The organism is Massilia sp. PWRC2 (assembly GCF_049896725.1).
GTDB lineage: Bacteria > Pseudomonadota > Gammaproteobacteria > Burkholderiales > Burkholderiaceae_D > JAFCUW01.
Genome location: NZ_JAFCUW010000010.1, coordinates 172,191 through 213,333, shown reverse-complemented (window position 1 = coordinate 213,333; position 41,143 = coordinate 172,191). Strand labels below are relative to the sequence as shown.

38 protein-coding genes and 1 tRNA gene (1 of these 39 running past the window's edge) are annotated in these 41,143 nt (G+C 61.5%); 11 read left to right on the top strand and 28 right to left on the bottom strand.

Translation table 11 applies throughout. The features are described from left to right. The 14 genes from ACP7BZ_RS19195 to ACP7BZ_RS19130 form a co-directional block, all read right to left on the bottom strand. Window positions 1-811 (bottom strand): NBR1-Ig-like domain-containing protein (locus ACP7BZ_RS19195; RefSeq protein ID WP_426116093.1); only part of this gene is annotated, 811 nt, incomplete at its 3' end. After that, complete coding sequence (locus ACP7BZ_RS19190; protein WP_426116091.1) at window positions 808-4,779, bottom strand: RHS repeat domain-containing protein; 3,972 nt, start codon at window positions 4,777-4,779, stop codon at window positions 808-810. The genes ACP7BZ_RS19195 and ACP7BZ_RS19190, both read right to left, overlap by 4 nt. 562 nt (window positions 4,780-5,341) lie before the next feature. Next, a complete protein-coding gene (trbL, locus tag ACP7BZ_RS19185; RefSeq protein WP_426116089.1) occupies window positions 5,342-6,955 on the bottom strand; it encodes a P-type conjugative transfer protein TrbL in 1,614 nt (537 codons plus the stop codon). A gap of 11 nt (window positions 6,956-6,966) precedes the next feature. Beyond that, window positions 6,967-7,170: an entry exclusion lipoprotein TrbK gene (gene trbK / locus ACP7BZ_RS19180; protein ID WP_426116087.1), complete on the bottom strand. Its 204-nt coding sequence runs from the start codon at window positions 7,168-7,170 to the stop codon at window positions 6,967-6,969. 13 nt (window positions 7,171-7,183) lie between these two features. Further along, window positions 7,184-7,960: a P-type conjugative transfer protein TrbJ gene (gene trbJ, locus ACP7BZ_RS19175; protein ID WP_426116085.1), complete on the bottom strand. Its 777-nt coding sequence runs from the start codon at window positions 7,958-7,960 to the stop codon at window positions 7,184-7,186. Window positions 7,961-7,974: 14 nt separating this feature from the next. Further along, window positions 7,975-9,414: a TrbI/VirB10 family protein gene (locus ACP7BZ_RS19170; protein WP_426116083.1), complete on the bottom strand. Its 1,440-nt coding sequence runs from the start codon at window positions 9,412-9,414 to the stop codon at window positions 7,975-7,977. 5 nt (window positions 9,415-9,419) lie between these two features. After that, window positions 9,420-9,902, bottom strand: a complete 483-nt coding sequence (locus ACP7BZ_RS19165) for a conjugal transfer protein TrbH (RefSeq protein WP_426116082.1) — start codon at window positions 9,900-9,902, stop codon at window positions 9,420-9,422. 1 nt (window position 9,903) lies between these two features. After that, window positions 9,904-10,830, bottom strand: coding sequence for a P-type conjugative transfer protein TrbG (gene trbG / locus ACP7BZ_RS19160; RefSeq protein WP_426116080.1), 927 nt, complete (start codon window positions 10,828-10,830; stop codon window positions 9,904-9,906). A 10-nt stretch (window positions 10,831-10,840) separates the two neighbouring features. Continuing rightward, the gene (locus ACP7BZ_RS19155) at window positions 10,841-11,608 is read right to left on the bottom strand and encodes a VirB8/TrbF family protein (protein ID WP_426116078.1); all 768 of its coding nucleotides are present in this window, start codon (window positions 11,606-11,608) and stop codon (window positions 10,841-10,843) included. Next, window positions 11,605-14,142, bottom strand: coding sequence for a VirB4 family type IV secretion/conjugal transfer ATPase (locus ACP7BZ_RS19150; protein ID WP_426116076.1), 2,538 nt, complete (start codon window positions 14,140-14,142; stop codon window positions 11,605-11,607). Before ACP7BZ_RS19150 ends, ACP7BZ_RS19155 begins: the two co-directional genes overlap by 4 nt. Beyond that, window positions 14,139-14,450 (bottom strand): conjugal transfer protein TrbD, encoded by a 312-nt coding sequence (locus ACP7BZ_RS19145; protein ID WP_426116075.1) that lies wholly within the window; start codon window positions 14,448-14,450, stop codon window positions 14,139-14,141. The genes ACP7BZ_RS19150 and ACP7BZ_RS19145 overlap by 4 nt, the downstream gene beginning before the upstream one ends. A gap of 2 nt (window positions 14,451-14,452) precedes the next feature. After that, on the bottom strand, window positions 14,453-14,881 hold the full coding sequence (gene trbC / locus ACP7BZ_RS19140) for a conjugal transfer system pilin TrbC (protein WP_426116073.1): 429 nt from the start codon (window positions 14,879-14,881) through the stop codon (window positions 14,453-14,455). 10 nt (window positions 14,882-14,891) lie between these two features. Next, window positions 14,892-15,854, bottom strand: coding sequence for a P-type conjugative transfer ATPase TrbB (gene trbB / locus ACP7BZ_RS19135; protein WP_426116071.1), 963 nt, complete (start codon window positions 15,852-15,854; stop codon window positions 14,892-14,894). A gap of 216 nt (window positions 15,855-16,070) precedes the next feature. Continuing rightward, window positions 16,071-16,436: a transcriptional regulator gene (locus tag ACP7BZ_RS19130; RefSeq protein ID WP_426116111.1), complete on the bottom strand. Its 366-nt coding sequence runs from the start codon at window positions 16,434-16,436 to the stop codon at window positions 16,071-16,073. Between the two features lie 379 nt (window positions 16,437-16,815). On the opposite strand from ACP7BZ_RS19130, the gene ACP7BZ_RS19125 reads away from it, so the two are divergent. Further along, window positions 16,816-17,637 (top strand): DNA-binding protein, encoded by an 822-nt coding sequence (locus ACP7BZ_RS19125; RefSeq protein WP_426116069.1) that lies wholly within the window; start codon window positions 16,816-16,818, stop codon window positions 17,635-17,637. A gap of 112 nt (window positions 17,638-17,749) precedes the next feature. Here the strand turns inward: ACP7BZ_RS19125 and ACP7BZ_RS19120 are convergent, their stop codons facing one another. Continuing rightward, window positions 17,750-18,673, bottom strand: coding sequence for a ParB/RepB/Spo0J family partition protein (locus ACP7BZ_RS19120; RefSeq protein ID WP_426116067.1), 924 nt, complete (start codon window positions 18,671-18,673; stop codon window positions 17,750-17,752). After that, window positions 18,670-19,005: a KleE stable inheritance protein gene (gene kleE, locus ACP7BZ_RS19115; RefSeq protein ID WP_426116065.1), complete on the bottom strand. Its 336-nt coding sequence runs from the start codon at window positions 19,003-19,005 to the stop codon at window positions 18,670-18,672. Before kleE ends, ACP7BZ_RS19120 begins: the two co-directional genes overlap by 4 nt. Window positions 19,006-19,381: 376 nt before the next feature. Between kleE and ACP7BZ_RS19110 the strand changes: the two genes are divergently transcribed. Both ACP7BZ_RS19110 and ACP7BZ_RS19105 read left to right on the top strand, forming a co-directional pair. Continuing rightward, window positions 19,382-19,756: a hypothetical protein gene (locus ACP7BZ_RS19110; protein ID WP_426116063.1), complete on the top strand. Its 375-nt coding sequence runs from the start codon at window positions 19,382-19,384 to the stop codon at window positions 19,754-19,756. A gap of 82 nt (window positions 19,757-19,838) precedes the next feature. Beyond that, window positions 19,839-20,081 carry a helix-turn-helix transcriptional regulator gene (locus tag ACP7BZ_RS19105; protein ID WP_426116061.1) on the top strand — a complete coding sequence of 81 codons (243 nt, stop codon included), beginning with the start codon at window positions 19,839-19,841 and terminating at the stop codon, window positions 20,079-20,081. On the opposite strand, the gene ACP7BZ_RS19100 is transcribed toward ACP7BZ_RS19105, so the two are convergent. The 5 genes from ACP7BZ_RS19100 to ACP7BZ_RS19080 form a co-directional block, all read right to left on the bottom strand. Beyond that, window positions 20,023-20,370, bottom strand: a complete 348-nt coding sequence (locus ACP7BZ_RS19100; protein WP_426116113.1) for a hypothetical protein — start codon at window positions 20,368-20,370, stop codon at window positions 20,023-20,025. The two genes, ACP7BZ_RS19105 and ACP7BZ_RS19100, sit on opposite strands and share 59 nt — an antisense overlap. A 297-nt stretch (window positions 20,371-20,667) precedes the next feature. Beyond that, window positions 20,668-20,742, bottom strand: a tRNA-Val gene (locus ACP7BZ_RS19095). A 64-nt stretch (window positions 20,743-20,806) separates the two neighbouring features. Continuing rightward, window positions 20,807-21,517, bottom strand: a complete 711-nt coding sequence (gene dnaQ / locus ACP7BZ_RS19090; protein ID WP_426116059.1) for a DNA polymerase III subunit epsilon — start codon at window positions 21,515-21,517, stop codon at window positions 20,807-20,809. 47 nt (window positions 21,518-21,564) lie between these two features. Next, window positions 21,565-22,005, bottom strand: a complete 441-nt coding sequence (gene rnhA / locus ACP7BZ_RS19085; RefSeq protein WP_426116057.1) for a ribonuclease HI — start codon at window positions 22,003-22,005, stop codon at window positions 21,565-21,567. A 28-nt stretch (window positions 22,006-22,033) separates the two neighbouring features. Next, window positions 22,034-22,807 carry a class I SAM-dependent methyltransferase gene (locus ACP7BZ_RS19080; RefSeq protein ID WP_426116055.1) on the bottom strand — a complete coding sequence of 258 codons (774 nt, stop codon included), beginning with the start codon at window positions 22,805-22,807 and terminating at the stop codon, window positions 22,034-22,036. Window positions 22,808-23,063: 256 nt separating this feature from the next. Between ACP7BZ_RS19080 and gloB the strand changes: the two genes are divergently transcribed. Continuing rightward, on the top strand, window positions 23,064-23,864 hold the full coding sequence (gene gloB / locus ACP7BZ_RS19075; protein WP_426116053.1) for a hydroxyacylglutathione hydrolase: 801 nt from the start codon (window positions 23,064-23,066) through the stop codon (window positions 23,862-23,864). Next, window positions 23,864-24,511: a 2-hydroxychromene-2-carboxylate isomerase gene (locus ACP7BZ_RS19070; protein WP_426116051.1), complete on the top strand. Its 648-nt coding sequence runs from the start codon at window positions 23,864-23,866 to the stop codon at window positions 24,509-24,511. Before gloB ends, ACP7BZ_RS19070 begins: the two co-directional genes overlap by 1 nt. A gap of 110 nt (window positions 24,512-24,621) precedes the next feature. Here ACP7BZ_RS19070 and aceB read toward each other — a convergent pair whose 3' ends face one another. Continuing rightward, the gene (aceB, locus tag ACP7BZ_RS19065; RefSeq protein WP_426116049.1) at window positions 24,622-26,211 is read right to left on the bottom strand and encodes a malate synthase A; all 1,590 of its coding nucleotides are present in this window, start codon (window positions 26,209-26,211) and stop codon (window positions 24,622-24,624) included. A 223-nt stretch (window positions 26,212-26,434) separates the two neighbouring features. On the opposite strand from aceB, the gene ACP7BZ_RS19060 reads away from it, so the two are divergent. Then, on the top strand, window positions 26,435-27,346 hold the full coding sequence (locus ACP7BZ_RS19060) for a LysR family transcriptional regulator (RefSeq protein WP_426116047.1): 912 nt from the start codon (window positions 26,435-26,437) through the stop codon (window positions 27,344-27,346). Between the two features lie 87 nt (window positions 27,347-27,433). On the opposite strand, the gene ACP7BZ_RS19055 is transcribed toward ACP7BZ_RS19060, so the two are convergent. The 4 genes from ACP7BZ_RS19055 to ACP7BZ_RS19040 form a co-directional block, all read right to left on the bottom strand. Continuing rightward, entirely contained in the window at window positions 27,434-27,637 is a 204-nt protein-coding gene (locus ACP7BZ_RS19055) for a cold-shock protein (protein WP_426116045.1), read from the bottom strand. A gap of 261 nt (window positions 27,638-27,898) precedes the next feature. Then, window positions 27,899-28,336: an Hpt domain-containing protein gene (locus ACP7BZ_RS19050; RefSeq protein WP_426116043.1), complete on the bottom strand. Its 438-nt coding sequence runs from the start codon at window positions 28,334-28,336 to the stop codon at window positions 27,899-27,901. Further along, window positions 28,337-28,987 carry a uracil phosphoribosyltransferase gene (gene upp, locus ACP7BZ_RS19045; RefSeq protein WP_426116041.1) on the bottom strand — a complete coding sequence of 217 codons (651 nt, stop codon included), beginning with the start codon at window positions 28,985-28,987 and terminating at the stop codon, window positions 28,337-28,339. Between the two features lie 167 nt (window positions 28,988-29,154). Beyond that, complete coding sequence (locus tag ACP7BZ_RS19040) at window positions 29,155-30,873, bottom strand: isovaleryl-CoA dehydrogenase (protein WP_426116039.1); 1,719 nt, start codon at window positions 30,871-30,873, stop codon at window positions 29,155-29,157. 465 nt (window positions 30,874-31,338) lie between these two features. On the opposite strand from ACP7BZ_RS19040, the gene ACP7BZ_RS19035 reads away from it, so the two are divergent. Further along, window positions 31,339-33,120: an EAL domain-containing protein gene (locus ACP7BZ_RS19035; protein ID WP_426116037.1), complete on the top strand. Its 1,782-nt coding sequence runs from the start codon at window positions 31,339-31,341 to the stop codon at window positions 33,118-33,120. Next, window positions 33,117-34,655 carry an HDOD domain-containing protein gene (locus ACP7BZ_RS19030; RefSeq protein ID WP_426116035.1) on the top strand — a complete coding sequence of 513 codons (1,539 nt, stop codon included), beginning with the start codon at window positions 33,117-33,119 and terminating at the stop codon, window positions 34,653-34,655. Before ACP7BZ_RS19035 ends, ACP7BZ_RS19030 begins: the two co-directional genes overlap by 4 nt. 125 nt (window positions 34,656-34,780) lie before the next feature. Here ACP7BZ_RS19030 and aroC read toward each other — a convergent pair whose 3' ends face one another. Next, entirely contained in the window at window positions 34,781-35,884 is a 1,104-nt protein-coding gene (gene aroC / locus ACP7BZ_RS19025) for a chorismate synthase (protein ID WP_426116033.1), read from the bottom strand. Between the two features lie 226 nt (window positions 35,885-36,110). Between aroC and ACP7BZ_RS19020 the strand changes: the two genes are divergently transcribed. After that, entirely contained in the window at window positions 36,111-38,438 is a 2,328-nt protein-coding gene (locus ACP7BZ_RS19020) for a two-component system response regulator (RefSeq protein WP_426116031.1), read from the top strand. Window positions 38,439-38,475: 37 nt separating this feature from the next. Here ACP7BZ_RS19020 and ACP7BZ_RS19015 read toward each other — a convergent pair whose 3' ends face one another. Then, window positions 38,476-38,928, bottom strand: coding sequence for a CBS domain-containing protein (locus ACP7BZ_RS19015; RefSeq protein ID WP_426116029.1), 453 nt, complete (start codon window positions 38,926-38,928; stop codon window positions 38,476-38,478). A gap of 243 nt (window positions 38,929-39,171) precedes the next feature. Here ACP7BZ_RS19015 and ACP7BZ_RS19010 point away from each other — a divergent pair, with 243 nt between their 5' ends. Continuing rightward, on the top strand, window positions 39,172-40,482 hold the full coding sequence (locus ACP7BZ_RS19010; protein ID WP_426116027.1) for an O-acetylhomoserine aminocarboxypropyltransferase: 1,311 nt from the start codon (window positions 39,172-39,174) through the stop codon (window positions 40,480-40,482). A gap of 1 nt (window position 40,483) precedes the next feature. Continuing rightward, window positions 40,484-41,143, top strand: partial view of an alpha/beta fold hydrolase gene (locus tag ACP7BZ_RS19005; protein WP_426116025.1) — the 5' portion only. 180 nt of this gene lie beyond the right edge of the window; only the first 660 of its 840 coding nucleotides appear in the window; it begins with the start codon at window positions 40,484-40,486; its stop codon lies off the right edge, out of view.

The following is a 41,143-nucleotide window of genomic DNA, read 5'->3' as shown; positions in this document are numbered from 1 at the left end:
CCACACCGTCCTGCACCATCAGGAAGTTGAACGGGTAAGTTCCCGCATTGGCCGGCGCCGTTACATTAAAAGAGAAGGACACTTGCTGTCCTGGAGCGATAGAGCCGGGCAATGGGACCCGCCCGCCGTTCCAATACTGAACACCTCCCACCTGGGGGGCGCCAAGGCTGTATAGCGCGGCCGAGGTCCACGTTGTGTTGCCAGTATTCTGCATAACGATGGTTGCCGGATAGCTTAGACCTGCCGTCATCTGACCGGTCACGGACATGCCGACTATCGATGCACCATTTACTCGCGCGGGCGCCACCACGTTCACCACCACGTTCGTGCTCAGCACCCCAAACCACTCGACGCCATCCTGCACCATTCCCCACTGAAAATTGTAGCTGCCTGGGGAGGACGGCGCGGTGACATTGAATGTGAACGTTGCACTCTGTCCCGGATTAATAAACCCGGCAAGACCAACCCGGCCGCCGCCCCACGTGACGTTGTCCGTGGGGTTGCGCGAACCGAGGGCGTAACTGAGCGCTGGCGACCAGGTTTTGGTCCCGCTGTTAAACATCGACAGCGTTACCGTATAAGTGGCGCCAGCGGTCATGGTGGTCGGTACTGACTGTGTGCCAAAACTGGCATCGTTGTACATCGTCTCGCCACCCGGCGGCGGCGGCGGCGGCGCCCGCAACTGTTCAGGTGCCGTATCGATGACGGCCCGGGTTGCCTGTGCGTGGGCGTTGATGGTCGATAGAAGGGATAACAACAGCAGCAGGATGACCAGCACCCAGCGCGACAGTGCGTTCATGCGGGCGATCATTTCTTCACCTCGGCGATCTGGTGCTGGTGCAGATAGATGTACTGGGTCGACTGGGCCGGGTTCGGTCCTCCCGTTCGTCTTGTATAAAGCAGTTGTCCTGCCGGGCTGTACACGGTCACGGTGACAGTGCCGTCGATGGCCGTGGTTTTTACGCGTCGGCCAAAACCGTCATACACGTAGGTATCGAGGTTGGTGGCGGTGGCGAGGCGATTGCCCAGATCAAAACCAAAACTCTGGCCGCCACGCGAAGTGACGTTGCCGCGGTTGTCGTAGCCATAACTAAAACTGAAGCCGCCTGCGGTGCTCTGCAGGGTGTCGAGCAAGTTGCGGGCGCCGTAGTTATAAGTGCTGACACGGCTGCCGATGGTACTCGTTCTCAGATTGTCGAGGACATCATAACCGTAGCTGGCATTGCCCCACATGCCAGGCGCATTGGCCGTATAGAGCCGATCGAGGCCGTCATAGCTCATGCTACGGCTGGTGCCGGCGCCGATCTGGTCCGTGATGCCAGTAACGTTGCCGTTCTGGTCGTAGGCGTACGCATCCTGGATGACGCCCGTATCCTGGGCCAGCGCCGGCAGGCCGCGCAGGTTTTGCGTCATGGTGCGCACCTTGCCGTTGCCATAGCTGAAACCAGCAATCGCGCCGCTCGGGTGATATTGCAGATTGCTGGCATAGCTGCCTACGTGCGTGGGCCGGCCCAGCGCGTCGGGATCGTAGGTGACGCTCTGGTTGCCGATGCTGTTTGTGGCGGATGGATACGTCAGCTGCGCGGGATGGCCGTTGGCGTTGTAGATCGTCTCGAGCGTGTAGCTCTCGCCCTCAAAGGCGAGCGACGCACTGGTTGGCTGGCGGCGGCCGTTGTAGTTCATGGTCCAGACTGCCCCGGCTGAGGTCACCGACTTTGGCTGCCCATCTGCCCAGTAATCGCGCGCAATGGCGGCGCTGCCATCACCGTAGCTGGTGGTCGTCAGCCGGTTCATGGCGTCGTAGCCGAACGAAACCTTCGCAGCGGAAGGAACGCTAGTTAAATCGCAGGCCGCACTGGTCAATGCCGTGCCTAGTGCACGCCAGCTGACGTTGTTGGCCGCATCGAGCTGCTGCAAGGTTGCGCCCGTTTCCGGCTCGATGGTCTTGCACAGGCGAGCGTAACTGTCGTAGATGTAGCTGCGAGTTGCAGCAGCATAGACGCCTGCGGGTGAGCTGCCATTGCGCGTGATTGCCAATGGCTTGCCGAACACATCGCGGTTAATAGCGACCAGTAACCCTTCGGGCGCCGTCATGCCGGTGAGGGCGTCGTCCGATGGGGTGTCAAACGCCTGGTAACTGGTGGTGCTGACGTTGCCGCGCGGGTCGCGCACGGTTTTGCTAAAACCGTTGTTGTAATAACTGTAGGTCGACAAGGGGCCAAGCTCGCTGTCTGCCCGCACCTCGGTGGGACGGCCGAGGGCGTCGTAGCTGGTGGTGACGCCCTGCACCAGCTGGGCGTCGTACTCGCGCCGAGGATAGGATGCGAAGGTGGTCCTGCCGGCATGGTCGAAGGTGGTTTTGACGAGCGATTGTGTGCCGCTGACGTTGGTTTCGTAGCTCCAGGCATAAGCTGGCCGCCACAGGGCATCCATATAGATTCGCGTCCAGCCGTTGCCAGTGTTGACATCCTGGCGCCAGTGTCCGGCGACCAGATCGAACTCGTCTACGTCCCTGCGCGTAAAACTGATCGTCGTGGGATTCCACACGGGATCGCAGGCGGTAGGCGGAACACATGGCGCCCTTGGATAGGTAATGCCGCTCAGCCGGCCCATCGCATCGTAACCATAGGCGGTTTGCAAATTCATCGGATCAGTGACGCTGGCGATGGTGCCATCGTCATTGATTTCTGCGCTTTCGGCGCTGTTATCGGGATAGCTCACACTGCGCGGCAGACCGCGCTTGTAGTTGGCAAAAGCCGTCACGTGGCCGAGCGCGTCACTTCGGGTCAGCAAGGTGCCATCGGCGTTGTAGGTCATCGACTGCTGCAACAGGCCGAATTTGCTCACCGACTCGAGCAGAGCGCTGTTGGCGTTGTAGCTGTTCGATACCATCACCTTGCCGGTAGAAGCCTCCGTTACCGTCCTGACCTGGCCAAGTACCCATTTGGCCACATTGTTGTCGTAGGCCGTGTTCTCCGTGCGGCTGCCAAGAGCGCTGGCCCGCACCACCGATGTTGGCTTGGCGTAGTCGTCGAAGCTGCTGGCCTGCCAGGTAAAATCGACGCCTTGCTGGTTGATCTGGCGCAGGTTTACTTCGCTGCTGCGGGCCGACATGTCGCCGTCGCCACGGCGCTGGTCGCTCACGCCCCGTGGCGTGATGGGGTCGGTATACTGCTGGCTGCTCGTGCGCAGCACATTGCCGGCGCCGTCGAGTATTTCAGTTTTTTGCAGCTGCCCTTCGGTCTCGCGAAACAGGGTGCCGAAGGTATAACGCGAGACGGCGCCCGCGGGATCGGTCACCGTGACCTGCTTGCTCGCATTGCAGCCATTGCACGGCGCCCAGCTCGACGCCTGCGGGGAATACGACGTCGTCCAGTTAAGCTCGGCAATGCCGGGACCGGTCAATTTTTTCTGCGTCAGGGCATACGTACTAAACACCTTCGGGTAATAAGGTGTGTAAGTAGAGTAGGTAGCATCGAGATCGCATTGGAGAGCGACACCGGATCGACCGTGGTTGGTCGGCGCAAGCGTAAATTCGCCGCGCGCGCCGGACGGGTGAATCAAATGGCCGTTCAGCGTGTAAGGATTTGGATCGCCCGGCGCGTCGCAGTCGCCCTCCCCGAGATAATTAACATTACGCAGTAATCCATATAGAGAATCGAGTTCGCGCCAGGCGCTGCCGTCGGGTAAGGTCACCGTGGCCAGATTGGCGCTTTCGAAACTACTGTCGTAGCCATACTGCCAGGTGTGGGTGCCATCTGATACCGAGGTCACCAGATTCGCCATGGCAGTCCCGGTGGCGCCATAAGTCAAGCTGATCGTCCGCGGATTGCCTGAGGCATCACTGCCGACGATGGAATTTAATCGACGCTTGTAGGTGCTGTCGTAGTTGTAGGTGACGGTATTGCCGAAGCGGTCGGTGACCTGGGTGGGCATGATCCACACTTCGACGCGCGTGAGTGCGTTGCCGGCGATTGCGTCAGGTGATTCGCCCTTGATGCTTGCCCGCACCGGCGCGGCTGGGGTGGCGTCTGCAGGGGCTGCTTCGGTATCGCTCACACTGGCCGCGGCGGAAGTGCCCGCCATCCGTGATGCGGCGGGAGCTGCATTCGATTTCGTCAACAGTGGCAGGGTACGATTGATCAGCCAGTCGAAACGGTATTCGGTGCCATCAGGCGAGACAGCAATAAAGGCTTCGCCAAGTTCGCCATTACCCGGCGCCATCGAGGGCAGGCAGCGAATGGCCCAGTTATTGCGCGTCACCAGCGGGTAACTGCCGACATTGCCACCTGGGGCCTTGCTGTTGTCAGGACTGCGGCGCAACACCTCCTGGTCGCCGGCGCCCGGCACATAGATAAAGCTGCCATGCCAGAATTCGGTTCCCCGCCACGATGAATTCGATCCCAGCGATCCCGCCATGCTTGGCGGCGGACCGAACGCACTGCAACGTGCACGGGAATCAGCGCCGTTACTGGTCTGCCAACCGGCCTGCAGCGCAAATACGCCGTGCATATGGGGAATTTCGATATCCCATTTACCAAACAGCGCAGCAGCGTTGCCTTCCTGCCCCACCAGCAGGCGCCGCCCCACCGACACTGGCAAGGCGCTGTTGCCAGGCAGACTGACGTCGGTCTGCACGAATTCCAGCGCTCCCGTGTACAGATTGACCTTGTCACCGAGTAGGTCGGCACCAAGGCGCGCTACGTCGCGCGGCGCGCGGATCAACTTGCCCTGCTCTTGGTAGGTTGAGGTGTCCGCAAAAGAGGACGTGGTGCTCACGGCGAGCAGAGAGACGAGCGCACAGCGCGTGGTCACAGCCAGGACGTGCGAGGTGAAAAGTGCCTTCAATTTCATGTTGGCTTTCAAGGTCAATGTGGCGAAATGACAAAGAACAGACAACAAGTGTGGCACGATAAAGTATTAATAAAAATCACACATTGTCACAAATTAAATATTTTAATTTCCTTGTTGTATTCAGGAAAACCGTATTGACAATCAAATAAATACAACTGGACAGGTTGTCCGGTTGCAGTTGTTGGATCAGGATCGAGAAGGAGCTTCATCTCAATTTTTGGGCGAGTCTAGCGTGGCGTAATCGTCACCGCCGGCGGCAAGGCCGGCATCGATTCGCGCGTGTAGCATACCCACGTGTCGTCCAAGGTTCATCGCTTGCGCTCCTTGGCCGACCGCTACTTCGCTGCAACATATCTGCTCGGCATTTGTGAATCCAATGTCCTATCTCTGGCATCGAGCAGCATGGCGTTGCCGCACGGCCCGTCCGTTACAATATTGCCGCCTGATTTTTTGAAAAGTAGGAAGTGCAATAGCACCCAGATGTTGTTCACTTATCCCGGTCGCGAAAGGCAGCGACTTCAGCTTGCGCATCCGCTGCCTTGGTGCCTGAAGACAAGCCGTCCTTACTGAACAGTGGCGAACCGGGCCCTTCCAACCCGGCGGTCTTGCGTGCATTGATAGCCGCAGCGATTTTGCCGCCGGTCGTCGCTCCAATGCGCTCCATAGCAGAATCTTTTACATCCATCGCTTTCGATTTCGTAACCTCCCAGGAGCCCTGGACAAGATTGATTGCAGTTCTCGCGCCGACTCTGCCGACTTTCGCGGCCATGGCACCGGCTGCGGCCATGGCGCGCCCGGACTTCACCTCGCCCGGCGCCCCGCCTTCACCAATAGAAGAGGCGCTCCCGGCGGTCCCGCTGCCCTTCGTACCGAAGTCTGCCGTGTCTTTCGGCCCGCCGAATCCCGCTGAGCTGCCAAAACCTGATGATTCAGACCCTGTGGACGATGGCGACATCGCGCTTGCGACCGAATCGCCCATCGCGTCGGCAAAAGAGCCCCCCCCGCTAGCATTGCCACTGCCACCACTGCCTGCGCTTCCGACCGCGTCCATGACTGCAGCAGAAGCAGCGCCTCCTGCGCTTTCGGCTGCGCTGGCTTTTGAAAAAGCCGCCATGAGTGCTTGCGCACCACCGGCCATACCAGCAGCACCGGCGACGACGGCGGCGCCAGCGGTACCAATCGCTGCTGCGCCGACAGCGGCCGCAGCCAACGCAGCGCCGGCACCAAAGCCGCTGCCAAGCGCGCCGACATTGCCGCCGGCAAGGCCGCCTATCAGTCCAGGGATGGTTTTGACAAGTGCCAGCATGATCGCTGCAACAACGAGCATCACACCCAGCTCTTTAAGACTGATCCCCGCACTCATGGCCGTGTAGTACTGATCAACGAACGATTTCCCAATGCCGACTAACAGAACCATGGTGAACAGTTGCGCTGCAATGTTGAGCACTGTCTTGAAGTAACCAATGGCCAAATCGGAAGTCCAGCGGCCGCCTCCGAATCCGAGGAAGAAAATGCCGGCGTACGCGAGAATCCACGAACTGATTAGCAGCAGTAACATATTCACGCCCACCAGCGCAAAGACAACCAAAATGATCGCGCCAATGATGATCCCGCAGCCACTGTCAACGGGTGACCAGACCGACGACTGGTCGAGGACCTTGAAGAAAATATCGAAGCCGATGTCGACGATGCCGGATGGCGCCAGCGCATTGGGAAGGCCGGTCGCCTCCGCGCTGATTTGGCGAAGCGAATTGATGATGGAAACGGCGAAACCCGGCCCGTTCACAAGAAGCCACCAAAAAAAACCGGTGAAGATCGTGAACCGCACGAATTCGGCGTAGAACTCAGCGATGTCTCCCCTCCTTAACGCCATCATCCCGAATGTCCACACCATACTGATGAGCGCCAATGTCCAGAACAACCAGCTTGCTCTGGTGGTGATGATTGCGGCCCATGCACTAGACGCAGTCGAGTAGCGGCTGAGTACGTTGTCGAGAATGCCTGCGTTGTCTATTGCCGCAGACGCTTCTAGCGTAAAGCACGCCAGCCAAAACAAAAGCAACATCGACCGGCAGCTTCTAAAAATGACTGGCATTTTCATTTTTCAGGCCCTCACCATTGCTTTTTTTCGCTAGGCTTGAACACCGGACCGCTGCGGGGACACTTTTTCAGCAGTTCGGCTCTACGCGCAGGGTCAGACGTCCTTGCCAAATCGGCGCAAACCGGACTGGCAACGGCAGCCTTGTCTTTGCATGCAGCCAGCAGCGCGCTTGTCGCAAGTACAAATATCCCAACTACGCGATTGATCGTTTTCATGGATTGCTCTCCCTCACCAGGTCGTTGACGCACTTTTACGATAGGTCCCTGTCCGCAGCTGTGTTGCGGCGGCAGCTTCTTTGGCTTCCCGATCAGCGAGCGCCTGGTTACGGCTGGCGATCGCATTTTGCTGTGCAATGAGAAGCGCCCTAATTTGCAGCAACTGGTTCGACTGGTGGCTCGCGAGTTGATTCGCGTAACCGATAGCTTCAAGCTGGCCCGACGACCCTTTTGCGGCCAATTGGAGGCGTTGCAGTTGCGCGGCGTCAGCCTGCATCCCGTCCTGCTGGCGATCAAGGCTCTTGAAGAGCGCGTCATTCGCTTTCTTCTGTGATTCGGAGCCCCAGCGTTCCGAATCTTTCATTGCCGCCCACTCCGCAGGCGTGCAGCCATTTACCGAGTAACACGGCGAGCCACGGTAGGCTGCCGTGTCCTTGAACTTGCCTAAATAGGCGTCAATGCTGCCCAGACGCGTCTTGTAGTAATTGAGCGTATCGATGGAGCTGCGCAGCTGGCTCATTGTGCTTGTCGCAGAATCCCAAATCTGCATGGCCGGCGCGGTCGTGTTCAGCAACATATTTTCGTACTGTTGCAACTGGGTCTGGTACTGCTGGATTTGCTTCATCGTGTGCGCCACATTCTCGATGGCGGTGACGATATTCTGGCTAAGGTTGCTGCCGTCGATAACCGGCAATGCAGCATGCGCCGGCGCGTGTAAAACGGGGATGGACGACAACGCCAGCATCGTGACAACGCCCGCCGCTAAAACTTTTCGAGTAAACAGTTTCATGATTTCTCCCGGGGTTAATAGTCGAAGGCAGCGTACGGCTTGGTAAATGTCATGTCCTTGACGACGATGACGTTGAAGCGGTAGCCAGGCCGGATTTCCAGCGTCGGCGCGATGTTCAGGTTTTTGGCGATCAGCTGCGCCGTTACCTGACCCAGCTGCTGGCCCAGTGCCTCGCTCAGCGCGCTGCTGGCGGTCGGTCTGGCGTAGGGGTTGCCTGCTTCCGGCTGGCTCAGCGCAATGCCGGCTGTCACTCCGGACATCAGGAAAGCCGACGAAAACAGGCGGACATAGTGGTTATTCACCTGGTCCTTGAAACCGGCATACCCGGCGCTGTCCGCACCGGGCATGGCGCCGATGTCCATCGCCTTACCGTCCGGGAAGATGATGCGTTGCCAGGCGATCAGGATGCGCGACTGGCCGTATGCCACTTCGTTTGCATAACTGCCGATCAGGCGCGCGCCCTGCGGGATCAGCTTGTACTGGCCCAGCGGGGTGTCGTAGACGTCCTGGCTCACCTGGGCCATGATCTGGCCCGGCAGCTCTGAATTGATGCCAGAGATGAGAATGGCAGGAACAACGAAGCCGGCGCGCAGTTCGTAGCGACTGCGCGGCGCTTCCAGCTGCGATTCAAGCCGCCAGCGGTCGCCCTGCCCGCTCCCGCCAAACTGCGCGATGTCGTTGCGGCCTGCAGCAAGCTGCATCAACTTGGGTGAGGCGCCGCCCTGCGCACGGCCGGGTGATGCGCCAGCCACACCGGCGGCCTGGATCTGCTGCAGCCGGGCTTTATAAGCGGCCGTCGGATCGTCACGGGTGCTGGACTCGATCTGCTGGCGGACGGCTGCCAGGCGCGCCAATACCTCGTCACGTGTTGCTGGCGCGCCGGGCGCTGCAGACGCTGCAACTGGCCCTGCCGATGAACTGGAAACGGTGCTGCGCGGCACGGTTATCGGCAAAGTTGTCTTCGCTTTGACAGCTTCTTCGAACTGCTGCAGCTTGATGATGCGGATGCGGTCGGCCTCCTCGTCGCGCATGCTGCGCCCCTGCTGCGCGAGCGCTTGTTGCTCGGAACCTGGCGGCACCAGCAATGGCGGCTGCCCATCAAGGCTGCTCGGCTGGCCGATGGGGACAGACTCCGGCGGCGTCAAGTCAGGTACCGCCGGCGGCGCCGGATTTTTCGCCTGCACCATGCCATCCTTGCGGTCGCCGGCGATTTCCTTCGCGTACATGCTGGTGTTACCGCCCTGCCCCGCTTCAACGCGCTGTCCTGGCTGGCTTTGACTGGCAGCCCGGTCGGCGGCAACCAGCACCATGATGAGCAGAAAGACGGCCAGTCCACCGACCACGATGTAGACCGGCAGGTTATTCACCCGACGTACGCCGGAGTGGCGCGACTGCTGGCCAGGCGAGGCATCGGGCGACATTTCATCGGTAATAGCATTGCTTATGTTGCTCATCTTGCTCACTCCTTCCTTATCCAGTAGCCGGCGGGTGCGACACCCCCTTCTTTCGCCTGATAGAGCCGCGACAGCGACTGGCTGTTAACAAGGACGGTGACGCGGACCAGGTCGGCATCCATCGGCTGGTCCACCACGTAGGCCAGTGCAATATCCGCTGATTGTTCGGGCGCCACGGCGGTAACGCCAGGAGAATTGGTGGGGCGCGGCGCCGGCTTGAATTCGGCCATCGCATAGCCCTTCGCCCGTAGCGTGGCGATCAGGGAGGTGCCAAACGTATCCGGTGTCGCCTGCAGCAGGGTGAAACGGGTACGCGCGGGCGGATAGAGCGCGACCAGCTTCCTCGCAACGTCGTCGGCCATCGCCTTGTCGCTGTCCGCATCTGCAGTCGTGACGAAGTTGCCGTAGCTACCATTCGCAGGCACTGGCACTGCCGCGCAGCCGGCCAGGCCCAATGCGACCAGCAGGAGAGTACTAAGCTTGTTCATGTCATTTCCCCCTCGTGATCGTCACGCGGTCCTGGCCACGGCCGACGCCAGCGATCAGGATCGCCTTGTCGAACACGGTATCGACAATGTAGCGGTCGTGTTGGACGCGGTAGTTGACCATCACGGTCTCGTCGTCAGAAAACAGAGAGCCGTCCTTGCGCACGACCAGCAGCGTCGGCGCTTCCGTTTGCGCCATCGCCGCCGGCATCTGGATGATGGTCTTGACACCGTCGTTGTAGACGCGAACGGGCTTCCATGGCGCAGTACCGGCCAGTTCGTACTTGAAGTTCAGGTCCCCCAGGTATTCCCTGGTCTGCGGGATGGTCTGCTCCCGCTTGTCCTTCACTTCACGGCTCTTGACCGCTTCCAGCCTGGTGGCGGCGTCTTCGGGATAGATAAAACTCACCTGCTGCATGAACTCGCTCCGGTGCGAGCGCAGGTTCATGCGGTAGGTGCGGTGGTTGGTGGTGACGACCAGCGTGGTGAGCAAACCCACATCGAGCGGCTTGATGATCAGGTGCAGCACTTCAGTCGCACCAACTCCGCTCACCGCCGGCTCGACCGTGAAGCGGGGATCGCCGACGTTCAGGTTGTTCAGCTGCTCCCCAGGCTGCAACTCGACATCGCACACCTGCAGCACCGCGCAGACGATGTTGGCCTGCTGTTCGCCGTAAATGAAGCGCACAGCACCGCCAGGGCCGGCAACTGGCTTCATCCCCGTCGCCGTGCCTGCCTGCCAGTTTTGCGAAATGGCGATGGCCGCTTTTTCCTGTGGCGTGAACTTTGGATTCTGCTTCGAAAAATAGGCATCGGCGGAGTTGTCGCCCTGCGAACGGTCCTTCGTCTTCGCGGCGACATCCTTGCCGCCGTCTGCCAGGACCAGCGCCGGTGCCGCTCCAATCAGCATTACTAACAACAGTTTTTTCATGTCGTGCCCCTTAAAGTTGTTTCGACCAGGAGAAGTCGCGCACGTGGATGCCGAGCGGGTTGTTGCGCATGTCCTCGTCGGTGGTATCAGGCGTTGTCGGCGTCGCATACACGGTCACCAGGGCGCGCCAGCGCTGCGCTTCGCCCTTCTTCGCTCCCTGGCGATCGCGCACCGTTTCAAGCCAGTCGACCTGCCAGGTGTCGGGCGTTTGCGGCAGGACGGAGGTAATCTCGATGCTCGCCGTCTCCTTCGCCGCCCGCTTGAACGGGCTGCTCTCTTGCGTCCCATTGAGCCATTCATTGGTCTTGGCCGTGGCCGGGTCGTTGGCGGCCAACATGGCGTACACCCTGAACACCGCCTTGCGCTGCAGCGCGATATCGGGCGTCACCAGCCGCATGCTGCCGATCCAGTCAGCCACCGCCGCGTGAACCACGCGCTGGTCTACTGGCGCAGCGCGGTCAGCGGGAGCGACGGCCTGGCGCTGGCCGAAGCGATCCACTTCCACCACGTAGGGAATGAATTTCGACTGGCTGCCGATGTACACAACGCCGCCCACCCCAGCCAGCGCGACCAATAGCGCCAGGACGCCAAGCAGCTGGAACATCTGCCGGCTTGCCACGTTCGCCGCACTCTGGTCGTTCCAGGTACGGCGCGCAGCGAGGAATGGATTGGCGTTCTCGCCCTGGCGTCGTCCGTCCTCCATGGCTGCGCCCCCGCGCCTCTCGTCACTTGCGGACTGCCTGAACAACAGCTGCTTGATTGGTTCATTGAGATTCATGCTGTCACCCCATAGTCATTGAGATTGAGTCCCTTCGATGCCAGCCATTGATGCACCCAGCCCTCACCGTGGCGCGCTTCGAGCTGCTCGATGGCGGCAATCGATTCCTTGTCCGTCGAACCGGCAAACGCCAGGGCAAGGGGACCAAGGGCGGCGTCATACAGCCTGCATCCGCCCTCGGAGACAACGTAGTACTGGCGCTTTGGAATGGCAGTGGCAATGATCTCGATCTGCTTGTTATTCAAGTTCATCTGGCGGTAGAGCGCTGCAGCTTCGTCGCCCCTGGCGTCGCGGTTGGGCAGGTAGATCTTGGTGGCCGTCGACTCGATGAGGACATCGAGGATGCCGCTGCGCGATGCGTCCGTGAGACTCTGCGTCGACAGCAGCAACAAGCAATTGGCCTTGGCGAATGCCTTGAGCCATTCGCGAATCTTGTCGCGGAACACCGGGTGGCCAAGCATCAGCCAGGCCTCGTCGATCAAGATCATGGTCGGCTGCCCGCGCAAATTGCGCTCGATACGGCGGAACAGGTACAGCAGCACCGGCAGCGCGAATTTTTCACCAAGGTTCATCAGCTCGGCGATCTCGAAGGTGGTGAAGTTAGACAGGCTCAGACCATCTTCCTCGGCGTCGAGCAGGTGGCCCATCAGGCCATCGACCGTGTACTGCTTGAGGGCGGCGCGAATGTCCTTGTCCTGGATCGTCAGCGCCAGCTCGGTCAGCGTCCGTGCGCCGCTCTCGTGCATGTTAATGATGGCGTGGCCAATTTCGTTGCGCTGGTCTGGCGTGGTAGCCACGCCGTTCAGGGCCAGGATGGTGTCAATCCACTCCATCGCCCAGGCACGATCGCCTTTTGATTCAAGAAACTGCAGCGGACAAAAGGCGAGCCGGCTGTCGTCGGCGGCCACCGTAAAATGGCTGCCCTGGACACCCTTGGTGGTGGGGTACATCGACATGCCCTTGTCGAACACGTAGATCGACATGCCTGCGTAGCGACGCGCCTGCATGGCAATCAGGGCCAGCATGGTCGACTTGCCCATTCGGGTGGGCCCCAGCATCAGGGTATGGCCGAGATCGAAAAAATGCAGGTTCAGACGGAACGGCGTGGCGCCCTGGGTAACGCAACTCATCAGCGGAGGCGATTGCGCCGGGTACAAGGGGCATGGCGCGTAATTCAGGCCGGTCCAAATGGTGCTGGTCGGCAACAGGTCCGCCAGGTTCATGGTGTGTATCAGCGGCCTGCGTACATTTTCGACGCCATGGCCCGGCAGGCTGCCGAGGAACGCATCGAGCGTATTGATGGTCTCGATGCGGGCGGTGAAGCCAATCCGGTGAATCGCCTTTTTGAGCATGCCAGCGGCGCCTTCCAGCTTGTCGCGGTCTTCGTCCATCAGGATGACAACGCTCGTGTAGTAACCCTGGGAGACCATGCCGCTGTTGGTCTCGGCGATCGCCGACTGCGCATCGGCGACCATCGACATCGCGTCCTCGTCGATAGCGCCCGTGTTGGTGTTAAAGACCTGGTCGAAAAAACCGCGGATCTTCTGCTTCCATTTTTTGCGGAATTTGTCGAGGTGCGCCACCGCTTCGTGCGGATCCATGAAGATGAAGCGAGACGACCAGCGGTATTCACACGGCTGCTCGCCGAGGGCCGTCAAAATTCCAGGGGTGGATTCGAGGGGGAAGCCCTCGATAGCGACGACCTGCACGAACTTGCGGCCGATCCTCGGTACCACGCCGGTCCACAGCTCCTGTCCGCCGATCAGCGCGTCAAGGTACATGGGATTACTCGGCAGCTGCACCGGGTGGTTCAGGCCAGTGACGCAGAACTGCAGCCAGCGCAGGAAATCGTCGTTGGTGACGGAGCGGCCATCCTCCTGGATCGCCTTGTGACTACGCAGGCGCGTGAGCTTGACGGCGCTTGAAAGCCGGGACTCCATGCTGGCGCACTCGCGCTTGAAATAGTCGATCAGCCCCGTTGTGCGCGATTTGCGGTCCTGTGGCGCCGCTTCATCGCTGAACATCAGTTCGACAAACTTGCGCTGGGCCAGCAGCGGCGGGAAGTAGGTCACGGTCAGTACGAAGTAGCCTTCGTACATGGTGCCCAGCTTTTCGAACAGCCGGCGGCGCTCTTCGTCCACAGCCGCCGTCAGCAGATCGGGGAAGCTTGATGCGCCGGGTGCCGGATAGCTTGGCGCCGGCCGGCGCACGGCATCCACGTGGATCATCCAGCCACTGCCCATGCCAGAGAGGGCCTGGTTCAGGCGGAACGAGACCAATTCCCTCTGCTCGTCGGTGCTGCTGGCATTGTCCTCGCCCTGATAGAGCCAGGCGGCCATGAACGATCCGTTTTTACCCACGATGACGCCGTCGTCGACCATCGCCGCGTAATTGAGAAGGTCGGCAAAGCCAGCCTGCCTGGAACGGTGCTTCTTGAGTTTTAACTGGCTGTTGGCGGCGCGGATGCGCGCATACAGTAAAAGCAGCATTGCAGCGCCAAGGACTGCGATGGCCACGGTTATGGTGGTAATCATTTATATTGCTTCCCCTGATTTCTTGTATTGCCACGAAAGGGCGTGCTGCGCGCCGGGTAGTACGGCTTGTATTTCCTGTGCCGCATGTACACGTGGCGCAGCCTCGGATCGGACTTCGCCATGAGCCGGCACAGGAACAAGGCGCCGAACCACAGCAGAAGGCCGACGACGGTCGCCCTCAGCTCTTGCGCGCTGAAGATCAGCGCAAACGCCATCAGGCCGGCAAACATCACCAGTTCACGATCCCCGCCCATGAACAGGTTTTGTCGGTTTCCGGCCCGACGAATCGGGATCGTGCGCAGTGCCATGACTACCCTGCCCGGCCAACCGTGGCCATGGCCACCAGGCGCAGCTGCGTTACTGCGGCGTCGCCCAGGCTGGCGATTTCTGCGCCGCGGCCAAAGAAGGTGCTCATCATGTTTTGCGCGCCCACCAGCATGGCCATCACCAGCACCAGGAAAATCAGGGAGCGAAAAAAGCCATTGAGGTCGCCGCCGAAAATGAGCACGCCGCCGGCGATCACGATGCCCATGATCGACAGGGCAAAAGCGACCGGCCCGGTGACGGAGTTACGCAAGTTGGTGAGCCAGGATTCGTAGGGGAGCGAGCCGCCCGTGCCCTCGGCGGCGAAGGCGTGGTGTGGCGCGAACAGCATGAAGGCGAACAGGATTGCCGCGCAGGCGAAAAACACGCGGGAACGGTTGACTGCATCTTGATGGGCATACAGTGGTGTGTGCATAAGAAAGCTCCTAGATGGAATGGGTGAGATAACGGCCATCCTCGTACCCGGAAATTTCGACAACTTCCTGGACGCGGCGGCCATCGGGGACGCGGGCGATATGGACAACCAGTTGAACCGCCTCGCCGATGAGCGGTTCAATGTCAGAGGGCGCCGCTTCGTTACGGCTGATGAGCGACTTCAGGCGAGTCAGGGCTGTATACGGGGTGTTGGCGTGCAGTGTGGCCGCGCCCCCTTCATGGCCGGTGTTCCAGGCGTCGAGCAGATCGAGCGCTTCGGCGCCGCGCACTTCGCCGACCAGGATGCGGTCGGGCCGCATGCGCAAGATGACCTTGAGCAGCGCCGTCATCGGCACTTCAAGCGTCGTGTGGTATTGGACATAGTTCTCGGCGGCGCACTGGATCTCGCCGGTATCCTCGATGATGCAGACCCGCTCGATGGGATTGCACAGCACCATTTCGTTGATGATGGCGTTGACCAGCGTCGTCTTGCCGGAGCCGGTGCCGCCGCTGACGAGGATGTTGCGGTGGTTCGCCACCGCAACCTTGATGGCGTCGTAGTGGCTGCGGGACATGATCTTCGCTTCCACGTACTGTTCAAGGGTGAAGATGGCGATCGCCTTTTTGCGGATCGCAAAGGTCGGCGCGGCGACGATGGGCGACAACTGGCCGGCAAAGCGCGAGCCGTCGAGCGGTAATTCGCCCTCGACGATGGGCACGAGCGCCGTGACCGTTTTACCGAGGCAGCTGGCGACCGTGCGGATGATGGCTTCGCCCTGCGCCGGCCGCAGCGAGCCGATGCACTTCATCGGCTCTCCAAGGCGTTCGAGCCAAAGGCGGCCATCGGCGTTGAGCAATAGCTCGACGGTACGGGGATCATGCAGAGCCGCCACCAGGAGCGGCCCCATGTCGCGCTCGATTTTTTTCTTCGCCCGGATGACGCTGTCGGTTGCGTCTGTCTCGTAATCCACCATCGTTACCTCCGCGTTAACGGAGTTAATTTACGGGCTACGGATATACCGAAATTACGAATAAATCAAACTTTGCAGAAAAATTACGCCTTATGCATCAGGATTTGAGCGTGATCAATCGGGGAGAACGCTTGCAGCGTGGGTGGATACAACAGGCGTGATCTGGAAAGCGTCGTTGCCTGCCGTGAGCCAGGCGAGCCCGCAATACGCTGGGAATGCCTATCGCTTCTTGCCGAGCTTCTTGCGATTTTCCTGATCCCACTGCTTGACATTAAACGCCTGGAATGGGGTCAGCACAGCCGTTACCCGAACGTAGCCATCCGGCAAACTCTTGAGTGCAGTTCCGCCTGCAAGCATGTCCAGCGTTTCCTGATCGAGGTCGGTCATTTCCAGCAGTGCCGGCAATGCTGTGTTCAGGGCCCTGGCGATGGCGTCCATGATCTTGAGCGAGGGGTTTGCCTTGCCATTGGTGAGGTCCGACAGGAACGACACGGATATCCCTGCCTGGTCGGCAAGCTCGCTCTTGGTCATGTGCTGCTCATCGAGCAGGCGCAGGACATTGGTGAAGAATATCTGATTGTGCAAGGCGAGCGAGTTGGTTGACATTTGGATAATTTATTTTAGCCGCTAAGATTTAGCCAAGCCATCTTTTTTTGTCGATATCCTGACGGGACCGGAAATCTGGCCCACAGTGCATGCTCGTTCACTGTGACAGTGCCGCGCGGTCAAACCGCAAATCCGAAATTTCATCGTAGGCGTAAATCCGCCCTTCCCCATGTGGCACCACAACGCCTGCTCGCGACAACATTACTCCATTTCTGACGGCGGCAGCAAGGAAACGGGAGCGTCCAAAACAGCGGTAATAATATTGCTATTCTTCTTATCATTATCCGTTTGATACGTGTCAAAATCAGTAAGGCAAGTGCGCCTATTCTTATTCTTATCACTTGATAAGGAGGCGATGATGGAATCCGGGGCAGAAGTGCAAGCACGTATTTGGCAGGCGGCGGACGCGCTCTACGCTGAAAATGAGCGGGCTTCATTTCCGACGGTCGATGCGGTACGCAAGCGCGCGAAAGTCAACATGAACGATGCGAGCACCGGCATGCGAGCCTGGCGCCGTTCGCAAGCCGGCCCTGGCCAGGTGCCGGCCGTTCAAATGCCGGAAAAAATTCAGCAGTCAACCAGCCTGGCGATGGCGGCACTCTGGTCCGAAGCGCTTGCCCACGCGGGCGAATCGCTACGCCTGGCACAAGCAGGCTGGGACAAGGAGCGCGAAGAGGTAAACACAATGGCGGTACAGATGGCGAACGCCTTTGAGGTCCAGGCAGCCGAACTGGAAGCGGCTCACAGCGAAAAAACACAACTAACGCTGGAGATTTCGCGGCTAAACGAAGCGCTCGCTCGCCTGCAGGCGAAACACGATGAGACCTCGCGCGCCTTGGCGTTGTCGCAGGCGATGGCTGACCAGGCGCTGGTCAAAGCTGCAGCAATCGAAACGCGCGCTGACGACTTGCGCCATGAGCTCGACCGTGCCCACGCAACCGTCACCGATCTGCGCAAAGAAGCCAGTGATGAGCGGCGTTCCCACGAGTCAACGCTGAACGCGTTGCACAACGATTTCGTACGGCAGCTTGAGAAAGCGGAGCTCAATGAAAAATCCGCACACGTTGCTTTGTGCGAAGCACGTGAAGCCAATGGCGTTTTACGCGGCAAGCTCGATGCCGCCTCAGTCGTGCCATCAGAACGTCCGAAAAAACTTCCGGTAAATCATGGTTCGAAATAGCCGGTGCCAGTTGGCGGATATTCGTGAAATGGAGAGAACAAATCGCTGATGCTGACGTACCAGGCAGCAGTGCCCTGCCGTTGCGCTTTACAAGCGGCGATGAGCAAGTACTTCAGTTGTCGAGCAAAGCCACGAGAGTGACTTCAGCGAGCAAGATTTCCCGCTCATCGCCCGCATCATCATAGCGACACCACGCCATCCCCTGCGCTGACGGCAGCCGATGCAGAAGCAGCCGGGCGCTGCGATTTAGATGGCGCACTTGAAGCACCGGCGTCCTGATGCGGGATGGCACTTCCGCGCGATCACGCACCTGCGCCGACGGGGCGGTTTCCGCTTCGTTGACATCCTCGACCTCTTCCACAAAATCTGCGCTGGCATCGAGGCCACCCTGCGCGACGTCAGCCAGGAATTGGCGCAACTGCTTGACCGACCCGCGAGTAATTTCCTGGCTCTCGTCACGCAACCACGCCCCTACTTCGTCTGCGTGTTTTTTATGGGCGATGAGCAGTTCGTTCACTACTGTCACGTCCCTGGCACGGCCCGAATTGAACGCGGTGGCGATGACGTCTGGTAAATCGAGCAGGTTGGCATGCTGGGTCACGAATGCAGGCGACTTGCTAATGGCGTGGGCGATCTCGCCTTTTTTGAGGCCTTTGGCAAGTTCGCGGCCGATAAAATTGGCCACCTCACGCGGGGTCAGCGCGTTGCGCTGCAGGTTTTCGATTACCTGGTCGGCTTCGTTGTAGTCGTTGTCAACAAAGCCGGGGATCGTCAAATTACCTACTAACCGGGCGCTGCGATAACGGCGTGCGCCATGGTTAATGATGTATCGCCCTGGCGAGCGGGGATTGTCGCGAACGGAAATGGGGGTCTTCACGCCACGGAGGCGAATCGACGCTGCCAGCTCGTTCAAACTGGTTGCGGAAAAGCCCGGGTTGTCTGCAGTGCGGGGCTGTTGCGGATCCTCGTCGATCAGACCAATGTCGATGTCGAGGGGACCTGAGTGGCGAGTCGAACTGAAACGCTTTTCGCTCATTTCATATCTTTCGGCTCGCACAGCAAGAAGGCCGCCAGAGCAGCAATCGCAAGAACATGCATCAGCAACACCAGGCCGGGGTGCATCGAGGGCGTATGCCAGTAATACATCGTCCTGACGGATTGAATGAACAGATCGAACACGGCCAACCAGCGCCAAACGGGCCATGTGAGCACCACGAGAACCCACAGGCCAACCCATAGTCCATGACGAACGCGGCGCGGCAACGATGGCCGCCGATATGGCATGCGCGTCGACGTAACGGCCACCGGCGGCGGATTGTCCGACGATTTATCGGAACGGGGCTTTGGGAATTTGATCACTTGCGCCATCAGGAAGCTCCTGTCGCCGGGAATGCAACGCAGACCAAACATTCGCGCTCTCAACTGCCAGCATGACAATCCCGATTTCTGGCGGTTTGATCAAAGACAAACGAGCTGATATTTTTAGCGGCTAAAACGGCGGATTGCGAAGCAATCAAGCATCTGATGCGTGGATTCGCGGGAGGGGACAGACGCCATGCAAAATCATCGATCGGGACGCGCAGTTTCAGCCACCAAAACCCTGCCCGAGTGGTCCAGCGGCCGCGTTTGATCGATTCGATATCAACGATGGGTTTGGCTTGCTGAGCGGGAGGGCCGACCAGATACTGATCACATGGCTTTCGACATACCGAAACCAGTCTCGACAAATCCATGGGAGGAAAAAATGAGCGAGAACATGTTGCACATCTTTGCACCAACGCGGTTCGACAACGTGGGCGCCATCGTCGGCGACCAGATGGCGCTGCTCCACTTGCGTAACGCCATCAGTGACGCCATCGACTCGGGCACCGGCGGCGCCTACCTGGTGCAGTCCGACGGCGAGGGCTATTCGCTGGCAATACTGCTGGCGGCCGACATGTCTCGCGTGTGCCCGACTTCCAGCGCCGACATGCCCACTCGCCGCGCTGCGCGCCAGACCATCGGCATGCGCGCCCTGCCCCGCTTTCTTGAAGCGATCCAGAAGTCACGCTCTCCACTTGCTGCTGCACTCGATATCCCCCGGTTTATTCCGCGTCGGTCCGGCAAGGCGAGCTTCTAGAATCCACGAACGCCAAGTGCTCCATCCTTGGCGTACAACCGAGCCAGAGCAGACCAGTTCAAATAATCAGGACTTCGTCACCATGCAAACCATGCCCCGCTCAGGAGTCGACCGCAGGAGTACCCCTGCAATCAACGACCCCGTCCTCATTCGCCTGCCCACCGTCATCGCCATTTGCGCAATGTCCCGCAGCTGCATTTATGAAGCCATCAAGAGTGGTACGTTTCCCGCGCCGGTAAAATTGAATGGCCGGCCCAGCGCCTGGATCAGGCAGGAAGTCCAGCACTGGGTGAACGACCGTATCCACGCCAGCCGGCGTGCGTGAAGGCAGGCTGGCCAGCGCCTGCGTTAGGGACCGACTTCGTACCACCCAGATATTCGGCCCAGGCGGCCATCAGCTTGCGGCGCTGGTCCAGCAAGTCGCCCCGGCGATACGCCGACTCGACCTTGTCCGGCAATTTATGCGCCAGAGCGTGTTCGCACATTTGTCGCGAAAACGCATTCGATGCGAACTCTGGACACCAGTCTCGGAAGGTCGAGCGGAAGCCGCGCAACGTGACGCTTCCATAGTCCATGCGGCATAGCACTGCAGTGAGCGACATATCGGCGAGCATACCGCCGCTGCGCCCTCGAAACATCAGCGACTTCGCTTGATCCGCACTTTTCATTATCACGGGAGCTGGCCCCGCTAGCGGCACGCGGTGCTCGCGTCCTGCCGTCCTCCGCTCAGCGGGGACGTCCACAAGCAATCAGCGACATCGATTTATGGCCATGTGGCGCCGCGCACCTCGACGGACCAAGAATGTCCGGGCTCGTCCGCTGACGTCCCGCACTGTTTTTCATACTTTTTTCATACTCAAAAAAATGGCCTACACCTCATCAGTGTAAGCCATTGATTTAAAACGTATTCCTGGTGGGAAGTGGCAGTTTCGAACTGCCGACCCCTGCAGTGTGAATGCAGTGCTCTACCCCTGAGCTAACCTCCCGAAGCGAACCGAATTATCGCATACCGCAGGCATAATTGCCAAGCCTTAAGGTGAATCGACCGTTTTAGACAGGAGCGGCCGCGTACGCGTGCCAGACACACGGCCCCTTGACGGCCTTGTCCAACCCGGCCAGCAGTGCTTCATGTTCGGCTGTCTCGCTGGCGCTGGCGGCCAGCACCATGATCGGCGCCAGCGCCACCGCCTCGAGCAGTGCGCCGCCGACCGCGACTTCTTCTTCCATGTACATCGACAGCGAATTTTGTCCGCGCGTCATCGACAGGTAAACATCCGCCAGCAACTCGGCGTCGAGCAAGGCGCCATGCAGCTTGCGGTGCGAATTCGAGACGCCATAGCGGTCGCACAGCGCATCGAGCGAATTGCGTTTGCCGGGGTGTAGCTCTTTGGCTTGCACCAGGGTGTCGATCACGCTCGCGGTGTGTTCGGTGAAGCTGGGCAGACCCAGCAGTTTGAATTCGTTGTTGAGGAAGCCGAGGTCGAACGGCGCATTGTGAATGATCACCTCGGCGCCGCGGATGTACTCGCGCAACTCCTCGGCAATGTCGGCAAATTTCGGCTTGTCGCGCAAAAATTCTGTGGTCAGGCCGTGCACCGCCAGTGCACCCTCTTCCGAATCACGCTCCGGATTGATGTAACGGTGAAAATTGTTACCGGTTAACATGCGGTTGTTCAGTTCGACACACCCCACTTCGATGACGCGGTCACCGGTGCGTGGATTGAGTCCCGTGGTTTCAGTATCGAGTACGATTTGACGCATGGTATGTTTCGATCCGCTTAATTACTCAGTTGCTACATTAGGCGCGCTCAGGCGCGGCGCACGGTGTCGACACCGCGGTTGGCCAGCACGTCGGCGCGTTCGTTGCCGGGGTGGCCGTTGTGGCCGCGCACCCAGCGCCAGTCGACCTTGTGTTCGGCCTGGGCGGCGTCCAGCGCTTTCCACAAGTCTTCGTTTTTGACGGGCTCCTCGGCCGCCGTCTTCCAGCCCCGTTTTTTCCAGCCGTGAATCCACTCCGAGATGCCCTTTTGCACGTATTGGCTGTCGGTGTGCAGCACGACGTCACAGGGCCGCGTCAGGATGCCCAGCGCCTCGATTACAGCCTGCAATTCCATGCGGTTATTGGTGGTGTTCAGTTCGCCGCCGAAAATTTCTTTTTCGTGGCCATCCGCCACCAGCAAAGCGCCCCAGCCGCCGGTGCCGGGATTGCCCTTGCAGGCGCCATCGGTAAAAATCTCTACTTTGCTCATGCTGCTGCTGGTCTTTCAAAAAGATGGATTATTCGCGATTGGTTGCCGGCACCGCCTTGGGCGCACCAGCACTGCGCCGGCTCCACGCCGATCCGATGATGGTGCCACCCTTGACCCGTTTGATGGCGTGCACGATGTAGACGGCACCGAAGTAGGGCCAGCCACGCTGACCGGCGTCTTCGAGAAAAGCGAAGCGCTGCAGCCACTTTGCGCTACGGCATGGCGGCGCGTAACAGCCGACATGACTGCGACTGACGCCCAGATTAAGCAATTTTAACCAGTCTTTCATGCGCGGCATAGAAATGAATTCGCCCGCTTCCGGCAAATATGGGCGGTGCATCAGCCGCCCCGTCGCCTGGCGCGCGCCCCACAGGCTGGCCGGATTGAAGCCGCAAATAATCAGTTGCCCCTCCGGAATCAGCACGCGCTCGACCTCGCGCAGCACCTGGTGCGGTTCGGCGGCAAACTCGAGCACGTGCGGCATCACCACCAGGTCCAGGCTGTGCGAAGCGAATGGCAATTCGGCAAAATCAAGGGCAACGGCAATCTGGCGGGCGTCGACCGACAGCGCCAGTTGCTCGGCACTGGAGGTGCGGGTGGCCGAGCGCCATTTATTTGGCATCCGGCTGGCAGCGAGCGCATCAATTTGCGGCAGGCCGATCTGCAGGGCGTTATACCCAAAGATGTCCGCAGTCAACTCATCAAGGCAGCGCTGCTCGTAGGCGCGCACGTAGGCGCCAGCCGGTGATTGCAGCCAACTGTCGAGGGCTATAATGGATTGTTGTGAGCTTGCGCTGTCCATGCTGGTTCGAAGCCCGTGTTTTAAAAGTGCGACCGTAAAAGTGCGGCTGTTTCGACAAATGCCATGCGTGCGCAACTGCTGTCATTGCAGAAGTCATTATGCATACCGGCGGGCAAGCGCCGCAAGTCCGTCCATGGTCTTTACTGACGCATCGTAGTTACATGTTTCAGTGACCTATTTTAGTGACCTATTTTAGTGACGCATTTTAATTCAGCGTTTTAATGACTCTTTCACTGGCGTCCCCGCCCCCGAAGCCATGACCGATACCACCCGCCACCCCTTGACCGTGCTTGCCGTCCCTGCTTTCAAGGACAACTACCTGTGGCTGATCCACGATGGCGTCGATGCCGCCGTGGTCGACCCGGGCGATGCCGCCCCTATCCTCGCCGCGCTCGATCGCCTGGGCCTGCGCCTTGCCGCCATTTTACTCACCCACCATCATGCTGACCATAGCGGCGGCGTGCCGGCCCTGCTGGCCCATGCGCAGGTTGCGGTGCTCGGCCCGCGCAACGATGGCATCGCCACCGTCAGCGTGCCGCTCGGCGAAGCTGATGTCATCAGCGTGCCCGGTATCGGCCTGCAGCTGCGCGTCATCGATGTGCCCGGCCACACGCGCGGTCACATCGCCTATGTCAGCGAGGCTACCGCCACGCCCTGGCTGTTCTGCGGCGACACCCTGTTCGCGGGCGGCTGCGGCCGCATCTTCGAAGGCACGCCGCAGCAAATGGCCAGCTCGCTGGCCAAGCTGGCAGCGCTGCCAGACGCCACCCTGGTTTATTGCGCCCATGAATACACCCTGGCCAACCTGCGCTTCGCCGATGCCGTCGAGGCCGCCAGCCCTGCGCTGCAGGCGCGCATCCGCAGCGACAGCGCCAAGCGCGCAGCAGGCATCGCCACGGTGCCGTCGACCATCGCGCTGGAAAAAGCCACCAATCCCTTCCTGCGCTATACCGAGCCGGCAATTGTCGCCAGCCTGATGGCGGCCGGCAAGCTGCCGCCGGGCGCGGCCCCGCTGGCGAGCTTCACGGCGCTGCGCGAGTGGAAGAACAGTTTCTGATGGGTGCAATCCGCGTCACCTTTTATTTTGATCCGGTCAGCCCGTACGCGTGGCTGGCCAGCAAGGCATTGCCTCGCATCGAGCAAATCGGCGGAGAAATTGCCTTTCAGCCGGTGCTGTTCGCTGGCCTGCTCAATGCGCACGGCCAGAAGGGGCCGGCCGAAATCGAGGCCAAGCGCCGCTATATCTTTCGGGATGTTATGCGCGAAGCGACCCGCGCCGGCCTGCCGTTCCGGGGACCGCCGGGCCATCCTTTCAATCCCCTGCAGGCATTGCGCATGAGCCTGGCGCTGACCGAACCGGGCGCGCGCCGTCGCTTTGCACTGGCACTGATGGATGCGTGCTGGGAACAGGGCGACGATGTCAGCGATATTGCCGTGCTCAAACGCATTGCTGCCGACTGCGCACTGGACGGCGACGCGCTCGAGGCGCAGGCGCGCCAGGCTGGCATCAAGGTGCAGCTGGCGTCAGATACCGAGCAGGCGATCAGGGATGGCGTGTTTGGCGTCCCCACCTTTAAGGTCGATGGTGACCTGTTCTGGGGCGCCGATCGCGTCCATTCGCTGCTGCGCTATATGCAGGGGGCGCGCATTGACGAGGCAGCGCTGGCGGCGATACTGGCGCGGCCGCCGCTGGCTGAGCGCTGAGATGCGCTGAGCCATCAACGGTATTCTTGTAGTGCCGTTCGGCAAGTGCAACTGGAACAGGCACCGAAAGGTGCCTGTTCCACACTGGTAGCAGCGAACGCCTGCCTGCCTTAGATTTCTTCGTACAGGGGCAAGGTCAAGAACTCTTCAAACTTGTCGGACGTGGCCATCGTCTCAAAAATCGATGCTGCCCGCACATAGCTCGGATTGTCGCCGTTCGGCGCATCGACTTTCACTTTGGCCAGCTCTTCAGGAATCATGGAGCGCACCATCTCAGCGGTAACCTTGCGGCCATCTTCCAGCACACCTTTGCTCGAACGAATCCACTGCCACACTTGCGAGCGGCTGATTTCGGCGGTGGCGGCGTCTTCCATCAGATTGTGAATTGGCACGCAACCATTGCCGGTCAACCAGCTGCCCAGGTAGTGGATGCCGACGTTGATGTTGTAACGCAGGCCAGCTTCCGTGATCGGCGCTTCTGGCTTGAAGTCGAGCAGCTGGGCGGCCGTCACTTCGACATCCATTCGCTGCTTGTCGACCTGGTTGGGACGCTCGCCCAGCACCTTGACGAATTCATCCATCGCCAGCTGCACCAGCCCCGGGTGGGCCACCCAGCCGCCGTCATAGCCGTCGGTGGCATCACGGGCCTTGTCGACGCGCACGCCGCCCATGGCGATGTCGTTCTTTTCCGGATCGTTCTTGATCGGGATCAGGGCCGCCATGCCGCCCATCGCCTGCGCACCGCGGTGGTGGCAGGTTTTCAGCAGCAGCAAGGCGTACGAGCGCATGAACGGCGCCGTCATCGTCACTTTCGGGCGGTCGGCCAGGCAAAAGTCTTTGTCGAGCTTGAATTTCTTGATGCACGAGAAGATATAGTCCCAGCGGCCAGCGTTCAAGCCGGCGCTGTGCTCGCGCAGTTCGTAGAGGATTTCATCCATCTCAAAAGCGGCATTGATGGTTTCGATCAACACGGTCGCCTTGATGGTGCCCTGTGGCAGGCCCAGCTCGGTCTGGGTCATGACGAAAATATCGTTCCACAGGCGCGCTTCCAGATGCGATTCGATTTTCGGCAGGTAGAAATACGGACCGGCGCCCCGCGCCAGCTGTTCCTTGGCGTTGTGGAACATAAACAGGGCAAAATCCAGAATGCCGCCAGAGACGCGCTTGCCGTCGACCAGCACGTGCTTTTCATCGAGGTGCCAGCCGCGCGGGCGCACGATCAGGGTGGCGATCTTGTCATTGAGCTTATACGACTTGCCCTTCTGCTCGAGGGTGATGGTGCCGCGGATCGCCTCCATCAAATTGATCTGGCCGTCGATCTGGTTGTGCCAGTTCGGCGTCTGCGAATCTTCGAAGTCGGTCATGTAGGCATCGGCGCCCGAATTGAAGGCGTTGATGACCATCTTGCGGTCGGTTGGACCGGTAATTTCCACGCGGCGGCATTGCAGCGCATCGGGAATCGGCGCGATTTTCCAGTCGCCGGCGCGAATGCTGGCGGTCTCTGGCAGAAAATCGAGACGCTCGCCGGCATCGAGGCGGGCGGCCAGCGCGACGCGCATGGCCAGCAGTTCCTGGCGGCGCGGCTCGAAGGCGCGCGACAGCTTGGCCACCAGTGCCAGGGCGTCGGCCGTGAGAATGTGTTCGAAGCCCGGTTCGATGGTGCCGTTGATGTCCATGCCGGCTGGGGTGCTAATACTCATGTTTCGCTCCTGTGATTGTGTGGTGTGCTACGCGCCTGCCGCTGTCCGTTTGGCGGGACCACTGCGGCACTGCACCAAGTGTGCCGGTACTCGGCTCTCTGCGGCCGTTGGCTCAGCTTGTGAACTGCAGTATATTCACTAAACATGCGCCAAACGAGACAATTTATATATTCATCTGTGCATTTTAGTCACAGATTCACCATGCGAAACGAGACGCCACCCTATGGGACAATTCCGCCAGATTTCTACCTTCGTCGAAGTGGTCGCGCGCGGCAGCCTGTCGGCCGCCGCGCGCGCCGAGGGCATTGCGCCGGCCATGATCGGCCGCCGGCTGGACGCGCTGGAAGCCCGCCTGGGGGTCAAACTGTTGCAGCGCACCACGCGGCGGCTGGCATTGACCAATGAGGGCGCCGCCTTCCTGGAAGACTGCCAGCGCATCCTTGCCGAACTCGAAGAAGCCGAGTCAGCGGTGGCCGAGCGCAGCGCGCGTGCCAGCGGACACCTGCTGGTGTCGGCGCCGGCCGGCTTCGGCCGCCAGCACGTGGCGCCCCTGTTGCCCAGCTTTCTGGCCGAGCACCGCGACGTCACCATCAACCTCAATCTGAACGACCGCCTGGTCGATGTGATCGGTGAAGGGGTCGATGTGGCCATCCGCATCGCCAGCCTGTCCGATTCGAGCCTGGTGGGGGTCAAGCTGGCCGATAACCAGCGCGTGCTGGTCGGCTCACCGGCCTACTTCAAGCGCCACGGCACTCCGCTTGCACTCGATGACCTGGCGCGCCACAACTGCCTGGTCATCAGCCGCGAAGGCAGCCAGCGCGGCTGGACCTTTCTCGACAATGGCAAAGCCGTCACCGTCAAGGTGGGCGGCAATATGCAGTGCAACGACGGCGAAGTGCTGCACGACTGGGCCCTGGCCGGCAAGGGGCTGGCCTGGCGTTCGATGTGGGAAGTCGGGCCGGAATTGCGGGCGGGCCGCTTGCGTAGCGTACTCGATCAGTATGCCGCGCCCGGCAATGATATCTATGCGATGTTCGCCCAGCGCCGTCACTTGCCGCTGCGCATACGGGCATTCGTCGATTTTTTGCGCCACACGTACAATCAGAGCGACTACTGGCGTCCAGAGCAGGCCTGAAAGGTCTGGCCGAGGCGCCTGACGAAAACGCAGGCGAAAAAAAATCCCCGGAAACCGAGGATTTTTGTTCGTTGCTTCAGGTACTAATTAGATAGCCTGAATGTTCGAAGCTTGCTTGCCTTTAGGGCCGGCGGTAACTTCGAAAGAGACGCGCTGGTTCTCTTGCAGCGATTTGAAGCCGTTCGACTGAATCGCCGAGAAGTGAGCGAACAGATCTTCGCCGCCTTCATCAGGAGTGATAAAGCCAAAACCCTTCGAATCATTGAACCATTTTACGATGCCAGTTGCCATTACAATTTCCTATTTCAGTTAAGTTGGGCTTGCGCCCGTTTAGATCGTTTGAAGAAGCAAGAAAGAAATGACAGACAGACTGCACTACTACCTCGAATCCAACGATCCCGTATTATACCGAATAAACCACAAAAAACACGGGTTCTGCAAAATTAAAGTACAACGGAGCTTGAAAATTCCAAACTTCAACTTTTTCCCGTCCAATTCAGCAGCGGCATGGGTCAATATAGGTGGACTTACCGATGCTGAGTTTGCGCTAGATCAAATGTTTTCTTGACCATTCTCGGTGGGGAAATTGTCAGCTCGTGCATCCACGCGCGCCCATTGCAAATAGTGTTCGAGACTGTGCAGCCAGCTGCGCCACTCGGCCGCACCGACCTGCTCAAATGCCTGCAGCACCCGCAGGCGCTGCTCGAGCACCCGGGCCTGGGTACCAAACGTGCGATAGCCGAAGGTGGCGGCCGAGCCGGCGATCGTGTGCAAGACGCGACGCAACTCTTCGGCCAGCGCCGCTGCCGGCTGCGCAGCATCGAACTGGACGGCCAGCGCCTGCAGGCGGACGATCGAGCCAGGCACGCCGGCGGCAAACTTGTCGCTCATCGCCCGCAGCCGTTCGAAAAACGCCTCGTCGACCGGCGGCGCCACTGCGGCGCCGTCGCCAGCCGTCTCCAGCAGCGCACCCTGTTTTGGCTGCGTCACTTACTTGGTGCCGAAAATGCGGTCGCCGGCGTCGCCCAGTCCTGGCACGATGTAGTCGTGATCGTTCAAATGCGAGTCGAGCGAGGCGACATAGAGTTTGACGCCCGGATGGGCGTTTTGAAATACTTGCACGCCTTCAGGCGCCGCCACCAGCGCCAGGAAAATGATCTGTTCGTCGCCGACACCGCGTTTTTTGAGGACGTCAACCGCGTGCACTGCCGAGTTGCCGGTAGCGACCATCGGGTCGCACAAGATGAAAATACGGTCGGCCGTGTCCGGCAAGCGCACCATGTATTCCACCGGCAAGTGGGTGACGGGATCGCGGAACACGCCGATGTGCCCCACCCGCGCCGACGGCACCAGTTCGAGCAAGCCATCGCTCATGCCGATACCGGCACGCAGGATGGGGACGATGGCCAGCTTCTTGCCAGCGATGACGGGAGCGTCGATCGTCACCAGCGGCGTTTCGATGCTGCGGGTGGTCAGCGGCAGGTCACGGGTGATCTCGTACCCCATCAACAGCGTGATTTCCTTAAGCAACTCGCGGAAGGTGCGGGTCGAGGTGTCGCGCTCGCGCATGTGCGACAGCTTGTGTTGAATCAGCGGATGGTTAAGGATGAAGAGATTGGGAAAGCGTGAGTCTTGGTTCATGGAGCGCATTCTGTCCTGGGTCGATGGTCGACGGTTACTTGTTTGATGTGAATACAGCTGTGAATTGAACTGTTACCACAGCGGTCCGCGCATTATCCCAGTCCTCGCCGAGCTTGTGCGGAATTTGGCAAAGAAATATCGGCGCACCGTCGCGCTTGCTTCGCTCCTTATATAGTTATGCCGTCAGCCAGTGCGCGCGCCAGAATGGCGGCGCAATCGATGCCCGGCGGCAGACGCCCGAAAGCGCCACCGACGTTGCCGCCTTCAGCGCCCTCGCCAAGGCGCGAGGTGACAAAGGCGCCGGCAACAAAAGCCGGGGCGTGCCGCAGCAGCAAGCCCGCCTGTACCGCCAGCACGATCCGTTCCGCCAGCCGGCGCGCACCGTACTGCGCGGCCTCGCCACCAGCGCCGTTGCGCAGATCGCCGAGCAGCGCTGCGGCGTAGCGCGCATAGTGAGGCGTCACCGTCGCCAGTTCCGGGGCGCCAGGCGGCAGCGCCAGTTCGGCTGCCAGCGCATCGAGCGCCGCCGGTGTGCGGGCGAACGCGCGTAACACGTCAAGGCACATGACGTTGCCAGAGCCTTCCCAGATCGAATTGACGGGCGCCTCGCGGTACAGCCGCGCCAGTGGCCCGTCTTCGACGTAGCCGTTGCCGCCCATCACCTCCATGGCTTCGGCGCACACGGCCGGCGCCCGCTTGCAAATCCAGTACTTGCCGGCGGGCGTGAGCACCCGCGCCAGCAGGGCGTCGCTGCTGTCGCCCTGCTCGCCTGCGCTATCGAAGCAGCGCGCCAGCCGCAGCGCGAAGGCGGTGGCCGCTTCCGATTCGAGCGCGAGGTCGGCCAGCACATTTTGCATCAGCGCTTGCGTGGCAAGCAGGCGGCCAAACACGGCGCGCCCGCGCGCATGGTGCAGCGCATGCGCCAGCGCCGCACGCATGATCGACCCGCTGCCGAGCACGCAATCGAGCCGCGTGTGTCCCACCATGTCGAGAATGGTGGCAAGGCCGCGCCCGGGCCGTCCCACCAGAAATCCGCTGGCGCCCGTAAATTCTACTTCGGCCGAGGCATTCGAGCGGTTGCCCAGCTTGTCCTTCAGGCGCTGCACGCGGATGGCGTTATGGCTGCCGTCGTCGAGAAAACGGGGCAGCAAGAAGCAGGTCAGACCGTGATCGGCCACCTGCGCCAGCACCAGGTGGGCGTCGGCCTGGGGCGCCGAAAAAAACCATTTATGGCCGACGATCTGCCATGCCCCCGCGGCGCCGTCCGCGCCCACGGTGGCGACCGTGGTGTTGGCCCGCACATCGCTGCCGCCCTGCTTTTCGGTCATGCCCATGCCAATGAGGACGCCGCGCTTTTGCGCGACCGGCAAGGGCCGCGGATCGTACTGGCGCGACAAGATCTTCGGCAGCCAGGCGGCGGCCAGCGCCGGCGCCACGGCGCCCGCGCGCGCCAGTGCCGGCACCGCCGCGTAGCTCATGGTGACGGGACACTGAATGCCGTTCTCGACCTGGCCAAACAGCATGAAGGCAGCCGCCCGCGCCACCTGCGCACCCGGCCCCGGCTGCTGCCATGGCGACGCCTGCACGCCCGCCGCGATCATCAGCGTCATCAAGCGGTGCCAGGCCGGGTGAAATTCGATGGCATCGATGCGCCGGCCGGCGCGGTCGACACTGTGCAGCCGCGGTGGATGGACATTCGCCTGGCGTCCCAGATCCAGCACCTCTGCGCTGCCCAGTTCGGCACCGAGCGCCGTCAGCGCCGCGCCCGCCCAGCCCGCCCCCTCACGCGTCACAGCCTCGCGCAGCGCGCTGTCACAGGTAAACAGGTTGACGTCGGCGAACGGCGGCGCCTGATTAAAAACCTCGTGGGTGTCAAACGGCAACATGTGCCCTCCACGGCAATCAGCGGGAATCTTTGGCAATCAACCAGCCGAGTGTGGCGCGGCGCTGTCGAATTGGCAAGCTGAGCAATTTGCGCTGGCGGATGGCGCTGTACCGCCACGGATTTACCTGTTGTCTTTTCACCACTTTCTAGCTGGAGTGGCACCCGCGGCGCCGCCCAAATCGGACGATAAACAACTGCGCAGGCTCAAAACTAGGTGCTTTGGGGCAATTATTTTCGATTTTGATGCGCTGAAGCATTTTTAGGTGATACATTTCATATTATTTTATCTAATGAACGCACACCGTTCCGCAGGATTGAGATTTTGCAAGACGCCGTTGTGATTATCCTTGGTAATTATTTGTTGTTATCATAACTGTTGTCCGCGGCAAATTGCCGCCGAGATTGGTCGTAACTTTCCGTCGTTTTTTGTTATTTGTCGTCCACCGTCTGAAAGCACGAACCTGCGATGCGTTCCACGTTACCTTTGATGCCGCAAGCCAACCTGCCCGATGCGCTCGATGAGCTCATGGAAGTGGCCGGCGATGCGGTGTTCCGCATCGATGCAGGCGGCCGCATCGTCCACGCCAGCCAGCGCGCGCAGCGCCTGTTCGGCAGCAGCCGTCCACTCAATGGCCTGGCCCTGCCCACCCTGACCATCGATGGCGACCAGCAGGCGCTGGAAGATGCGATCAGCGCCGCCGTCGACGCCCCTGACCAGGTGATCGTGTGCGTGCACCTGCAAGCCGAGGGCGCCACCCCCTGCCACGAATTACGCCTGCAGCGCCTCGCTGGCGGGGCCGGTCAGGCGCTGCCGCTGCTGCTGGTGGTCGGCCGCGACATTTCCGCCCAGCAGGCCACCGAGGCGCATCTGCGCCACATGGCTACCCACGATACCCTGACCGATCTGCCCAACCGCCTGCTGCTGTCGGACCGCATCCGCATGGTCATCTCGCATGCGCGCCGCGCGGGCCAGGATTTTTCGGTCGCCACCATCGGCCTCGACGCCTTCAAAAAGATCAATGACGGTCTCGGGCTGCCGGCCGGCGACGCCGTGCTGCGCATGGCCGCCGAGCGCCTGCGCAAGACGCTGCGCGACAGCGATACCCTGGCGCGCGTCGGTGGCGACGAGTTCGTCGCCGTGCTGCCCGGCACCCATACGGAAGCGCAGATCAAGCTCGTCACCGGGCGCCTGCTGGCCACCCTCCAGGCGCCATTCGAGATCGACCATCACACCGTGTACATCGGCGCCTCGATCGGGGTGGCGATCTACCCCCAGCATGCGGAAGACGAAGTGCGGCTGGTGGCGCTGGCCGACGCTGCCATGTCGCATGCCAAGGAGACCGGCAAATCGCGCTGCGTGGTCTACAGCGAGCGCCAGGCCGGCCCGCCGCTGCACGACATTTCGCTGGAAGCGGCGATGTTCCGCGCCGTGCGCGAAGGCGAATTCCAGCTGTACTACCAGCCCATCGTCGACACCGTCAGCCGCCAGATCCAGGGCTTCGAGACGCTGATGCGCTGGAAGCACCCAACCCTGGGCATGGTGCCGCCGGCGCGCTTCATTCCCATCGCTGAAACCAACGGCTTGATCAATCTGCTGGGCGCCTGGGCGCTGAAAGCGGCCTGCGTCCAGCTCAAGCAGTTCGAGCAGGTCGCCAGGCGCGCGCTGTACATCTCCGTCAACATCAGCCCACGCCAGTTCCGCAACGATAAATTTCTCGCCGTGCTAGACGACGCACTGGCGTTTTCCGGCCTGCGCGGCGAGCAGCTGGTGCTGGAAATTACCGAAGGAACCCTGATGATCGATCCGGCCCACGCCGAAACCATCCTCACCCGCATGGCCGAACGGCACGCCCGCATCGCCATCGACGATTTCGGCACCGGCTATTCATCGCTGGCTTACCTCAAACGCTTTCCCATTTCCGTGCTGAAGATCGACCGCGCCTTCGTCAAGGACTTGCCGGCGTCGACCAAAGATGCCGCCATCTGCAACGCCGTGCTCGACCTGGCCAAGCACCTGCAGCTGTCGGTGGTGGCTGAAGGGGTGGAAACGGAGGAACAGCTGGCCTTTCTTGAAGAGCGCGGCTGCCAGTACATCCAGGGCTACCTCACCGGCAAACCGATGACAGCGGCGGTGGCGATGGCAGCGCTGAAGGAAGATATGTACGCGGCCTTCCTGCCGCAGACGTCCGCCGCCGCGGCCGCCAGTGCGTCGATCGACGCCAACGATGCGCACAAGGAGGCGCCATGATGCAAACGCCGCAGCTATTACCAACTGGCGCGCGCGCGCCATCGTGTGCCGATGGCAGTGCCACCCTCAAGCTGCTGTGGGAGCGCGTGCGTCGGCAGGGCGACATGCCCGGCTTTGCGCGCACCATCGCCGCCATCCTCGGCGCCGTGCGCGGCGAAGATGAAGACGACTTCGACATGGCGCAGACGATGCTGACCGATCCGGTGTTGACCCAGAAAGTACTGCGGCTGGCCAACAGCAGCATGTATTCGGCCTTTGGCCAGAGCATCAACACGGTCACCCGCGCCATCATGGTGATCGGCACCGAGGCGATCGGCCACTTGGCAATGGGCTTGAAACTGGTCGAGGAATTGTCGAGCAATATCGACGACCCCACCGGCGCCCACATCGAGATGGAAAAAGCGGTGTTATCAGGCATGGTGGCGCACCAGGTGGCGCTCGGCGCGGCGGTGCCAGCGCCCGAGGAAGCGGTGGTCTGTTCGATGCTCCATGCGCTAGGCCGGATGATGGTGGCGTTCTATATGCCGGAAGCGTGGCAGCGCATGGGCGCGCTCGCTGGCACAGCTGGCATGGACGATGGCGATGAGGACGCCGCCGCGCTGCCGGTGCTGGGACTGACGATCGAACAGATCGGCCGCGCCGCCGCCGAAAACTGGGGCTTGCCCGCCAATCTGATCGGCGGCATGCGGCGCATCGGTGCCGGCAGCAGCGACCAGAAGCTCCATGATGCCGACTGGCTGTCGGCGGTGTCGACCATGTCGTCGCAATGCGCCGAGGCGCTGTGGCACGACGACGCAGCAGGCCTGCAAAAGGTCAACGACCTGGTGCACGGCTTTTCCGCCATGCTGGGGCTGGCGCCCGAGGTCCTGCTGCTATCGATCGAAAAAGCAAAAATCGCCGCCAGCACCGATCTGACCATCGCCCCCCTTTCCAAGCCGGCCGAGCGGCGCGCGCGCAGCCTGGCGTCAAGCCGCCGGCGCGACGCCGGCCACAAGGTGCTGGGCGCCGGCGTGGCCGACATGCGCGACTTCGTCAACGCCGCCACACCCGGCCAGATGATGTCGATGGCGCTCGAGACGGTCTACCAGGGCCTGAGTTTTTCGCGCGCCTGCGCCTTCATGCGCAGCCCGCGCGAACAACGCTACGTTGCCAAGATGGGCTTCGGCGCCGGCGTGCGCGAGCTGCTGCCGCTGATGCAGTTCGATGACCGTTACGAAGCGAACGTCTTTCATGCGGCGCTGTCGAACGACCGCGTGATCTTTATCGAAAACGCCCGCGATCCCAAGTTCGCCGCCAAGCTGCCCCTGTGGTGGAAAGACTCGCTGCGCGAAGCGAGCAGCTTTGTCATCCTGCCGGTGTGCAGCGATGGCAAGCCGGTCGGTTTTATTTATGGCGACTGGGACGCCAGCTATCCCGACATCGCCCTCAACGAAACCGAATTCGGCCTGCTCAACAATGTGCGGGCGCTGGTGGCCCGCTGCGTCGACCGCCGCCGCCAGATCGAGCTGGTGGCGGCCAAGAACCAGCTCAATTAAGGCTGCCGCTGAACTTCAGGCTGCGTCGAAGTTGCGTCGAAGTTGCGTCGAAGTTGCGTCTAACTGCCGTCTCACTTCGATCTAATTTCCGTCTAATTTCCGTCTAATTTCCGTCTAATTTCCGTCTAACTCGCGCGGGCAATGTCGGGGGTAGCAACCCGCACATCGCCACACTGGGCGCGGTGCATCAGCGCGTGATCCATCAACACCAGCGCCAGCATCGCCTCGGCGATCGGCGTCGCACGGATCCCCACGCACGGATCGTGACGGCCGAAGGTTTCCACCAGCACCGGCGTGCCATCCTTGTCGATCGAGCGGCGCGCGGTGCGAATCGACGAGGTCGGCTTGATGGCGATCGACACGGTGATGTCCTGGCCCGTCGAAATCCCGCCCAGCATGCCGCCAGCGTTATTGCCAACAAAGCCGGCCGGGGTCAGCTCGTCGCCGTGCTCGGAACCCTTTTGCGCCACCGAGCGAAAGCCGGCACCGATCTCCACTCCTTTGACGGCATTGATACCCATCATGGCGTAGGCGATGTCGGCATCGAGCTTGTCGTAGATCGGCTGGCCCAGTCCCACCGGCACATTGCGGGCGACGACGTCGATGCGCGCACCGATCGAGTCGCCGGCGCGGCGCAGTTCGTCCATCGCCGCCTCCATGCGGGCGATCAGCGCAGCGTCGCCGCTGGCGGCAAAGAACGGGTTGTCGCCCACATGCTGCCAGCCGTCGAACGGCACGACGATGTCGCCCAGCTGGCTCATGCAGCCCATCAATTCGGTGCCGTACTGCTGCTTGAGCCATTTTTTGGCGATCGCCGCCGCCCCCACCACCGGCGCGGTCAGTCGCGCCGACGAGCGCCCGCCGCCGCGCGGATCGCGCACGCCATACTTGTGCCAGTAGGTATAGTCGGCGTGACCGGGACGGAAACTGTCGGCGATGTTGCCGTAATCCTTACTGCGCTGGTCTTCGTTGGGGATCAGCAGCGCAATCGGGGTGCCGGTGGTGACGCCCTGGTAGACGCCCGACAGGATCTGCACCGTATCAGATTCCTGGCGCTGGGTGACGTGGCGCGAGGTGCCCGGCTTTCTGCGGTCGAGTTCGGGCTGGATGTCCGCCTCGGACAGCGCCAGCCCGGGCGGACAGCCATCGATGACGCAGCCGATGGCGGCGCCATGCGACTCGCCGAAGGTAGAAATAACAAACAACTTGCCAAAAGAATTGCCGGACATGGGGAGCGGTCGAAAATGGTTGATGCCCCATTTTACCAGTCGCGGCACGGTCCATCGCGATGGCAGCAGTGACGCCGGCAAATGTGAACTCGACAACATCAATTGTGTCGTCATTAGTGATTATTTTTCAATATTTAACACTCGTAGTCCCGGCAAACGCCCATGCGTGGTGGATTTCCGCGATATACTCGGACCGTCAGCCAGCCCGCAGTTAGGAGATGTACCCATGCCACCATCGCGCCCGCCCTTTGAAGCCATCAAGGACGATCCCGACGATCTGGTATTTGTGGAAGAGGCAGCGCCGGCCGCAGCGCTTCTCGCTGCGGACCAGCCGCAGCCGCAGCCGCAGCCAGTCTGGCGCGTGCTCATCGTCGACGACGATGCCGACGTCCACACCACCACCACCTTCGCCTTGGGCAACCTCGAGATGCAGTCGCGCCCGCTTGAATTTCTGCACGCCTACTCGGCTGCCGAAGCGCGTGCCCTGCTCGCCCGCGAAGCCGACATCGCCGTCATCCTGCTCGACGTCGTCATGGAAGAAGATGACGCCGGCCTCAAGCTGGCGCGCCATATCCGCGAAACGCTCAAGCTGGCGGACGTGCGCATCATCCTGCGCACCGGCCAGCCGGGCTACGCCCCCGAAATCGAGGCGATCCGCGATTTCGACATCAACGATTACAAGACCAAGTCCGAGCTCACCCGCATCAAACTGTACACCACGGTAACGGCGGCGGTGCGCTCGTACGAGCAGATCCGCGCGATCGGCAACAGCCGCAGCGGCCTCGACCGCGTAGTGCGCGCTGGGGTTGCCCTGATGGCCCTGCAGGGCGTGGCCGCCTTCGGCGCCGGGGTGCTGGGCCAGGTGGGCCACATTATCGGCCGCGATGCCGATGGCGTGCTGTGCGTGCACCATCCCTTCGACCTCGATGCCGCCGGCGCCAGCAGCCCAAGGCCGCACCTGCCGCGCCTGCCGCGCCTGCAGGTTGTCGCCGGCGCTGGCGCCTTCGGCCCGCTGGCCGGCAGCGCCCTGAGCGACGCCGCCCGCGCCGGCGGCCCCGCCAGCGCCGCCCTCGCCGCCATCGATGGCGCCCTCGCCGCCGGCACCAACGTGTTTACTGACCATGGCGCCACCCTGGTGTTCCACGGCAAAGGAGGGCGCCAGTTCGCCGCCCATATTCCGCTGGCCGCGCCGCTCGGCGACCTCGAACAGCGCCTGCTCGAGGTGTTTGGCGGCACCGTTGCGGTGGGCCTGGAAAACGTCGAACTGCTCAGCCATCTGCACACGGCGGCGTTCTACGACCAGCTGTCGAAACTGCCCAACCGCACGCGCCTGGTCGAAATCCTCGACGCCACCCTCGACAGTCCGGCGCGCGCCAGCGCCATCCTGTCGCTGGTCGACCTCGACCATTTCGCCGAAACCAACGACGCCCTCGGCCACCAGTTCGGCGACCTGCTGCTGGCCGCCGTCGCTTACCGGCTGCAGCATTGCGGCGGCCTCGACCTGACGGTGGCGCGCATCGGCGGCGATATTTTCAGCGTGCTGGGCGACGCCTCGGTGGTCAATCCGGCCCACATCCTGGCGCTGTTCGCCACGCCGTTTTCCATCGATGGCCAGGACGTGCGGGTGTCGGCCACCATGGGCCTGGTGCGCCTGATCGAACACGACGGCAGCGGCGCCGATGCCCTCAAGGACGCCGATATCGCCCTCAAGCGGGCCAAGGTGCAACAGCGCGCCGGCCACTTTTATTTTTCGCGCAGCATGGGGGTGGAAATTCGCGAGCGCGTGCGCCTGATGCACGCGCTGCGCACGGGCTTTGCGGCCGGCCAGCTGTTCGTTGCCTATCAGCCGCAGGTCGACCTGGTCAGCCGCCGTCCGGTCGGTGCCGAAGCGCTGCTGCGCTGGCGCACCGACGATGGCACGCTGGTCTCGCCCGCCGTGTTCATCCCCATCGCCGAGTATTCCGGCCTGATCATCGAAATCGGCGAATTCGTGCTGCGCAGCGCCTGCCACGAGCTGGTGCGCCTGCGCGCCGCCGGCCACCTCGATTTCACCATGTCGGTGAACGTCTCCCAGGTACAGTTCCGCCACCCGCTGTTTTTGCAGATGCTGCGCACGGCGCTGGCCGAGACCGCAGTGCCGCCGCAGTTCGTCGAACTGGAAATCACCGAATCGATGGCGATGGAAGAGCCGCAACTGCTCATTGCCATGCTGGCGGAAATCAAGCGCACCGGCGTCACCATCGCCATCGACGATTTCGGCACCGGCTTTTCATCACTGTCCTACCTGCAGCGGCTGCAGATCGACCGCCTGAAGATCGACCGCGCCTTCGTCACTGAAATTACCCACTCGGCACGCGGCAGCAGCATCGCCGAAATGGTCATCCAGCTGGGCCGCAACCTGGGCTTGACGGTGGTAGCCGAGGGCGTCGAAGACGAGCGCCAGGCGCATATCCTGCAACTGCTGGGCTGCCCGATGGGCCAGGGCTTTCTGTTCGCCCGGCCGATGCCGCCCGCCGAGCTGCAGCAGTGGCTGCGCGAGAATACCCCGGCCTGAAGCCGGGCCGGGGCAAGCTTGCGCCCGTCGCCGTCGTTTAATCGGGCTGGTCGACTTCCGCTGGCCAGTCCCGAATATATGCCTTGAGCATGCGGTTCTCGAAGCTTTGCGCTTCCAGCACGGCGCGGGCGACGTCATAAAACGAGATCACTCCGAGCAGCGTTTTGGCATTCATGACGGGCAGATAGCGCGCATGCTTTTCCAGCATCATGCGGCGCACTTCGTTGACCTCGGTGTCCGGGGTGACGGTGATCGGATGGTCGTCCATGTGCTTGCGCACGGTGCCGGCGCCCACCGAGCCATTGTTCTTGTGCAGCACCTTGATCACTTCGCGAAAGGTCAGCATGCCGACCAGGTCGCCATACTCCATCACCACCAGCGAGCCGATGTCCTTGTCCGCCATGGTATTGACGGCGTCGACGATGAGCGTGTCGGGACTGGCGGTGTACAGGATGTTGCCTTTTACCTCGAGAATTTCGGAGACTTTCATGGCGGCTACCCTTTTCGGCTGAAGTTGTGGTGTAGCGGAGGCTGCGGGTACGGCTGGGCTGGTGGACATGTGAACCTGGAAGATAAAAGCGAATGTAGCCGAAGCGTAGCAAAAAATCCAGCGGCGCGGTGAAAGCGCCTGAAAAAACGCGCTGCCGGGGTGCGTGCTGCGGCACCCGCACCGTGCCCGGCGAGCACAAACGGTGCTACGATGCCGGCCATTGCATCTACCTGCGAGTCCACCATGAGCGCTCCCCATTATCCGGGTTTCGACACCCTGTCGCTGCATGCCGGCAGCACGCCCGACCCGACCACCGGCGCCCGCGCCACCCCACTGTATTTCACGTCCTCGTTTGCCTTCAAGGACTCCGACCACGCGGCCTCGCTGTTCAACATGGAACGCGCCGGCCACGTCTATTCGCGCATATCGAATCCCACCAATGCGGTGCTGGAAGAGCGCATCGCCGCCCTCGAAGGTGGGGTGGCAGCCATTGCCACCGCCAGCGGCCAGGCCGCCATGCACCTGGGCTTGGCGACGATTGCCGGCGCCGGCGCCCACGTGGTCGCTTCCAGCGCCCTGTACGGCGGCTCGCACAATCTGCTCGCTTACACCCTCAAGCGCTTCGGCATCAGTACCACCTTCGTGCACCCGCGCGACATCGATGGCTGGCGCGCCGCCATTCGCCCTGAAACGCGCCTGCTGTTCGGTGAAACGCTGGGCAACCCCGGCCTCGATGTGCTCGACCTGCCGACGCTGTCGGCGCTGGCGCACGACCATCACCTGCCGCTGCTGGTCGATTCGACCTTTACCACGCCGTACCTGCTGCGGCCGTTCGAACATGGTGCCGACCTGCTGTTCCACTCGGCCACCAAGTTCCTGTGCGGGCACGGCACCGCCATCGGCGGCCTGCTGGTCGAAGGCGGCAGCTTCGACTGGCAAGCCGCTCACGAGGCCAGCGGCCGCTTCGGCGAACTGTGTGAACCATATGACGGCTTTCACGGCATGGTGTTTGCCGAAGTGTCGACGGTGGCACCGTTTTCGCTGCGCGCGCGGCGCGAAGGCTTGCGCGACTTTGGCGCCGTCATGAGTCCCCACAACGCCTTCGCCATCTTGCAAGGCGTCGAGACGCTCAGCCTGCGCATGGAACGCCATGTCGCCAATACCCGCAAGGTGATCGACTTCCTGCTGCAGCAGCCGGCGGTGAGTTCGGTGGCCTATCCGGAGCTGGCCAGCCACCCGGACTACGCGCTGGCCAAGACCCTGCTGCCGCGCGGCTGCGGCGCCGTCTTCACCTTTAATGTAAAAGGCGACCGCGCCGCCGGCCGCCGCTTCGTCGACGCCCTGCAAGTGTTTTCGCACCTGGCCAATGTGGGCGACGCCAAGTCGCTGGTGATCCACCCGGCCTCGACCACCCACCTGCGCGTGCCGGCCGAGCAACTCGCTGCCAGCGGCATCGGCGAAGGCACCATGCGCCTGTCGGTCGGACTGGAAAACGTCGACGACCTCACCGACGACCTGGCGCGCGCCCTCAAACTGTCGCAGAAAGGAGTCTGACATGCTGCTCGACGTCGCAGGACAAGGTGCTTATTGCTACAGCGGCGGCAAGCCGTTCGATGCCCGCCTGCCCACCGCCGTGTTCATCCACGGCGCCCAGAACGACCACTCGGTATGGACCCTGCAGAGCCGGTATTTTGCCCACCACGGATTTAATGTGCTGGCAGTCGACCTGCCCGGCCACGGCCGCAGCGCGGGCGCCGCCCTGCCGACGGTCGAAGCGATCGCCGCCTGGCTGCTGGCGCTGCTCGACGCCGCCGGTGTCGAACGGGCGCTGCTGATCGGTCACAGCATGGGCTCGCTGGTGGCGCTGGAAGCGGCGGCGCGCTTGGCTGGCAGCGCGGGGCGCGTGATCGGCCTGGCCATGCTGGGCACCACCTATCCAATGAAAGTGTCGGACGCGCTGTTATCGATGGCCGGCGACGATCAGGGCGCGGCGATCGACCTGATCAACATCTGGTCGCATGCGCGCGCCAACCTGCTGCAGCCGCAAAATCCGGCGGCGCCGCTGGCAGGGGTGTCGACCATGGGGGTGGCGCGCCGGCTGATGGAACGCATGGCGGCGCGCAATCCGCAGCAGCTGTTGCTGACCGACTTTAGCGCCTGCAACGCCTATGCCGGCGGCGAAGCGGCGGCGCAAGCCTTGCGCTGCCCGGTACTG

Excerpts from the sequence above, each read along its gene's own strand:
- ACP7BZ_RS19040 (WP_426116039.1), bottom strand. The coding sequence starts at position 30,873 with ATGTTGCCGTTTGACACCCACGAGGTTTTTAATCAGGCGCCGCCGTTC.
- ACP7BZ_RS19120 (WP_426116067.1), bottom strand. The coding sequence starts at position 18,673 with ATGAGCGAAAAGCGTTTCAGTTCGACTCGCCACTCAGGTCCCCTCGAC.
- aceB (WP_426116049.1), bottom strand. The coding sequence starts at position 26,211 with ATGAGTATTAGCACCCCAGCCGGCATGGACATCAACGGCACCATCGAA.
- kleE (WP_426116065.1), bottom strand. The coding sequence starts at position 19,005 with ATGGCGCAAGTGATCAAATTCCCAAAGCCCCGTTCCGATAAATCGTCG.
- trbJ (WP_426116085.1), bottom strand. The coding sequence starts at position 7,960 with ATGAAACTGTTTACTCGAAAAGTTTTAGCGGCGGGCGTTGTCACGATG.
- gloB (WP_426116053.1), top strand. The coding sequence starts at position 23,064 with ATGACCGATACCACCCGCCACCCCTTGACCGTGCTTGCCGTCCCTGCT.
- ACP7BZ_RS19170 (WP_426116083.1), bottom strand. The coding sequence starts at position 9,414 with ATGAGCAACATAAGCAATGCTATTACCGATGAAATGTCGCCCGATGCC.
- ACP7BZ_RS19055 (WP_426116045.1), bottom strand. The coding sequence starts at position 27,637 with ATGGCAACTGGCATCGTAAAATGGTTCAATGATTCGAAGGGTTTTGGC.
- ACP7BZ_RS19070 (WP_426116051.1), top strand. The coding sequence starts at position 23,864 with ATGGGTGCAATCCGCGTCACCTTTTATTTTGATCCGGTCAGCCCGTAC.
- ACP7BZ_RS19145 (WP_426116075.1), bottom strand. The coding sequence starts at position 14,450 with ATGGCACTGCGCACGATCCCGATTCGTCGGGCCGGAAACCGACAAAAC.
- aroC (WP_426116033.1), bottom strand. The coding sequence starts at position 35,884 with ATGTCCGGCAATTCTTTTGGCAAGTTGTTTGTTATTTCTACCTTCGGC.
- ACP7BZ_RS19100 (WP_426116113.1), bottom strand. The coding sequence starts at position 20,370 with ATGCTCGCCGATATGTCGCTCACTGCAGTGCTATGCCGCATGGACTAT.
- trbG (WP_426116080.1), bottom strand. The coding sequence starts at position 10,830 with ATGAAAAAACTGTTGTTAGTAATGCTGATTGGAGCGGCACCGGCGCTG.
- upp (WP_426116041.1), bottom strand. The coding sequence starts at position 28,987 with ATGAACCAAGACTCACGCTTTCCCAATCTCTTCATCCTTAACCATCCG.
- ACP7BZ_RS19105 (WP_426116061.1), top strand. The coding sequence starts at position 19,839 with ATGCAAACCATGCCCCGCTCAGGAGTCGACCGCAGGAGTACCCCTGCA.
- ACP7BZ_RS19015 (WP_426116029.1), bottom strand. The coding sequence starts at position 38,928 with ATGAAAGTCTCCGAAATTCTCGAGGTAAAAGGCAACATCCTGTACACC.
- dnaQ (WP_426116059.1), bottom strand. The coding sequence starts at position 21,517 with ATGCGTCAAATCGTACTCGATACTGAAACCACGGGACTCAATCCACGC.
- ACP7BZ_RS19010 (WP_426116027.1), top strand. The coding sequence starts at position 39,172 with ATGAGCGCTCCCCATTATCCGGGTTTCGACACCCTGTCGCTGCATGCC.
- ACP7BZ_RS19020 (WP_426116031.1), top strand. The coding sequence starts at position 36,111 with ATGCCACCATCGCGCCCGCCCTTTGAAGCCATCAAGGACGATCCCGAC.
- ACP7BZ_RS19125 (WP_426116069.1), top strand. The coding sequence starts at position 16,816 with ATGGAATCCGGGGCAGAAGTGCAAGCACGTATTTGGCAGGCGGCGGAC.
- ACP7BZ_RS19035 (WP_426116037.1), top strand. The coding sequence starts at position 31,339 with ATGCGTTCCACGTTACCTTTGATGCCGCAAGCCAACCTGCCCGATGCG.
- ACP7BZ_RS19030 (WP_426116035.1), top strand. The coding sequence starts at position 33,117 with ATGATGCAAACGCCGCAGCTATTACCAACTGGCGCGCGCGCGCCATCG.
- trbC (WP_426116073.1), bottom strand. The coding sequence starts at position 14,881 with ATGCACACACCACTGTATGCCCATCAAGATGCAGTCAACCGTTCCCGC.
- trbL (WP_426116089.1), bottom strand. The coding sequence starts at position 6,955 with ATGAAAATGCCAGTCATTTTTAGAAGCTGCCGGTCGATGTTGCTTTTG.
- ACP7BZ_RS19155 (WP_426116078.1), bottom strand. The coding sequence starts at position 11,608 with ATGAATCTCAATGAACCAATCAAGCAGCTGTTGTTCAGGCAGTCCGCA.
- ACP7BZ_RS19110 (WP_426116063.1), top strand. The coding sequence starts at position 19,382 with ATGAGCGAGAACATGTTGCACATCTTTGCACCAACGCGGTTCGACAAC.
- ACP7BZ_RS19150 (WP_426116076.1), bottom strand. The coding sequence starts at position 14,142 with ATGATTACCACCATAACCGTGGCCATCGCAGTCCTTGGCGCTGCAATG.
- ACP7BZ_RS19080 (WP_426116055.1), bottom strand. The coding sequence starts at position 22,807 with ATGGACAGCGCAAGCTCACAACAATCCATTATAGCCCTCGACAGTTGG.
- ACP7BZ_RS19165 (WP_426116082.1), bottom strand. The coding sequence starts at position 9,902 with ATGAACAAGCTTAGTACTCTCCTGCTGGTCGCATTGGGCCTGGCCGGC.
- trbB (WP_426116071.1), bottom strand. The coding sequence starts at position 15,854 with ATGGTGGATTACGAGACAGACGCAACCGACAGCGTCATCCGGGCGAAG.
- ACP7BZ_RS19060 (WP_426116047.1), top strand. The coding sequence starts at position 26,435 with ATGGGACAATTCCGCCAGATTTCTACCTTCGTCGAAGTGGTCGCGCGC.
- trbK (WP_426116087.1), bottom strand. The coding sequence starts at position 7,170 with ATGAAAACGATCAATCGCGTAGTTGGGATATTTGTACTTGCGACAAGC.
- rnhA (WP_426116057.1), bottom strand. The coding sequence starts at position 22,005 with ATGAGCAAAGTAGAGATTTTTACCGATGGCGCCTGCAAGGGCAATCCC.